This window comes from Pseudomonas kitaguniensis (assembly GCF_049199985.1).
Classification (GTDB): domain Bacteria; phylum Pseudomonadota; class Gammaproteobacteria; order Pseudomonadales; family Pseudomonadaceae; genus Aquipseudomonas; species Aquipseudomonas kitaguniensis.
The window spans coordinates 1-56,996 of the sequence record NZ_JBLZPT010000016.1; the positions used below are offsets into that span (position 1 = coordinate 1).

The 56,996-nt window shown below is 60.7% G+C and carries 51 protein-coding genes and 1 pseudogene (1 of these 52 running past the window's edge); 39 read left to right on the forward strand and 13 right to left on the reverse strand.

Annotated elements, in window-relative coordinates; all coding sequences use genetic code 11:
- Nucleotides 1-512: 512 nt before the first annotated feature.
- The 11 genes from aroQ to ACOZK9_RS18920 all read left to right on the forward strand — a co-directional run bounded on the left by aroQ (nt 513) and on the right by ACOZK9_RS18920 (nt 13,607).
- Nucleotides 513-968, forward strand: a complete 456-nt coding sequence (aroQ, locus tag ACOZK9_RS18870) for a type II 3-dehydroquinate dehydratase (RefSeq protein ID WP_058414521.1) — start codon at nt 513-515, stop codon at nt 966-968.
- 24 nt (nt 969-992) lie between these two features.
- Nucleotides 993-1,454 carry an acetyl-CoA carboxylase biotin carboxyl carrier protein gene (gene accB / locus ACOZK9_RS18875; RefSeq protein ID WP_058414520.1) on the forward strand — a complete coding sequence of 154 codons (462 nt, stop codon included), beginning with the start codon at nt 993-995 and terminating at the stop codon, nt 1,452-1,454.
- A gap of 17 nt (nt 1,455-1,471) precedes the next feature.
- The gene (gene accC / locus ACOZK9_RS18880; protein ID WP_058414519.1) at nt 1,472-2,833 is read left to right on the forward strand and encodes an acetyl-CoA carboxylase biotin carboxylase subunit; all 1,362 of its coding nucleotides are present in this window, start codon (nt 1,472-1,474) and stop codon (nt 2,831-2,833) included.
- 261 nt (nt 2,834-3,094) lie between these two features.
- Nucleotides 3,095-3,973, forward strand: a complete 879-nt coding sequence (prmA, locus tag ACOZK9_RS18885; protein ID WP_099237329.1) for a 50S ribosomal protein L11 methyltransferase — start codon at nt 3,095-3,097, stop codon at nt 3,971-3,973.
- A gap of 30 nt (nt 3,974-4,003) precedes the next feature.
- Nucleotides 4,004-5,287: a DUF3426 domain-containing protein gene (locus ACOZK9_RS18890; protein WP_421556330.1), complete on the forward strand. Its 1,284-nt coding sequence runs from the start codon at nt 4,004-4,006 to the stop codon at nt 5,285-5,287.
- Nucleotides 5,288-5,472: 185 nt separating this feature from the next.
- Nucleotides 5,473-6,486, forward strand: a complete 1,014-nt coding sequence (gene dusB, locus ACOZK9_RS18895) for a tRNA dihydrouridine synthase DusB (RefSeq protein ID WP_058414516.1) — start codon at nt 5,473-5,475, stop codon at nt 6,484-6,486.
- On the forward strand, nt 6,483-6,803 hold the full coding sequence (gene fis, locus ACOZK9_RS18900; protein WP_002555375.1) for a DNA-binding transcriptional regulator Fis: 321 nt from the start codon (nt 6,483-6,485) through the stop codon (nt 6,801-6,803). Before dusB ends, fis begins: the two co-directional genes overlap by 4 nt.
- Nucleotides 6,804-6,885: 82 nt before the next feature.
- Nucleotides 6,886-8,493 (forward strand): bifunctional phosphoribosylaminoimidazolecarboxamide formyltransferase/IMP cyclohydrolase, encoded by a 1,608-nt coding sequence (gene purH, locus ACOZK9_RS18905; RefSeq protein ID WP_058414515.1) that lies wholly within the window; start codon nt 6,886-6,888, stop codon nt 8,491-8,493.
- Nucleotides 8,494-8,662: 169 nt separating this feature from the next.
- Nucleotides 8,663-9,955, forward strand: a complete 1,293-nt coding sequence (purD, locus tag ACOZK9_RS18910; RefSeq protein WP_421556331.1) for a phosphoribosylamine--glycine ligase — start codon at nt 8,663-8,665, stop codon at nt 9,953-9,955.
- Nucleotides 9,956-10,070: 115 nt separating this feature from the next.
- Nucleotides 10,071-12,842: a hybrid sensor histidine kinase/response regulator gene (locus ACOZK9_RS18915; protein WP_058414513.1), complete on the forward strand. Its 2,772-nt coding sequence runs from the start codon at nt 10,071-10,073 to the stop codon at nt 12,840-12,842.
- Nucleotides 12,843-13,010: 168 nt separating this feature from the next.
- Nucleotides 13,011-13,607 carry a MarC family protein gene (locus tag ACOZK9_RS18920; RefSeq protein WP_421556332.1) on the forward strand — a complete coding sequence of 199 codons (597 nt, stop codon included), beginning with the start codon at nt 13,011-13,013 and terminating at the stop codon, nt 13,605-13,607.
- Here the strand turns inward: ACOZK9_RS18920 and ACOZK9_RS18925 are convergent.
- From ACOZK9_RS18925 to cobG, 5 genes are all read right to left on the reverse strand, one after another.
- Nucleotides 13,604-14,383, reverse strand: a complete 780-nt coding sequence (locus ACOZK9_RS18925; protein ID WP_058414511.1) for a hypothetical protein — start codon at nt 14,381-14,383, stop codon at nt 13,604-13,606. The two genes, ACOZK9_RS18920 and ACOZK9_RS18925, sit on opposite strands and share 4 nt — an antisense overlap.
- 237 nt (nt 14,384-14,620) lie before the next feature.
- The gene (cobJ, locus tag ACOZK9_RS18930; RefSeq protein ID WP_421556333.1) at nt 14,621-16,258 is read right to left on the reverse strand and encodes a precorrin-3B C(17)-methyltransferase; all 1,638 of its coding nucleotides are present in this window, start codon (nt 16,256-16,258) and stop codon (nt 14,621-14,623) included.
- Nucleotides 16,258-16,989 (reverse strand): precorrin-2 C(20)-methyltransferase, encoded by a 732-nt coding sequence (locus ACOZK9_RS18935; protein WP_058414509.1) that lies wholly within the window; start codon nt 16,987-16,989, stop codon nt 16,258-16,260. The genes cobJ and ACOZK9_RS18935 overlap by 1 nt, the downstream gene beginning before the upstream one ends.
- Nucleotides 16,989-17,615 carry a precorrin-8X methylmutase gene (locus ACOZK9_RS18940; RefSeq protein WP_058414508.1) on the reverse strand — a complete coding sequence of 209 codons (627 nt, stop codon included), beginning with the start codon at nt 17,613-17,615 and terminating at the stop codon, nt 16,989-16,991. The genes ACOZK9_RS18935 and ACOZK9_RS18940 overlap by 1 nt, the downstream gene beginning before the upstream one ends.
- Nucleotides 17,608-18,954, reverse strand: coding sequence for a precorrin-3B synthase (cobG, locus tag ACOZK9_RS18945; RefSeq protein ID WP_421556334.1), 1,347 nt, complete (start codon nt 18,952-18,954; stop codon nt 17,608-17,610). The genes ACOZK9_RS18940 and cobG overlap by 8 nt, the downstream gene beginning before the upstream one ends.
- Nucleotides 18,955-18,992: 38 nt before the next feature.
- Between cobG and cbiE the strand changes: the two genes are divergently transcribed.
- Both cbiE and ACOZK9_RS18955 read left to right on the forward strand, forming a co-directional pair.
- Nucleotides 18,993-20,198, forward strand: a complete 1,206-nt coding sequence (cbiE, locus tag ACOZK9_RS18950) for a precorrin-6y C5,15-methyltransferase (decarboxylating) subunit CbiE (protein WP_421556335.1) — start codon at nt 18,993-18,995, stop codon at nt 20,196-20,198.
- On the forward strand, nt 20,195-20,914 hold the full coding sequence (locus ACOZK9_RS18955) for a cobalt-precorrin-6A reductase (protein ID WP_421556336.1): 720 nt from the start codon (nt 20,195-20,197) through the stop codon (nt 20,912-20,914). Before cbiE ends, ACOZK9_RS18955 begins: the two co-directional genes overlap by 4 nt.
- A gap of 105 nt (nt 20,915-21,019) precedes the next feature.
- On the opposite strand, the gene ACOZK9_RS18960 is transcribed toward ACOZK9_RS18955, so the two are convergent.
- Nucleotides 21,020-21,265 carry a DUF6124 family protein gene (locus ACOZK9_RS18960; RefSeq protein WP_058414504.1) on the reverse strand — a complete coding sequence of 82 codons (246 nt, stop codon included), beginning with the start codon at nt 21,263-21,265 and terminating at the stop codon, nt 21,020-21,022.
- Nucleotides 21,266-21,699: 434 nt separating this feature from the next.
- The gene (locus ACOZK9_RS18965) at nt 21,700-21,945 is read right to left on the reverse strand and encodes a DUF6124 family protein (protein WP_421556337.1); all 246 of its coding nucleotides are present in this window, start codon (nt 21,943-21,945) and stop codon (nt 21,700-21,702) included.
- 523 nt (nt 21,946-22,468) lie between these two features.
- On the opposite strand from ACOZK9_RS18965, the gene ACOZK9_RS18970 reads away from it, so the two are divergent.
- The 20 genes from ACOZK9_RS18970 (at nt 22,469) to ureC (ending at nt 39,363) form a co-directional block, all read left to right on the forward strand.
- A complete protein-coding gene (locus ACOZK9_RS18970; protein WP_421556365.1) occupies nt 22,469-22,771 on the forward strand; it encodes a type II toxin-antitoxin system RelE/ParE family toxin in 303 nt (100 codons plus the stop codon).
- A 3-nt stretch (nt 22,772-22,774) separates the two neighbouring features.
- Entirely contained in the window at nt 22,775-23,065 is a 291-nt protein-coding gene (locus ACOZK9_RS18975; RefSeq protein ID WP_058414501.1) for an addiction module antidote protein, read from the forward strand.
- A gap of 97 nt (nt 23,066-23,162) precedes the next feature.
- The gene (locus ACOZK9_RS18980; protein ID WP_152745924.1) at nt 23,163-23,558 is read left to right on the forward strand and encodes a DUF2946 domain-containing protein; all 396 of its coding nucleotides are present in this window, start codon (nt 23,163-23,165) and stop codon (nt 23,556-23,558) included.
- Nucleotides 23,559-23,604: 46 nt separating this feature from the next.
- Complete coding sequence (locus tag ACOZK9_RS18985) at nt 23,605-24,087, forward strand: copper chaperone PCu(A)C (protein WP_058414499.1); 483 nt, start codon at nt 23,605-23,607, stop codon at nt 24,085-24,087.
- Nucleotides 24,088-24,098: 11 nt separating this feature from the next.
- The gene (locus ACOZK9_RS18990; protein ID WP_421556338.1) at nt 24,099-24,500 is read left to right on the forward strand and encodes a DUF2946 domain-containing protein; all 402 of its coding nucleotides are present in this window, start codon (nt 24,099-24,101) and stop codon (nt 24,498-24,500) included.
- Nucleotides 24,501-24,593: 93 nt separating this feature from the next.
- Nucleotides 24,594-26,078: a PepSY-associated TM helix domain-containing protein gene (locus ACOZK9_RS18995; RefSeq protein ID WP_421556339.1), complete on the forward strand. Its 1,485-nt coding sequence runs from the start codon at nt 24,594-24,596 to the stop codon at nt 26,076-26,078.
- A gap of 209 nt (nt 26,079-26,287) precedes the next feature.
- Entirely contained in the window at nt 26,288-27,076 is a 789-nt protein-coding gene (locus ACOZK9_RS19000; RefSeq protein WP_421556340.1) for an ABC transporter ATP-binding protein, read from the forward strand.
- Nucleotides 27,073-28,020 carry an ABC transporter substrate-binding protein gene (locus tag ACOZK9_RS19005; protein WP_421556341.1) on the forward strand — a complete coding sequence of 316 codons (948 nt, stop codon included), beginning with the start codon at nt 27,073-27,075 and terminating at the stop codon, nt 28,018-28,020. Before ACOZK9_RS19000 ends, ACOZK9_RS19005 begins: the two co-directional genes overlap by 4 nt.
- On the forward strand, nt 28,017-29,027 hold the full coding sequence (locus ACOZK9_RS19010) for a FecCD family ABC transporter permease (protein WP_122249813.1): 1,011 nt from the start codon (nt 28,017-28,019) through the stop codon (nt 29,025-29,027). The genes ACOZK9_RS19005 and ACOZK9_RS19010 overlap by 4 nt, the downstream gene beginning before the upstream one ends.
- Nucleotides 29,028-29,267: 240 nt before the next feature.
- A complete protein-coding gene (gene urtA / locus ACOZK9_RS19015; protein ID WP_421556342.1) occupies nt 29,268-30,533 on the forward strand; it encodes an urea ABC transporter substrate-binding protein in 1,266 nt (421 codons plus the stop codon).
- 119 nt (nt 30,534-30,652) lie between these two features.
- Complete coding sequence (gene urtB / locus ACOZK9_RS19020; RefSeq protein ID WP_421556343.1) at nt 30,653-32,173, forward strand: urea ABC transporter permease subunit UrtB; 1,521 nt, start codon at nt 30,653-30,655, stop codon at nt 32,171-32,173.
- Entirely contained in the window at nt 32,173-33,252 is a 1,080-nt protein-coding gene (gene urtC, locus ACOZK9_RS19025) for an urea ABC transporter permease subunit UrtC (RefSeq protein WP_122249810.1), read from the forward strand. The genes urtB and urtC overlap by 1 nt, the downstream gene beginning before the upstream one ends.
- Complete coding sequence (urtD, locus tag ACOZK9_RS19030) at nt 33,249-34,097, forward strand: urea ABC transporter ATP-binding protein UrtD (protein WP_421556344.1); 849 nt, start codon at nt 33,249-33,251, stop codon at nt 34,095-34,097. Before urtC ends, urtD begins: the two co-directional genes overlap by 4 nt.
- A gap of 127 nt (nt 34,098-34,224) precedes the next feature.
- The gene (gene urtE / locus ACOZK9_RS19035; RefSeq protein ID WP_421556345.1) at nt 34,225-34,923 is read left to right on the forward strand and encodes an urea ABC transporter ATP-binding subunit UrtE; all 699 of its coding nucleotides are present in this window, start codon (nt 34,225-34,227) and stop codon (nt 34,921-34,923) included.
- Between the two features lie 31 nt (nt 34,924-34,954).
- Nucleotides 34,955-35,794, forward strand: coding sequence for an urease accessory protein UreD (locus ACOZK9_RS19040; RefSeq protein WP_058414489.1), 840 nt, complete (start codon nt 34,955-34,957; stop codon nt 35,792-35,794).
- Nucleotides 35,795-35,879: 85 nt separating this feature from the next.
- The gene (gene ureA / locus ACOZK9_RS19045) at nt 35,880-36,182 is read left to right on the forward strand and encodes an urease subunit gamma (RefSeq protein ID WP_003171437.1); all 303 of its coding nucleotides are present in this window, start codon (nt 35,880-35,882) and stop codon (nt 36,180-36,182) included.
- A 9-nt stretch (nt 36,183-36,191) separates the two neighbouring features.
- Entirely contained in the window at nt 36,192-36,704 is a 513-nt protein-coding gene (locus ACOZK9_RS19050) for a GNAT family N-acetyltransferase (protein WP_058414488.1), read from the forward strand.
- Between the two features lie 5 nt (nt 36,705-36,709).
- Entirely contained in the window at nt 36,710-37,243 is a 534-nt protein-coding gene (locus tag ACOZK9_RS19055; protein WP_058414487.1) for a GNAT family N-acetyltransferase, read from the forward strand.
- Nucleotides 37,240-37,545 (forward strand): urease subunit beta, encoded by a 306-nt coding sequence (locus ACOZK9_RS19060; RefSeq protein ID WP_058414486.1) that lies wholly within the window; start codon nt 37,240-37,242, stop codon nt 37,543-37,545. Before ACOZK9_RS19055 ends, ACOZK9_RS19060 begins: the two co-directional genes overlap by 4 nt.
- A 117-nt stretch (nt 37,546-37,662) precedes the next feature.
- Entirely contained in the window at nt 37,663-39,363 is a 1,701-nt protein-coding gene (gene ureC, locus ACOZK9_RS19065) for an urease subunit alpha (RefSeq protein WP_058414485.1), read from the forward strand.
- A gap of 139 nt (nt 39,364-39,502) precedes the next feature.
- Here the strand turns inward: ureC and ACOZK9_RS19070 are convergent, their stop codons facing one another.
- Both ACOZK9_RS19070 and ACOZK9_RS19075 read right to left on the reverse strand, forming a co-directional pair.
- Nucleotides 39,503-46,510, reverse strand: coding sequence for a dermonecrotic toxin domain-containing protein (locus ACOZK9_RS19070; RefSeq protein WP_421556346.1), 7,008 nt, complete (start codon nt 46,508-46,510; stop codon nt 39,503-39,505).
- A gap of 79 nt (nt 46,511-46,589) precedes the next feature.
- Nucleotides 46,590-47,528: a DnaJ C-terminal domain-containing protein gene (locus tag ACOZK9_RS19075; RefSeq protein WP_058411297.1), complete on the reverse strand. Its 939-nt coding sequence runs from the start codon at nt 47,526-47,528 to the stop codon at nt 46,590-46,592.
- A gap of 238 nt (nt 47,529-47,766) precedes the next feature.
- Between ACOZK9_RS19075 and ACOZK9_RS19080 the strand changes: the two genes are divergently transcribed.
- Nucleotides 47,767-49,035: an Hsp70 family protein gene (locus tag ACOZK9_RS19080; RefSeq protein ID WP_058411298.1), complete on the forward strand. Its 1,269-nt coding sequence runs from the start codon at nt 47,767-47,769 to the stop codon at nt 49,033-49,035.
- 202 nt (nt 49,036-49,237) lie between these two features.
- On the opposite strand, the gene ACOZK9_RS19085 is transcribed toward ACOZK9_RS19080, so the two are convergent.
- On the reverse strand, nt 49,238-50,251 hold the full coding sequence (locus ACOZK9_RS19085; RefSeq protein WP_058411299.1) for an AI-2E family transporter: 1,014 nt from the start codon (nt 50,249-50,251) through the stop codon (nt 49,238-49,240).
- Nucleotides 50,252-50,445: 194 nt separating this feature from the next.
- Nucleotides 50,446-50,748, reverse strand: coding sequence for a PsiF family protein (locus ACOZK9_RS19090; RefSeq protein WP_058411300.1), 303 nt, complete (start codon nt 50,746-50,748; stop codon nt 50,446-50,448).
- Nucleotides 50,749-50,929: 181 nt separating this feature from the next.
- Here ACOZK9_RS19090 and ACOZK9_RS19095 point away from each other — a divergent pair, with 181 nt between their 5' ends.
- Both ACOZK9_RS19095 and ACOZK9_RS19100 read left to right on the forward strand, forming a co-directional pair.
- A complete protein-coding gene (locus ACOZK9_RS19095) occupies nt 50,930-51,820 on the forward strand; it encodes a DMT family transporter (RefSeq protein WP_421556347.1) in 891 nt (296 codons plus the stop codon).
- 160 nt (nt 51,821-51,980) lie between these two features.
- On the forward strand, nt 51,981-52,511 hold the full coding sequence (locus tag ACOZK9_RS19100) for a ferritin-like domain-containing protein (RefSeq protein ID WP_058411302.1): 531 nt from the start codon (nt 51,981-51,983) through the stop codon (nt 52,509-52,511).
- Between the two features lie 135 nt (nt 52,512-52,646).
- Here the strand turns inward: ACOZK9_RS19100 and ACOZK9_RS19105 are convergent, their stop codons facing one another.
- The gene (locus tag ACOZK9_RS19105) at nt 52,647-54,713 is read right to left on the reverse strand and encodes an AsmA family protein (RefSeq protein ID WP_122249805.1); all 2,067 of its coding nucleotides are present in this window, start codon (nt 54,711-54,713) and stop codon (nt 52,647-52,649) included.
- Nucleotides 54,714-55,080: 367 nt separating this feature from the next.
- Here ACOZK9_RS19105 and ACOZK9_RS19110 point away from each other — a divergent pair, with 367 nt between their 5' ends.
- The gene (locus tag ACOZK9_RS19110) at nt 55,081-55,452 is read left to right on the forward strand and encodes a hypothetical protein (RefSeq protein ID WP_058411304.1); all 372 of its coding nucleotides are present in this window, start codon (nt 55,081-55,083) and stop codon (nt 55,450-55,452) included.
- A gap of 176 nt (nt 55,453-55,628) precedes the next feature.
- Entirely contained in the window at nt 55,629-56,261 is a 633-nt protein-coding gene (locus tag ACOZK9_RS19115; protein WP_058411305.1) for a TetR family transcriptional regulator, read from the forward strand.
- A 5-nt stretch (nt 56,262-56,266) separates the two neighbouring features.
- On the opposite strand, the pseudogene ACOZK9_RS19120 reads toward ACOZK9_RS19115, so the two are convergent.
- Nucleotides 56,267-56,425 (reverse strand): annotated as a pseudogene (locus ACOZK9_RS19120) (C40 family peptidase); the annotation flags it as partial.
- Between the two features lie 287 nt (nt 56,426-56,712).
- Here ACOZK9_RS19120 and ureE point away from each other — a divergent pair.
- On the forward strand, nt 56,713-56,996 hold the 5' portion of the coding sequence (gene ureE / locus ACOZK9_RS19125) for an urease accessory protein UreE (RefSeq protein ID WP_058411306.1). The gene runs 217 nt beyond the window's last position; the window shows 284 of its 501 coding nt (coding positions 1-284); it begins with the start codon at nt 56,713-56,715; its stop codon lies off the right edge, out of view.

A 56,996-nucleotide genomic window follows, 5' to 3' on the forward strand; every position in this document is an offset into this window, starting at 1 on the left:
CGACGGGGCAGGGACGCCCCGTCGCGGCGGCCCGCTCCGTAATATCGGAGTGAGGGCATGCCGAGCCACAGCGAGGCACCGAGTGGTGGGGCGAGAGCGTTTTGGTTACTTTTGACTGGGCCGGCTTCCGGATCTATCAAAAGTGACTCGCTGTAAGAGCGAAACCGATATAAGCCATAACCCAAATAATGGATATGCACTCAAAACGAAAGCCAAAAACTTGGATAAATTTCAATAAAAAAACAATAGGTTATTTGTAGTTTGATAGGACGCGGCTTGCTCCCGATAGCAATTTTACAGTTGATACATGAACTGACTGACCCACCGCCATCGGGAGCAAGCCCCCTCCCACAACTAATCCCACAGGGTGACCGGATTCCGGGCCACGGTCACAAATTTTGCGCAATCCTCGCTAATCGTGCCGCCTACTGCATAGAACTGGACAGTCACAAAGGCTTTGCGGCATAGTCGCCGGGTTCTGACGTACCCACATCAATAACAAGGAACAGCCGATGGCGACCTTACTGGTTCTTCACGGACCCAACCTGAACCTGCTCGGCACCCGCGAACCGGGCGTCTACGGGGCAGTTACGCTGGATCAGATCAACCTTGATCTGGAACAGCGGGCGCGTGATGCCGGCCACCATTTGCTCTACCTGCAAAGCAATGCCGAGTACGAACTGATTGATCGTATCCACGCCGCACGCAGCGAAAGCGTGGACTTTATCCTGATCAATCCCGCCGCTTTTACGCACACGAGTGTTGCATTACGTGACGCGCTGCTGGCGGTGAGCATCCCATTTATCGAAGTGCATTTGTCGAACGTGCACAAACGTGAACCTTTCCGCCATCACTCTTACTTCTCCGACGTAGCGGTAGGAGTGATCTGCGGCCTTGGCGCCAGCGGTTACCGACTGGCCCTGGAGGCCGCCCTGGAACAGCTTGAACAACCGGCCAAGCGCCCCTGACCGACCCTTGGGAGTTGATGATTCATGGATATCCGTAAAGTTAAGAAACTGATCGAACTGCTGGAAGAATCCGGTATCGACGAGCTGGAAATCAAGGAAGGCGAAGAGTCCGTACGGATCAGCCGTCACAGCAAGACCCCGGCCCAACAGTTCTACGCGCCACAGATGCAAGCACCGGCTCCGGCCGCTGCTGCCCCGGCCGCCGCGCCGGTTGCCGCTGCGCCAGCCGCACCGGCAGCGCCTGTGCTGAACGGCTTCGTGGTCAAGTCGCCAATGGTCGGTACGTTCTACCGCACCCCGGCACCGACCTCGCCAGCCTTCGTTGAAGTCGGCAAAACCGTGAAAGTGGGCGACACCATCTGCATCGTTGAAGCGATGAAGATGATGAACCACATCACGGCCGAAAAAGCCGGCGTCATCGAATCCATCCTGGTAGAAAACGGTCAGCCGGTTGAGTACGACCAGCCGCTGTTCACCATCGTTTGAACCGCGGAGCGCCTTCGATGTTGAAACCTGCGAAGAAACTGCAAAAAGTCCTGATCGCCAACCGCGGCGAGATCGCGCTGCGTATCCTGCGCGCCTGTAAGGAAGAGGGCATCAAGACCGTCGCTGTTTACTCGACGGCCGATACCGAATTGATGCACGTGAAACTGGCGGACGAAAGCATTTGCATCGGCCCGCCACTGGCCACGAACTCGTACCTGAAAGTCTCGAACATCATCGCCGCTGCTGAAGTGACCGGCGCTGATGGCATCCACCCGGGCTACGGCTTCCTCGCGGAAAACGCCGATTTCGCCGAACAGGTGGAAAAATCCGGGTTTGCCTTCATCGGCCCCAAAGCCGAAACCATTCGCCTGATGGGCGACAAGGTCTCGGCCAAAGACGCCATGATCGCAGCCGGCGTGCCTACCGTTCCAGGTTCCGACGGCCCACTGCCTGAAGACGAGGCCACCGCTTTGCGCATTGGTCGCGAAGTCGGCTACCCGGTGATCATCAAGGCCGCCGGTGGCGGTGGTGGTCGCGGCATGCGTGTGGTGCACAAGGAAGAAGACCTGATCGAGGCGGCCAAGCAAACCCGCTCCGAAGCGGCTGCCTGGTTTGGCAACCCGATGGTCTACCTCGAAAAGTACCTGACCAACCCACGTCACGTGGAAGTGCAGGTATTGTCCGACGGCCAGGGCCACGCCATCCACTTGGGCGACCGCGATTGCTCGCTGCAACGTCGTCACCAGAAAGTGCTGGAAGAAGCTCCGGCACCGGGCCTGGATGAAACCGCTCGCCAGGAAGTGTTGGCCCGCTGCGTCAAGGCGTGCATCGACATCAACTACCGCGGCGCCGGCACCTTCGAGTTCCTCTACGAAAACGGCCGTTTCTACTTCATCGAGATGAACACTCGCGTGCAGGTAGAGCATCCGGTGTCGGAGATGGTGACTGGTATCGACATCGTCAAGGAGATGCTCAGCATCGCCGCTGGCAACGTGCTGTCCTTCACCCAGGACGACGTGAAGATCCACGGCCACTCGCTTGAGTGCCGGATCAACGCCGAAGACGCAAAAACCTTTATCCCAAGCCCTGGCCTGGTCAAGCATTTCCACGCGCCCGGCGGCAACGGCGTACGTGTGGATTCGCACCTGTACAGCGGCTACAAGGTTCCGTCCAACTACGACTCGTTGATCGGCAAGCTGATCACCTGGGGCGCGACTCGCGACGAGGCCATGGCCCGTATGCGCAATGCCCTGGACGAAATCGTGGTAGACGGCATCAAGACCAACATCCCGCTGCACCGGGACCTGGTACGTGATGAAGGCTTCTGCGAAGGTGGTGTGAACATTCACTACCTGGAACACAAGCTGGCTAACCAGTAAGTGCTCCACCCAACAAAGCCGCCTTCGGGCGGCTTTGTTGTTTCTGGGGTAGCAACAACACCAAAAAACCTTGTGGGAGGGGGCTTGCTCCCGATAGCGGTATATCAGCTGAAGATTATTTGACTGATACACCGCTATCGGGAGCAAGCCCCCTCCCACACGGGGCAAGCCCGCTCGCCACAAGCCCGCCGCTCGCGTAAACTTGCGCGCTTTCGCAGCCCCTTCCCTGCTGCACACTCATTATTTTCAAAGGTGCCCGCCATGCCTTGGCTGCAAGTCCGTCTCGCCATCAGCCCAGAACAAGCCGAAACCTACGAAGATGCTTTCCTCGAAGTCGGCGCGGTGTCCGTGACCTTCATGGACGCCGAAGACCAACCGATCTTCGAGCCTGAACTCAACACCACGCCGCTGTGGTCGCACACGCACTTGCTGGCCTTGTTCGAAGACGGCACCGACGCCGCCGCCGTGCTCGCCCATATGCAACTGCTCACCGGCAGCCCGCTGCCCGAGCACCACAGCGAAGTCATCGAAGACCAGGACTGGGAGCGCAGCTGGATGGACAACTTCCAGCCGATGCGTTTCGGCCAGCGCCTGTGGATCGTGCCAAGCTGGCACGCCGCGCCGGAACCTGAGGCGGTCAACCTGCTGCTCGACCCCGGCCTGGCATTCGGCACCGGCACCCACCCCACCACCGCCTTGTGCCTGGAATGGCTGGACGGCCAGGACCTGACCGACTGCAACGTGCTGGACTTCGGCTGCGGCTCGGGCATCCTCGCGATTGCCGCGCTGCTGCTGGGCGCCAAGCAAGCCGTGGGCACCGACATCGACGTGCAGGCGCTGGAAGCCTCGCGCGATAACGCCGGGCGCAACCACATTCCTGAAGCCAACTTCCCGCTGTACCTGCCGGAGCAATTGCCCCAGGTGCAGGCCGATGTGCTGGTGGCGAATATCCTCGCCGGGCCGCTGGTGTCGCTGGCACCGCAGTTGTCGAGCCTGGTCAAGCCGGGCGGCCGCCTGGCGCTGTCGGGCATCCTCGCCGAGCAAGGTGAAGACGTGGCGGCGGCCTATGCCGAGGATTTCGAGCTGGACCCTATTGCTAACCGTGATGGCTGGGTACGCATCAGTGGTCGTCGGCGCTAGAATGAGCGCTTGCCTGAATCGGATGGCCGCATGACCGACAGTTTCGTCACCCAGTGCCCACATTGCCAAGCACGCTTTCGCGTCAACCACGCTCAACTGAGCGCGGCCCGTGGCGTGGTGCGCTGCGGCTCGTGCCTGCAAGTGTTCAACGCGGTTCGCCAGTTGCTGGAACAGCGCGCCAGCGCGTCGGTTCAGGAAGCTCAGGAAGCTCAGCTACCTGAGCCACCGGCTGTCGCGCAGCCAACGGCCGAGGCCGCGTCAAACCCACCGCGGGCGATCAGCCAGAAGCAGTGGACCAGCGAAGCACTGGACCTGGACAACCTCGACCTGGACGAAGAACTGGCCAAGCTGGAACGCCGCGATATTCAGCACAGCCATGTGCCCGGCGCGGAGCGTCGCCAAGCGAGTGCCGACCGTCGGCTAAAGGAAGACGCCCTCAGCGCCAGCCGCGACCACCTCAAGGCCGAGGAAGAAAAGTGGGCCGCCAGCCTGTTCAGCGAGCCGCCTGGCGAGCGTGCCCAAGCCCCCCAAGACGCACCTGAACCGGCCAAGGCCGCTACGACCCGGCCGCGCACCGAACCGTCCATGTCGTTTCACGCCGATGCTGTCGACGATGAGCCGCCGCTGCGTTCAACCGCTGACGAAGACGAAGATGAGGACGATCGGGACCCGCCCTTCACGCTGCTGACCAAAGCCGCCGACGCGTCGGACGCCCAAGAGCGCCCGCCACTGCGGCGCAAGCGCCCGAGCCCCGACGTTGGCGTGCACGACACGGTGCTGCAAGACCTGGAAGACGACCCACTGCACCTTTACGCGCAGAAGCGCCCGCAGAGCTTCGGCCGCCGCCTGGTGTGGATAGTGCTGGTGCTGATCGCTGCCGCCGCCTTGGCGGGCCAGTACATCGCCTATCAGTTCGGCGACCTGGCGCGCCAGGACGCTTACCGCCCGTGGTTCCAGCAACTGTGCCCGACCCTCGGCTGCACGGTGCCATCACGCGTCGATATTTCGCACATCAAGAGCAGCAACCTGGTGGTACGCAGCAACCCGGAATTCGCCGGGGCGCTGGTAGTGGATGCGATCGTCTACAACCGTGCGGCGTTCTCCCAGCCCTTCCCGCTGCTTGAGCTGCGCTTTGCCGACCTCAACGGCGGCCTGATTGCCAGTCGTCGGTTCAAACCTGCCGAATACCTGAGTGGCGAGCTGGCCGGGGTGAGCGAAATGCCGTCGCAAACTCCGATCCATATCTCCCTGGATATTCTCGACCCCGGCAATAAAGCCGTGAATTACAGCCTGAGCTTCCACTCGCCCGAGTGAAACGGCACGCACACCGAGGTTTGACGGCGGATTTTTGACTTGCCGCCGCGCAACCAGAGCGACCGCGACAAACAAATAACTGTTCAGATTTTATCCAATTCAGCCTTTATCCAGTCATCGAGAGCGGGTATCATGCCAACCCTTTTTCGAACTCTAATGATCCGGCCCCACAACAGGGAAGCCCTATGTCGGCGGTACGCATCGGTCCATACACATTGCACAATGGCTTGATTCTCGCCCCGATGGCGGGCGTCACAGACCAGCCCTTTCGTCAGCTGTGCAAGCGCTTGGGCGCGGGTCTAGTAGTCTCTGAAATGGTCACCAGCGACATGAGTTTGTGGAACACCCGCAAATCGCGGATGCGCATGATCCACGAAGGTGATCCCGAGCCGCGCTCGGTACAGATCGCCGGTGGTGATGCGCAAATGCTCGCGGATGCGGCCCGAGCCAACGTGGAGCTGGGCGCACAGATCATTGACATCAACATGGGCTGCCCGGCCAAGAAGGTCTGCAACAAGGCCGCCGGTTCCGCGCTGTTGAAAGATGAGCAATTGGTAGCCGAGATCCTGCAGGCCGTGGTCGCCGCAGTGGATGTGCCGGTCACCCTGAAGATTCGTACCGGCTGGGACCGGGACAACAAAAACGGCCTGACGGTGGCCAGGATCGCCGAACAGGCAGGAATAGCAGCGCTGGCAGTGCATGGCCGCACCCGCGCCGACCTTTACACCGGTGAAGCCGAGTACGACACCATTGCCGCGATCAAACAGGCGGTGTCGATGCCGGTGTTTGCCAATGGCGATATTGACTCAGCCCAGAAAGCCCAGCGCGTGCTGCACGCAACCGGTGCCGATGGCGTGTTGATTGGCCGGGCTGCCCAGGGGCGGCCGTGGATTTTTCGTGAAATCGAGCATTTTTTGCGTACCGGCGAAGTATTGCCGGCACCGGAGTTGGTCGAGGTGGAACGTATTCTGCTAGAGCATTTGGCCGCCCTGCACGCCTTCTATGGAGACGTGATGGGTGTACGCATTGCTCGCAAGCATGTGGGTTGGTATCTCGCAACCCTGCCGGGCGCCAGGGAGTTTCGCGCCCACTTCAATCGTTTGGATGATACGCAAGCACAGGTCGCCACCGTTCGAGAGTTCTTCAGCGAGCGTGAAAAGAGCCTGGGAACAGGGGACGGAGAGGGGGTGGCCGCATGACGATGATGACCGAGACTTTAGTGAGTGGAACAACACCCGTGAGCGACAACGTCAATTTGAAACAGCACCTCAACACGCCGAGCGAAGAAGGCCAGACCCTTCGCGGGAGTGTCGAGAAGGCGCTGCACAATTATTTCGCCCACCTTGAGGGCGCTTCCGTCACGGACGTGTACAACCTGGTGCTCTCCGAAGTCGAGGCGCCCTTGCTCGAAAGCGTGATGAACTACGTCAAGGGCAACCAGACCAAAGCCAGTGAGCTGCTGGGCCTCAACCGTGGCACCTTGCGCAAAAAGCTCAAGCAGTACGATTTGCTGTAAGCATTCAATCAAACCAGAAAGGCGCCCGCGTAAAAAACGGACGCCTTTTTTGCTGACTCCTTTGCTTTTGATGGAAATTGAAATGACCGACCAGACCACCCGCCTGCCGATCCGCCGCGCCTTGATCAGCGTTTCCGACAAGACCGGGATCCTCGAATTTGCCCGGGAGCTGGAAGCTCTGGGCGTGGAAATTCTCTCCACGGGCGGGACCTTCAAACTGCTGCAGGACAACGGCGTGGCCGCAGTAGAAGTCGCGGACTACACCGGTTTCGCAGAAATGATGGACGGTCGGGTCAAGACCCTGCACCCGAAAATCCACGGCGGCATCCTCGGCCGTCGCGGTATCGACGACGCCATCATGAGCGAGCACGGCATCAAGCCGATCGACCTGGTGGCCGTTAACCTCTACCCCTTCGAAGCCACCATCAATAAGCCAGGCTGCGACCTGCCGAGCGCCATCGAGAACATCGATATCGGCGGCCCGACCATGGTTCGCTCGGCAGCAAAAAACCACAAAGACGTGGCCATCGTGGTTAACGCCAGCGACTACGCCCACGTGCTGGAAGGCCTCAAGGCCGGCGGCCTGACCTACGCCCAGCGTTTCGACCTGATGCTCAAGGCCTTCGAACACACCGCCGCCTACGACGGCATGATCGCCAACTACATGGGCACCGTGAACCAGGCGGCTGAAACCCTCAGCACCGAAGGCCGCAGCCAGTTCCCGCGCACCTTCAACAGCCAGTTCATCAAGGCCCAGGAAATGCGCTACGGCGAGAACCCGCATCAGAGCGCGGCGTTCTACGTGGAAGCCAAACCGGCCGAAGTCGGCATCGCCACCGCGACCCAACTGCAAGGCAAAGAGCTGTCCTACAACAACGTGGCCGACACCGATGCCGCGCTGGAATGCGTGAAGAGCTTCGTCAAGCCCGCCTGCGTGATCGTCAAGCACGCCAACCCGTGCGGCGTGGCCGTGAGCCCGGACGCTGAAGGCGGCATTCGCCAGGCCTACGAACTGGCCTACGCCACCGACACCGAATCCGCGTTCGGCGGCATTATCGCCTTCAACCGTGAACTCGACGCCGAGACCGCCAAGGCAATCGTTGAGCGCCAGTTCGTTGAAGTGATCATCGCCCCAAGCGTCAGCGCCGAAGCGCGCGCCATCGTTGCGGCCAAAGCCAATGTACGCCTGCTGACCTGCGGCGAGTGGTCGGCTGACCGCGCCGCTGCCTGGGACTACAAGCGCGTCAACGGCGGCTTGCTGGTACAGAGCCGCGACATCGGCATGATCGGCAGCGCCGACCTCAAAGTGGTGACCCAGCGCGCACCGACCGAGCACGAGATCAACGACCTGATCTTCGCCTGGAAAGTCGCCAAGTACGTTAAATCCAACGCCATTGTGTATGCGAAGAACCGCCAGACCATCGGTGTCGGCGCCGGCCAGATGAGCCGCGTGAACTCGGCGCGTATCGCCGCAATCAAGGCTGAACACGCGGGCTTGCAGGTCGCCGGTTCGGTGATGGCGTCTGATGCGTTCTTCCCGTTCCGCGACGGTCTGGATAACGCCGCCAAGGCCGGTGTTACCGCCGTGATCCAACCGGGTGGCTCGATGCGCGATGCCGAAGTGATCGCCGCCGCTGACGAAGCCGGCATCGCCATGGTCTTCACCGGCATGCGCCACTTCCGCCACTGACGTTGGGCTGCAAGTTTCAAGCTGCAAGCCACAAGTAAAAGCAGAACAGTGTTGCTTTTGCTGTTGTTTGCAGCCTCTCTAATTCAAAGCCGAATGCAGCACTTCAAAGCGCCAAGATCGCTTCTAACGTGCAGCTTGCGGCTTGTAACTTCCTCCGAAGGAGTCTGACTTGAACGTCCTTATCATTGGCAGCGGTGGCCGTGAACACGCCCTGGCCTGGAAAGTAGCCCAGGACCCACGCGTGCAAAAAGTTTTTGTAGCGCCGGGCAACGCCGGTACTGCGATTGAAGCCAAGTGCGAGAACGTCGCCATTGACGTTCTGGCCCTTGAGCAGTTGGCCGACTTCGCCGAGCAGAATGTATCCCTGACCATCGTCGGCCCGGAAGTGCCGTTGGTTGCAGGCGTCGTGGACCTGTTCCGCAGCCGTGGCCTGGACTGCTTCGGCCCTACCGCCGGCGCGGCGCAGCTGGAAGGCTCCAAAGCCTTCACCAAGGATTTCCTGGCGCGCCACAAGATCCCGACCGCCGACTACCAGAACTTCACCGAGATCGAGCCGGCGCTGGCTTACCTGCGTGAAAAAGGTGCACCCATCGTGATCAAGGCCGATGGCCTGGCCGCCGGTAAAGGCGTTATCGTTGCGATGACCCTGCAGGAAGCCGAAGACGCGGTGCGCGACATGCTCGCCGGCAACGCCTTTGGTGACGCCGGTTCACGCGTGGTCATCGAGGAGTTCCTCGACGGCGAAGAAGCCAGCTTTATCGTGATGGTCGACGGCAAAAACGTGCTGCCGATGGCCACCAGCCAAGACCACAAACGCGTCGGCGACGGCGACACTGGCCCGAACACCGGCGGCATGGGCGCGTACTCCCCAGCCCCCGTGGTGACCGCCGACGTTCACCAGCGCGTGATGGACCTGGTGATCTGGCCGACCGTGCGCGGCATGGCCGACGAAGGCAACGTGTACACCGGTTTCCTGTATGCCGGCCTGATGATCGACAAAGCCGGCAACCCGAAAGTCATCGAGTTCAACTGCCGCTTTGGCGACCCGGAAACCCAACCGGTGATGCTGCGTCTGCAATCGAGCCTGGTGCTGCTGGTAGAAGCGGCGCTGGCCCAAGCGCTGGACAAGGTTGAAGCGCAGTGGGACCCGCGCCCAAGTGTCGGTATTGTGCTGGCGGCCGGCGGCTACCCGGCCGACTACGCCAAGGGCGAGGTGATTGAAGGTCTGGACGCGGCTGCTACGCTGGAAGGCAAGGTGTTCCATGCGGGCACCGCGCTCAAGGACGGCAATGTTGTAACCGCAGGTGGCCGTGTATTGTGCGCCACTGCGATGGGTGCCAGTGTCGACGCCGCGCAACAACAAGCGTATGCACTGGCCGCAAAAATCAACTGGAAAGGTTGCTTCTACCGCAAGGACATCGGCTACCGCGCCATTGCCCGCGAACGTGGCGAGAGCAACTGAACAGCTACAATCAAGTCGCTATCCGTTCGGTTAGGTAAGGGCCACTGGCCCTTGCCGTACTCATGTCGCCCCGCGCATAGTTAACCCGTGCATCAACCTACGAAGGGATTTCGCCGTGCGCTGGCTCAGGATCGCCATAGGTTTCACAGTCAGCCTGCTGACCTTGCTCTGCTTGTTCCCGGCCCAGGCCGCCGCGCAAGGCAGTGGCTGGTCGGTATTGCTTGATGAGCAGGCCGACTTGCAACTGAGCGACATCCGCTCCGCGCGCTATATCAACCAATTCAGCCCCATCGAACTGGACCGCATCACCGCCGCCGAGCCGGACGGTGCGTTGTGGGTGCGCTTCAAGCTGCAACCCGGCAAGCACGAGCAAGTGCTGCGGGTATTCGCCCCCGACCTGTCCCACCTGAGCCTCTATGTACTGGACGGCGACACGCTGGTGGAACAACAAAACACCGGCACCCGCCAGCCCCAGGCGGCGCGCCCACTGCCCAGCAGCGATTTCATGCTGCCGCTGCCGCAAAGCCAGAAGACCCTCGATGTCTACCTGCGCCTGGTCTCTGAACATGAGCTGCGCCCCTATATCACCCTGGAACCTGCGGTACTTGCCGCTGCGGACCAGACGCAAACACTGATTTACGGCCTGTTGTTCGGCTGCCTGTTGATGCTGATCCTGCACAACCTCACGCGCTTCGCTTACCACCGCTCGCGCAGCAGCCTGTGGCTGGCGGCCTGCGAGGTGCTGTTGATGGCCAGCCTGGCGCTGCTGCTCAACCTGTTGGGGCCGTGGCTGCCGAACTGGCACGCCATGCAAACCCCCGGCGCCTACCTCGCCCTGCTGCTGACCGCGCCGTGCGGGCTGATGTATGCCTACCGGTTTTTCATGCCTTTAGGCCCACACCCGCTGAACAAGCTGTTGATGGCCGACATCCTGCTGATCGTGCTGTGCGGCCTGCTGTTGTTGTTCGTCAACACCTTGCCGCTGAACATCATCACCTACGCCCTGGTCGCACTGGCTGGCCTGAGCATGTTGTTTGTCTCGGCCTATCACTGGCAGAAAGGCTACCGGCCGGCGCGTCTGTTCGTGGCCGCAATGGTCGTGTTCAACATCGGCACACTGATCATCCTGCCTGCCCTGCTCGGCCTGACGCTGGTGGCGCCACAAGGTTTAATCGTCACCCTGCTCGGGTTTGTCTGCCTCAGCGGCTTGCTGATGAGCCTGGCCTTGGGCGAACGCCAGCGCGCGCTTGTAGAAGCACGCTTCAGCCTCAGCCGCGACCTGGCCGCCAGCAACGCCGAAATCGCCGCCAAGGCCGAGTTCCTGGCAAAGATCAGCCACGAAATCCGCACCCCCATGAACGGCGTGCTGGGCATGACCGAGCTGCTGCTGGGCACGCCGCTGTCGGTGAAACAGCGTGACTACGTGCAAACCATCCACAGCGCCGGCAACGAGCTGCTGACACTGATCAACGAGATTCTCGACATCTCCAAACTGGAGTCCGGGCAGATCGAGCTGGACGACGTGCAATTTGACCTCAACGCGCTGATCGAAGACTGCCTGAGCATCTTCCGCGCCAAGGCCGAACAGCAAAACGTCGAGCTGATCAGCTTTATCCAGCCGCAGGTGCCGCGCGTGATCAGTGGCGACCCGACGCGCCTGCGCCAGGCACTGTTGAGCCTGTTGGAAAACGCCCTGCAAAAAACCGACGAAGGCGAAGTGCTGATCGTCGTCGCCCTCGACGAACGCAGTACCAAGCCGCGCCTGCGCATCGCCGTGCAAGACAGCGGCCTGCCGATGGAGGCCGCCGAGCGCGACGCGTTGTTGCACAGCGAACTGCACAGCAAGAACTTCCTGTCGGCCACGCGTTTGAGCGGCCACTTGGGCCTGGTGATCGCCCGCCAACTGATTTTGTTGATGAACGGCGAGTTCGGCATCAAGAGCGGCAGCCATCAAGGCAGTACCTTGTGGTTAACCTTGCCGCTGGACCCGGAACGCCTGGAACACCCGACCTCCGACCTCGACGGCCCGCTCAAAGGCGCACGCGTATTGGTGGTGGACGACAACGACACCTGCCGCAAAGTGCTGGTGCAGCAATGCACCGCCTGGGGCCTGAACGTCAGCGCCGTGCCTTCAGGCAAAGAAGCCCTGGCGTTGCTGCGCACCAAGGCGCACCTGCGCGATTATTTCGACGTGGTGCTGCTGGACCAGAACATGCCCGGCATGACCGGCATGCAACTGGCGGCAAAAATCAAGGAAGACCCGAGCCTTAACCACGACATCCTGCTGATCATGCTGACCGGTATCAGCAACGCGCCGAGCAAGATCATCGCGCGCAACTGCGGGATCAAGCGCATCCTCGCCAAGCCGGTGGCTGGCTACACGTTGAAAACCACCCTGGCCGATGAACTGACCCAACGCAACAAAGGTGTGGTGCAGCCACGCGTCGCCCTCAGCGCGCCTGCAGTCGTGACCGTGCCCAGCGATTTCCGCATCCTGGTGGCCGAAGACAACAGCATATCCACCAAAGTGATACGCGGCATGCTCGGCAAGCTCAACCTCAACCCCGACACCGCCAGCAACGGCGAAGAAGCGCTGGAGGCGATGAAAGCCCAGCGTTACGACCTGGTGTTGATGGACTGTGAAATGCCGATCCTCGACGGCTTCTCCGCGACGCAACAGCTACGCGCGTGGGAAGTCAGCCACCAGCGTATTCGCACACCGGTAGTGGCGCTGACGGCGCATATCTTGTCGGAACATAAAGAACGCGCACGCCAGGCCGGGATGGACGGGCATATGGCCAAGCCGGTGGAGTTATCGCAATTGCGCGAACTGGTGGAGTATTGGGTGGCGCAGCGTCAACAGCGACCGGAGCATGCGGCGTCCTGACCATGACTTGAAATGCGGCCCCTTGTGGGAGGGGGCTTGCTCCCGATAGCGGTGCCACAGTCAGTTGATCTGTCACTCAACCACCGCCATCGGGAGCAAGCCCCCTCCCACCTTTGATCTCTGTGCCCTGATAGACTCAGCCAACTTCCCCGCCCGCGAGCCGCCCTCATGCTCCACGTGTTGTTCAGCGTTTACCTGAAAATGCTGGTGCTCTACAGCCCGTTCTTCGTGCTGTCTTGCTTCATCAGCCTGACCCGTGGCTATTCGAGCAAGGAACGCCGCCGCCTGGCCTGGAAAGTCGCGCTGGCGGCGCTCGTTTCAAGCGTGCTGCTCTACCTGTTCGGTCGGGTGATTTTCAGCGTCTTCGGCATCACTGTAGACGCCTTCCGTATCGGTGCCGGCAGCGTGCTGTTTATCTCGGCCTTGGGCATGGCCCAAGGCAAATCAACCGTGCAGACCGACAACGTGCAGCAAGACGTGACCATCGTGCCGCTGACCATCCCGCTGACGGTTGGCCCCGGCACCATCGGTGCATTGCTGGTGATGGGCGTCAGCCAGCCGCATTGGGATGACAAGCTCACCGCCATACTCAGCATCGCCCTGGCCAGCCTCACGGTGGGCGTGGTGCTTTACCTGTCCAACCGTATCGAACGTATTCTGGGTGACCAGGGCTTGCAGATTGTCAGCCGGTTAATGGGGTTGTTTGTGTGCGCCCTCGCCGCGCAAATTATCTTCACCGGGGTGCGCGGCTATCTGCTGCCCTAGATGCGGTATTGGGCGATTGCCGACTGCACTTTGTCACCCGCGCTTTCGCGCATCAGTTGCAGGGTCTTTTCGTTAACCACCGACGTATTCAGCACCAGGCAGGTCTGCCCGCTGAAGGCCTCGAACGAGGCGCTGTCCCACTCCAGAAACGGCAACCCGAGCTGTTTGCTCACGCCTTGAGAGCTGTAAGTCACCAGCACCATCATCAGTTCGCCAGCGGTTTCGGCGCAGGACGCCAGGCCGAAATCACCGCCTTGATGCACGCTGCTGTTGCGCTTGAACAGCTCGAATGAGGCAGGTTGCTGCTTCAGGGCCTCCAGTGCGTCGGCCGCCAATTTTGGCATTGCAGCGAGCAATGGCCCGGCCAATGAGGTCGACGCCAGCATCGCGGCAATCATGCTCAGCGCTGTCAGTTGCACGGTCAGGCCCTTGCCCGAGCTTTTGACCCGCTCGAAACGGCTGCGCAGCGGCAGCCAGCCCAAACTGATCATCACCTTGATAAATTCGTCGTACCAGGCCTGCGTGCCACGCTGCACTTTCAACACGTCGCTGACGTAGCTGCTCGCCAACAGGTAGCTCTTGCGGATGTACTCGCGGTTCAAGGCGGATATGCCTTCAACAAACGAGATCACACCGTTGTTCACCACCGCCGCGTTGCAATCATCCTCAGTGCCCGGCGGCACAACCGGCGTAGCGCCCGGTGCACCTGGCAGCTTATAGGCGGCAATCAGCTTGCGCCTTTTCGCATTGATGACTCTTTTGTGATGTCGCTCCATTTTCAATTCTCCACAAGCACCCCACATGGGGTTCGCCTTCACACTAGTCGAGTGGCGGGCGGGCTTTCCAGACGACAAACATCGCTTGGCGCCACCGCCCAAACAGCTCGCCCCAGCAATAACAAGGCGCGCCTGTGGGCATTACGTATTTCATCGATAAAAAAAGAAAAAGCCCCGAACAACGGCAGATTTTTACCTGGCGTTATTCGGAGCTTTCTCGCGCGTGGCGGGGCGTTTTCAGGAGGCCGGTTTTTCGCCGTACCAGCGCGGCGTGTACACCCATTCACCGCCACCCGCGCGCGGGAACACGCACGTGGTGGACGAGCCGATCAGCACCATGGTGCGCATGTCGACCTGCGCAGGCGTCAATTGCCCGAGCGTGGTGACGCGCAGCGTCTGGCCGGGGCGACCAATATCACGCCCCAGCACCACCGGGGTTTCAGGCGTGCGATGCAGCGCCACGATTTCCAGCGCACGCCCGAGTTGCCAGGGCCGCGCACGCGAGATCGGGTTATAGAACGCCAGCGCCAGGTCGGCCTGGGACGCGAGGTCCAGGCGCTTTTCAATAATCGACCAAGGCTTGAGGTTGTCGGACAGCGACATCACGCAAAAATCATGGCCCAGCGGCGCACCCGCTTGCGCGGCGGTGGCCAGAGACGCCGAGACGCCCGGCAATATCTGCAGGTCGACTTGATGCCAGGCCGCGTCACTCGATTCGTGCAAGGCTTCGATCACGGCGGCGGCCATGGCGAACACGCCAGGGTCGCCGGACGACACCACCACCACCGAACGGCCTTGCGCAGCCAGCTCAAACGCATGGCGCGCGCGCTGCATTTCTTCGCGGTTGTCGGTGCAGTGCTGCACCTGGTCATCACGAAACGGCCCGGCCATGCTCACATAGGTTTCGTAGCCCAGCACATCGGTGCAACGCGCCAATTCAGCCTTGACCGCCGGCACCATCAACTCGGCGGCGCCGGGGCCGAGGCCGATCACAGCGAGGCGGCCACGCGGGCGACCGACGTGCGACAGGTTCAGCGGTTGCTCGGCCACAGTGATAACAACGTCGGCGTGTTGCGCCACCTCAGCAAACCGCAGCGGCACCCCCAGTTCCAGCGCCGCCGCCTGCAACGACGCCTCGGCCATGTGCGTTTCACTGGCCAACAGGCACGCCAGCGACTGCACGGCGATGCCAGCCTGATGCAACGCCAACCGCACACGCGCGGCCAGATCCGCGCCCGGCTGGCAGGTAACGCAGACATTTTTTGGATAAATCAGCAATTCATTCGCCGCCGGCACGCGCTCGGCGTTGCCCACATGAATCGTCAAGTCGGCCTGCTGATCCTGCGGCAGGTTGGCCTGGTGCAGCCACGGCGCCGCACCTTCGATACGCACCGGTGCGCCCGCCAACAAGTCCGAGACAAAACGCTTGCCCAGCTCAAGGTCGGCCAACTGATACCCCGCTGGCGGGTTGAGCAGGCAAGTGCCGAAACGCAGCTCGCCGCTGGTGGTGATCGCCGCGGCCACACCGAGTGCAGCGCCGATGTCGCGCGCCATCACGTTCACCCCGCCCAGCCCACCGAGCAACGGCACCACGGCACTGCCGTCTTCGGCCACGGCGAGCACGGCGGGTTCTTCGCCTTTTTCCAGCAGCAGCGGCGCCAGCGTGCGGATGACGATACCGGCGGCGCACAGCGCGATCAGCGGCGTGCCTTGTTGATAAAGCTGGCGCAGGGTCGCGCCAAACTCGCTGTACACCTGGTCGGCACCGTCAACCCGCCCGGCCAAGCCGTGGATCAACGCGCCGGGGTAAACCTGCGCGATCTTGCGCGCAGTGGCCAGGCTGCCCTGGCCCAGAATAATGATCGCCGGGGTCATCAACCTTGCCACCTTTCACCCGGAACGATGATCAACGAGAAGTACGGCGACGACGTCGGGTCAACCTCAGCCAGCGGCACGATTTTCTGGTTCGACATGGTCGCGCGCTCCACGTACAACGCGCGCTCGGCCAAACCGAGTTCTTCCAGCACCTGACGCACTTTGTGGAAGTTGCGCCCCAGCTTCATGATCACCGCCGCATCCGCATCGGCCAAGCGACGCTTGAGGTCGTCATGCGGCAACACGCCCGACAGCACCGACAGGCTCTGATTGCGATACACCAGCGGCGCGCCGAGTACCGAAGCACCGCCCAACATCGAGCACACGCCGGGGATAACCTGTGCCTCATAGTGCTCGGCCAAGCGGTCGTGCAGGTACATGTAGGAGCCGTAGAAAAACGGATCGCCTTCACAGATCACCGCCACATCGCGGCCGGCATCCAGGTGCGCGGCCACGTCCAGGCTGGCCCGGTCGTAGAAGTCGCTGATCACTTGCTCGTAGGACAGCGGCGCCGGCAGCGCCTCGGTGGTCACCGGGTACACCAGCGGCATCAGCGTCTGCTGCGCCACCAAGTGGTCCTCGATGATACCGAAGGCGTTGCCCTTCTTGCCCTTGGCCACGAAGTACGCCACCACCGGCGACTCGCGCAGCAAGCGCAGGGCTTTGACGGTGATCAGTTCCGGGTCGCCGGGGCCTACGCCCAGGCCAAGCAAACGTCCGCGTGCGGGCATTATTCGACCTCCGTGGCCAAGGCGTTCACCGCAGCGGCGGCCATTGCACTGCCGCCCAAGCGGCCTTGCATGATCACGAACGGCACGCCACGGCTATCGGCCGCCAGCATCGCCTTGGATTCGGCAGCGCCGACAAAGCCTACCGGAAAACCGAGAATCAACGCAGGCTTCGGCGCGCCGGCATCGAGCATTTCGAGCAGGTAGAACAACGCGGTCGGCGCGTTGCCGATCACCACCACACTGCCCTCCAGGTGCGGGCGCCACAGCTCCAGCGCGGCAGCGGAGCGGGTGTTGCCCAGCTCAAGCGCCAACGCCGGCACGCTGTCGTCGCGCAGGGTGCAAATCACCTGGTTATTCGCTGGCAGGCGGGTGCGCGTCACGCCTTCAGAGACCATCCGCGCATCGCACAAAATCGGCGCGCCCGCCGCCAGTGCATCGCGCCCGGCCTTGCCTGCGCCTTCGGAAAACTGCAGGCCGTCAATGGCGTCAACCATGCCGCACGCGTGAATCACCCGCACGGCGAGTTTTTCCAGGTCGGCCGGGATGCGCTCCAACTTGGCTTCCGCGCGAATAATGGCGAAGGAGTTGCGATAGATCTCCTGACCGTCGCGGATGTAATCAATCATCGGTGTTGCTCCGTGGGCGAGCGCGCAGCAGGGCGCCCGCCGCTTCAATAGAAAGAGTGCGCGCGTGCAGCCGGCCGAAACCTGGCTGGGCTGCCTCGCGAAAATAGACGTCGTAGTGGCCGGGGCTCACTGCCAGCAAGGTGACCGGCGCGGTGTGCGCGGCGGCGCAGGAGCGCGAACAGCCCGACAGGTGCACCTCAGCGCCGGGTTGCAGCGCGGCCAGTTGCACGGCGTCGGCCTTGGTGTCGGCCAGGCCTTTGCCGCAACCGCTGGAACCGGTACAGGCGATCATGCGCGCCAAGGGTTGCTCGACTGAACAGAGAAAGCCGAGTTGCATCAGGCCTTCGGTCACCGCGTGAGGGTGTTTAACGTTGGGCAGCAGCACGCCCTGCCAGGGTGTGAAACGCAACGTGCCGTCGCCGTACTCGCTGGCGAGCTGCGCGGCGCCCTTGAGCATCATCGAGTCGAGGCGCCCCAAGGGGGCAACAGCAGCGACGTAGTGCTGATCTTTTTGACGCTGTGGATAACTTCCCAGGTGCAACACAGCGCCACTGGCCGGGCGCTTGAAGCCATCAACCGGCAGCAGCGGCAGGCTGAGATGGCGCAGCAAGTTATCCACAGCCAAATGGCGCATGCGCGTTTGCTCAGGCGTGGCGAGGTCGAGAAACGCCTCCAGCACGCCGACCACCAGTGCATGGCCTTGGTCCAGCCGCACCGCCGCCAACGGCGCATCCAGCCCAGGGCAACCGGCCAGGCCGAACGCCAGCAGCGTCTCGCCCTCGCGCTCAAAGGCTGACAGCCACAGGTCATGGTGATGTTCGAGCATCGCCAGCGCCTCACCGCCATCCAGTTGCACGGCGAACTTGGCCGACAGCTCATGTAAGCGCGGGTGGTTTTGCAGCGTCGCGAGGATCTGCTCGGCCAGCGGGCGGGTGTCGAACAGCATCTGCGGGTCGATACCGGCGCCGGGGCTGAGCATCAGGTTGCGCACGTCGTCACCGGCGGCGTTGTTCGGGCCTAAACCTGCGGCCAACAGCGCGGCAATCAAGGCGCCTTGCTCGGCGCCAATACCGCGAATCTGCAGATTGGCGCGGTTGGTCGCCTCGATCACCCCGCCGGCGTAGGCCTGGGCGGCGTCTGCCAGCGCATGGGCTTGCGCTGCGCTGATCGAACCACCGGCCAATTTGATCCGGCAAATGCCGCCATCCAACGCCTGGACGATACGCAGCAACCCCGGGCAAGCCGAGGGGCGCAAAGTATTCAGAGCAGGCGTTGGGTTCACGGGGCTACCGGTTGACGGGTAAAGGCGCGGTATTATGCCTGCTTTGTCCGGCGGCATGAAAAGCCTGCCCGTCGGATGTCGTTCAAGGAATTGATATGTCGCCCTGGCTGACGGTAGTAGGCATCGGTGAAGACGGCTTCAAAGGGCTCGGCAGAAACGCCCGGCATGCCTTGCTGCGCGCCTCGCGGATTATAGGTGGCCAACGCCAGTTGGACCTGTTGCCGGTGTGTATTCGTGGCGAACGCCAGCTGTGGCCGAGCCCGTTTACGCTGGAGCCGGTGCTGGCGCGGCGCGGCGAGCCGGTGTGTGTGCTGGCCAGCGGCGACCCGATGTTCTATGGCGTGGGCGCCAGTTTGGCGCGGCAGGTGGCGGCTGAAGAGTTGCTGATTTTACCGGCGCCTTCGTCGGTTTCACTGGCGGCGGCGCGGCTCGGTTGGCCGTTGCAGGACGTGGTGACGTTATCCGTGGTGGCTCGGCCAATGGCGGCGATTAATGCGCACCTGGCCAGTGGCACTCGGTTGCTGGTGCTGAGTAATGATGGGCGCAGCCCTGCGCAGATTGCCGCGCTGTTGGTTGAGTCCGGGTTTGCGCCTAGCCGGTTGAGCGTGTTTGAACACCTGGGCGGCGCGGCCGAGCAGCGTATCGACGGGCTGGCAGAGGAGTGGAAACACCGTTCAGTCGCCGATTTGAATCTGGTCGCCATCGACTGCCTGGCCGACGCCAACACGCCGCGCCTGTCACGCCTCGCCGGGCTGCCCGACGCCGCGTTCAAACACGACGGCCAACTGACCAAGCGCGATGTGCGCGCCATGACCCTCGCCCGCCTCGCGCCAATGCCTGGCGAACTGTTGTGGGATGTCGGCGCGGGCAGCGGCTCCATCGGCATCGAATGGATGCGCGCGCACCCAAGCTGCCGCGCCGTGGCGATTGAAGCCGATGCAGGCCGCCAAGGGTTGATCGAACACAACCGCGACGCTCTTGGCGTGCCCGGCCTGCAACTGCTTCGCGGCAAGGCGCCGCACGCTTTGCAGGGCCTGGAAGCACCGGATGCGATCTTCATTGGCGGCGGCGTCACCCGCGACGGCGTGCTCGACACCTGCTGGCAACACCTGCGCCCCGGTGGTCGGCTCGTCGCCAATGCGGTGACCCTGCAAAGTGAAATGACCTTGATGAACTGGCGCGACCAGCACGGCGGCGAACTGACACGCATCCATGTGGCTCAGGCTCAGCCGTTGGGCGAGTTTGATACGTGGCGCCAGGCGCTGCCGATCACTTTGCTGGACGTGGTGAAGCCGCTATGAAGCGCATTCTGTTGCTGGGCGGCGTGACTGAAGCGCTGGCGATTGCCCGCACGCTCGGCCCGCAGCATATCTACAGCCTCGCGGGCGTGGGTCGCGTACCGACGGACCTGACCTGCCAAGTGCGTGTCGGCGGTTATGGCGGGGCCGAAGGTTTGGCGCAGTTTGTTCGCGATGAAAACATCAGTTTGATACTTGATGCCACGCACCCCTATGCCGCGCAGATCAGCCAGAACGCGGCCCTGGCGGCGCGCTTATGCGGTATTCCAAGCTGGGCATTGCGGCGCCCCGCGTGGCAACCGCAGGCGGCGGATGACTGGCGCGAGGTAAGTGATTGGGCCCAATTGATTGAAGCGTTGAAACCGTTCAAGCGTCCGTTGTTCACGCTGGGCCGCGAGCCGTTGCAGCATCTGCATGAGATCCCCGCCGAGCAGTTTTGGACCCTGCGCGCGCTGGATGTGTACCCCGGCAATGAACGCTGCGAAGTGATCGGCGCACGTGGGCCGTTTCTGATTGAAGATGAGCGCGCGTTGTTTGAGCGGCGTGGGATTGACGTGCTGATCAGCAAGAACAGCGGCAGTGCGGCCACCGAGCCCAAGCTTGAAGTGGCGCGGGAACGTGGAGTGCCGGTGGTGGTGTTGAAGCGGCCGGTGCTGGCTGCTGTGGATCGGGAATTCACCACCGTGGCCGCGCTGCTGAAGGCAATCATCGACCTCTGAACAACACTTTTCTAATGTGGCAGGGGGCTTGCTCCCGATGGCGGTGTGTCAGTCACTGATGTGTTGGCTGAACCACCGCCATCGGGAGCAAGCCCCCTCCCACATTTAAACGGTGGTCGTCTGCCCGACGCGTTCGTGCACACGCTCCGCCAGCAACTGCGCCAACTCGATCAACTGCGCAATGCCCAGCAACTCCTCGCGTTTTGGTCCTTCCAGGTTAAAGGCCAAGTCACAGCTCAGGGCATTGGCCGAGGCGAGTGTTTCGCTGAGGTTCACGAACAGGTCTTCGGTGCTGATGCCATCAGCCACGGTGAACAGCAGGACGGGGGGATTTGGGGTGGGTTTAATCATTGTGAAGCTCCTTAATCTGAGTGGAGCTGCCACCGAGCGCCGCGATGCGATGGGTGGCAGCTGTGCGCAGGTTCGCGGACCGGAGATCAAGGAAGCCGGCATACCCGAAGGTATCCCGCGCACAGCCGCCATAACGCTGCACAGTAGACGATAAAAAATCGTCAACTGATAGCTGGCCGTACTTAATCATTCCAGGCCGCGACGCCCGACCGCTGAGTTTGCAGCGGTGTACGCAGACTAGAGACCGAGTGTCCTAGGGACAACCTGAAATCCCTGTCGGAAATTTCTCCAGTGCACGTGCAACAAGCAGGCTCAACGCCAAGCAATAGCCGAGCGCACTCCAAACTGTGGGAGCTGGCTTGCCTGCGATAGCATCACCTCGGTTCAACTGGAAGACCGAGTCGCCTGCATCGCAGGCAAGCCCCCTCCCACATTTAAACGGTGGTCGTCTGCCCGACGCGTTCGTGCGCACGCTCTGCCAGCAACTGCGCCAACTCGATCAACTGCGCAATGCCCAGCAACTCTTCGCGTTTTGGTCCTTCCAGGTCAAACGCCAAGTCACAGCTCAGGGCATTGGCCGAGGCGAGTGTTTCGCTGAGGTTGACCAACAAGTCTTCGGTGCTGATGCCATCGGCCACGGTGAACAGCAGGACGGGGGGATTGGGGGTGGGTTTAATCATTGTGAAGCTCCGGAGATGTAAATAGGAGCTGCTACTGATCGCCGCGACGCGATGGGGGTGGCAGCTGTACGCAGGTTCGCGGACCGATTCTCCAGAACACCGGCATACCCGAAGGTATCCCGCGCACAGCCACCATAGCGCCGCACAGTAGACGATAAAAAAGCGCCCACTGAAAGGAGACGGTGACGCTTTTGCGTCTGAAGAAATACGGGCCGCGACGCCCGACCGCTGAGTTTGCAGCGGTGTACGCAGACTAGAGACCGAGTGTCCTAGGGAAAACCTCAAAACGTTGTCGGAAATTTCTGTGCTTACTGATACCAAGCCAAACATGACGTTGCTTGGTTTCGCCACCTAAAAGTCGACCGGCCCTACAACCACTTCCGAACCAGCTGGCTGGTTCAGCCAAAAGCCCTCGCTATAACTTCACCTCTCGCGGTTTTGCATCAACGTCCGCGATGGGGATGCATTTGTTTTGCAGCGCATCGCGACTTGCCATTCTGTATCCCAAGGAATACGATTCGTGATGATTGAGTTCATTGAAACCATCGAGTTTGTCAGATGGTTGGAAGCACTGCGGGATCCTTTCGCCAAAGTACGCGTTTTGAAGATACTGCGAATGGCGGAGGCAGGAAATTTCGGTGACTGTGAGCCTGTCGGTGACGGTGTGTCAGAAATGCGAATCCACTACGGCCCTGGGTATCGCGTTTACTTCACGCGTCGAGACAAGGTGTTTTATCTGTTGTTGGTAGGTGGCGACAAATCGACACAAAGCCGAGACATCACGCGTGCAAAACAACTGGCAATAAATCCTGGAAGCGAGGAATAAATCATGAGCGAGTCTTTTACCCGTTTTGATGCAGCAAAATACTTGAAAACGCCTTTGGAGATGGCCGCCTATTTGGAGACTTGCTTTGAAGACGATGCGGGGGACGGCCTGCTGATTCGTACCGCCCTCAACGATATTGCCCGTGCCCAAGGCATGACCCAAATAGCCCGAGACGCAGGCTTGGGACGCGAAAGTTTATACAAAGCCCTCTCCACCACTGGCAATCCGGAGTTCGCGACTATCATGAAAGTAATGAAAGCGCTTGGCCTGAGGCTCCACGCCTCCGCTATCTGATAGCCCTGTGACACCAAACCACACCACGCCTTTTTACTTATGCCCCCCGATCAGGCTAAATACCCGCCTGATCGCTTAACCCTACGGATTGTCCGCCATGGCCCGTCAACGCTTTGCAAGTGTGTGGATCGCCTGCTTCGCAGTGCTGTTCAACGCCTTTGCCATGCCGATGGCCAGCGCGATGCAGCACTCTCAAGACCCTGTTCAGCAAATGCTGTGGGGCAGTTTTTGTTCGTCGAATGGCGCCAGCCTGAAGGCCATTGCGCTGGGCAAACTGGATATTCCGGCGCCGCAGCAAGACGACCATTCGACCCTGCAGCATTGCGCGTGTTGCTCAGGCTCTGCGCCGTGGGTGGCGCTGCCGGGGCACGTGCCGCAGGTGTATGTCACACGGTTTGATGCGGTGCCGGGCGTGTCGCCAGCGGCAGTGCAAAACCCTGCGCCGCGCCAGCAATGGCCGAGTCTTAACCCGCGCGCCTCCCCCACGGTCTGACTGTTTCGCACGTTAACTGCGTTTAGAACCGTTCTGGAGAACTGCCATGCTCAAATCTTCCCTGCTACTGGCTGCGTTGTTGCTGCCGGTGTTCAGTGCCGCGAATGCCGAAGACTACAAGGTCGGCGACTTGCTGGTCAGCGACCCGTGGTCACAGGAGTTGCCGCCGAATGCGCCGACCGTCGCGGCGTATTTTGTGATTCATAACAGCGGGGCTACCGCCGACCGTTTGCTCAGTGTCGAGACGCCGGTGGCGGACAAGGCCGAGCTGCATGAGCATGTGATGCAGGGCGACTTGATGAAGATGCAGCATGTGCTCAGCGTGGCGGTACCGGCCAAGAGTGATTTGACCTTTGCGCCGATGGCCTATCACGTGATGCTGCTGGGCCTTAAAGACCGCAGCCTGTTGGCCGATGGCAAGCAATTCCCGCTGACCCTGACCTTCGAAAAAGCCGGCAAGGTCGAGGTGGAAGTGTCGGTGCAGAAAGTGCCGCCGACCGCCACCCAAGGGCATCAGCACGCTCAATAGGCCAACACCCGATGGGCGCCCCTCGCGCCAGGTTGTCTCCACACCAGCGCCGGATGCGCGGCAGTTGGATCAGCCTGTTCGCCATGCTGATGATCTTTATCGGTCCGCTGATTTCCCAAGCGATGCCGATGGATCACCACGCCGCTATGCCGATGGAAATGTCCATGGACATGCCGGGCAGTCACGGCGATGCCCATCACCCTAAAGCCCCCGACGAACATCACGCGCTGTGGGCCAAGTGCGGCTATTGCGACCTGCTGTTCAGTTGCCCGGCACTGCCTGGCAGTGTGTCGTACCTGACGCTTGGCACTGTGCCAGCGGCCAGCGCCCTCACCCCGGCCCCCCGCCTGGGCCATGCCCGACAGAGCATCTTCCCCGGCGCCCGCAGCCGCGCGCCACCCATCACTGCGTAAGCACTGCATAACGTTACTTCACCCAGGCCGACTTTAAACAGACAGCCGCAGGCTGCTGGCCGTGTTGTTTACGATTGATGGATGGAATTTGTCATGTCCAGGTTTTCTGCTGACACCCGCGCTGATCACACTCCCGAAAGCCCCGCGCCAACCGGCACCGGCCATAAAAAACATCGGGAGCCAACCCCCTCCCACAAGGGTTCTCAAACAGTTTCTTTCTACAACCTGGCTTGGCGTTGGCACTTTTACGCCGGGCTGTTTGTGGCGCCGTTTATGGTGCTGTTGGCCCTGACCGGCATCATTTACCTGTTCAAACCGCAACTCGACCCGCTGATGTACGGCGACTTGCTCAACGTGCAACCCGCTGCGCACGCGTTAAGTGCCGATGAACAATTGCAACGCGCGCAAGCGGCCTTCCCCCAAGGCACGATCAGCAAATACCTGCCGCCTGCCGATGCCACCCGCAGCGCGCAATTTGTGATGCATGACGGCGGGCGCGACGTCACGGTGTTCGTCGACCCGTATCGCGGCAGAGTGCTCGGCGAGCAGGATGCCAAATACAACCTGCAAGCCATCGCCCGCGCACTCCACGGCGAGCTGATGATCGGCACGCTCGGCGACCGCCTGGTGGAACTCGCCGCTGGCTGGGGCGTGATGCTGGTGGTGTCTGGCGTGTACCTGTGGTGGCCGCGCGGCAAGTCGTCGGCCGGGGTGCTGTGGCCTCGCTTTAACACACGTGGCCGGGTGTTCTGGCGTGACATGCATGCAGTCGCAGGCTTTTGGGGCGCGGCGTTTTTGCTGGTGATGCTGCTCAGCGGCATGACCTGGACCGGCTTCTGGGGCAAGCAATACGCCGACTTGTGGAATCGCTTCCCGGCGGCCATGTGGAACAACGTGCCGCAGTCCGACCAGCAAGCGCGCAGCCTCAATACCGCGAGCCAACAGACCGTGCCGTGGGCGATGGAGAACACGCCAATGCCGATGTCCGGCGACCACGCCGAACACATGAACCACGGCGCGATGCAGGCAGGCCCCGCCGCGCCGACGGTGCGCCTGCAACAGGTGGTCGATATGGCCAACTCACGCAAGGTCGAGCCCGGCTACAGCATCACCTTCCCGACCACGGCCACCGGCGTGTTCACCGTCGCGGTATTTGCCGACGACCCGCGCAACGACGCCACGCTGCACATGGATCAGTACACCGGCAAGGTGCTCGCCGATGTGCGCTGGGCGCACTACAACACGCTGGCACGCGCCACCGAAACCGGCGTGATGCTGCATGAAGGCAAGATGTTCGGCTGGGTCAACCAACTGATCGTGCTGCTGATTTGCCTGATGATTCTGCTCAGTGCAGTGAGTGGTCTGGTGATCTGGTGGAAGCGCCGGCCAGCCGGTGGGCTGGGCGTTCCACCGTTGCGCCATGACCTGCCGAAGTGGAAAACCGCGATGCTGATCATGCTCGCGCTGGCGATCATTTTTCCGCTGGTAGGCGCCTCGTTGATCGTGGTGTGGGCGCTGGACCGTCTGGTGTTGGCGCGGTTTTTTAGCCCACGTGAATCTGCTTCAGGTTCTGCGTGAAACAGGCGAGCTACCTAAAACAGAGCCCTTGTGTAGCCTTGCGCGACCTGTGTGTCGCAGCCAATAAGTGTTAACTTATAACACTTTCTGCGCTATCGTTACTCGCCGCGCCCTGCGGCGAGTAACCCTTCCAGTAAGACTGATCAACCGATGAACAAGGGGCTTGCTTGCTCCCACATTTTTGATTTGCGCTGACCTTGAGAACATTGATGACGTCACTCGCTATAACCGGCCTGGCCTGGACCCCACCGGGTCACGACCATTGCAGCCACCAGTTCCAACTGCGTGACGCCAGCCTGCAGGTCGGTGCGGGGGAGTTTGTCGGGCTGATCGGCCCCAATGGCAGCGGCAAGACCAGCCTGTTGCGCTGTGCTTACCGGTTCAGCAAACCGCAACTCGGCGAGGTGCTGCTCGCGCATCAGAACGTGTGGAAACACAGCGCCAAGTGGTGCGCGCAACGCGTCGCGGTGGTGCTGCAGGAATTCCCCGATGCCTTCGGTTTGCGCGTGGATGAAGTGGTCGCCATGGGCCGTACGCCCCACAAAGGCTTGTTCGACGGCGACACGCTGCACGACCAGCAATTGGTGCGCAGCGTGTTGACGTCGGTGGGTATGCAGGACTTCGAAGACCATGCGTTTGCCACGCTGTCGGGCGGTGAAAAACAGCGGGTGATTCTCGCCCGCGCTCTGGCGCAGCAACCGCAACTGCTGATTCTGGATGAGCCGACCAACCACCTCGACCCGCGCTATCAGCTGGAGCTTCTGAAGCTGGTCAAACGCTTGAACATCGGCACGCTGGCGAGCATCCACGACCTCAACCTGGCCGCCGCCTTCTGTGACCGCCTGTACGTGATCAACCACGGGCGCATCGTCGCCAGCGGCACGCCCCACGAAGTACTGACCGTCGAGTTGCTGCGCGACGTGTTTGGCGTCGACGCACTGATCGACACTCACCCCTTGTCCGGCTACCCCCGAATAACTTGGATAACCCAACCATGACCCTGCGCGCCCTGCTCTCTCTCGCCCTGTTGTTCGGCACTGCCCATGCCTTCGCCGCGGCGACCGAATACCCGGTGACCATCAAAAGCTGCAACCGCGACGTGACCTTTCAGGAAGCGCCGAAACACGCGGTCAGCCACGACATCAACATGACGCAGATGATGCTCGCACTCGGCCTCAAATCGCACATGGCCGGTTACAGCGGCGTCACCGGCTGGAAGTCGGTCACGCCGCAAATGGCGGCGATCCTCGACGGCCTGCCGGAGCTGGCGAGCAAATACCCGTCAGTGGAAACCCTGCTGAATGCCAACGTCGATTTCTTCTTCGCCGGCTGGGACTACGGCATGCGCGTGGGCGGTGACCTCACACCGCAAACCCTGCAACCCTTGGGGATCAACGTGTATGAGCTGACCGAGTCGTGCGCGTTTGTGATGAAGCGCCCGGCCGCCACGCTGGACGACACCTATAACGACCTGCGCAACCTGGGCAAGATCTTCGATGTGCAAGACCGCGCCGCTGCCTTGATCGCGCAGATGCAGGCGCAGGTTGCCGAGGTGCAAAAACACCTGCCTGCCAGCAAACCGCGCGTGTTCCTGTATGACAGCGGCGAAGACCGCGCCATGACGTCCGGCCGCCTGGGCATGCCGCACGCGCTGATCGCCGCCGCCGGTGGCCGCAATATTCTCGATGACGTCGACGCCAGTTGGACCCGCGTCAACTGGGAGACCGTGGTGGAGCGCAACCCGCAGGTGATCGTGATCGTCGACTACAGCGAAACCACCGCCGAGCAAAAACAACAGTTCCTGCTCAATAACCCGGCCCTGCAGTCAGTGGACGCGATCAAGAACCAGCGCTTTATCGTGATCCCCTACGTGCAGGCAACGCCGGGTATCGACAACGTGTTGGCGGTTGAAACGCTGGCCAAGGGGTTTCACGGCGAATGATCACGCGTCGCTACAGGCTGTTGCTGATTGCGCTGGGCGCGTTGCTGCTGGTCTCGTGTGTGGTCTCGCTGGGGTTCGGCTCGGCGCGGGTGCCGGTGGAGGTGGTGTGGCAAATTTTGCTGAACAAGGCGTTCGGTATCGGTGCCGTCAACTGGAGCGCGGGGCAGGAACATATTGTGTGGCTGATCCGCGTGCCGCGCATGCTGCTGGGTGCGCTGGTGGGCGCCGGGCTGGCGTTGATCGGTGCCGTGTTGCAGGCGGTGACGCGCAACCCGCTGGCCGACCCGCACCTGTTGGGCGTGACCTCCGGCGCCACCCTCGGCGCGGTGATTGTGGTGCTGCATGTGGGGCAAATCATCGGTGTGCTGACCTTGCCGATCGCCGCGTTTATCGGGGCCTTGTTGAGCATGCTGGTGGTGCTGGCGGTGGCCAGCCGTAACGGCCGCCTGGAGAGTGACCGGCTGTTGCTGTGCGGCGTGGCGGTGTCGTTCGTGATGATGGCGGTGGCCAACCTGCTGCTGTTTATGGGCGACCACCGCGCCGCGTCGGCGGTGATGTTCTGGATGCTTGGCGGCTTGGGCCTGGCGCGTTGGGAGCTGCTGGCGATCCCCGCCGCTACCGTGCTGCTGGGGCTGATATTGCTGCTGGGCATGGCGCGGCCGTTGAATGCCTTGATGGCCGGCGAGCAAACCGCCGTGACCCTGGGCCTGAACGCGCGCAACGTGCGGCTGAAAGTATTCCTGGTCGCGTCGTTGATGACCGGCGTGCTGGTGTCCATCAGCGGTTCCATCGGTTTTGTCGGCCTGATGGTGCCGCACATCGCCCGCCGTTTGGTCGGCGCCGAGCACCGCCGATTGCTGCCGGTATGCGTACTGCTGGGCAGTGTGTTTCTGGTGTGGGTGGACGTCGCAGCCCGCACCCTGATCGCCCCCGAAGACCTGCCGATTGGCGTGGCGACGGCAGCCATCGGCGGGCTGTTTTTTATCGGCTTGATGCGCAAGCGCTGAGGTACGCGTTCAGCCGTTGCCAGCGCAGACCAATCGCGCAATCGCGCTGCCTGCCTGTGCTTGCGCCCTTTATAAGGGCCTGCCGTGCACTCGGTGGCGATTGCGGCGCCAAGTTGGTGCGCAGCACCGTCAGCCTCAGCGCTCAGTTGCCCTTTAACCCGGTGTTAAGTGCCGCAGGCACAGCCTTTGCAAAGTCCTGCGTATCTGCCCACAAAAATATCGGTTTACGGAGATCGCACCATGCAGCGTCGTAGCTTGATCAAGGCTTTTACTTTGTCGGCATCCATTGTCGCCATGGGGTTGACCTGGACTGTACAGGCCGCCGAGACCATCAAGGTCGGCATCCTGCATTCGTTGTCGGGGACCATGGCCATCTCCGAAACCTCGCTTAAAGACATGGCGTTGATGACCATCGACGAGATCAACGCCAAGGGCGGCGTCAACGGCAAAATGCTCGAACCGGTGGTCGTAGACCCCGCGTCGAACTGGCCGCTGTTTGCCGAAAAAGGCCGCCAGTTGCTGACCCAGGACAAAGTCGCCGTGGTGTTTGGTTGCTGGACCTCGGTGTCGCGTAAATCGGTGCTGCCGGTGTTCGAAGAACTTAACGGCCTGTTGTTCTACCCGGTGCAATACGAAGGCGAAGAAATGTCGCCTAACGTGTTCTATACCGGTGCGGCGCCGAACCAGCAGGCGATCCCTGCGGTGGAATACCTGATGAGCGAAGAAGGCGGCAGCGCCAAGCGTTTCTTCCTGTTGGGCACCGACTATGTGTACCCGCGCACCACCAACAAGATTTTGCGTTCGTTCCTGCACTCTAAAGGCGTCGCGGATAAAGATATTGAAGAGGTCTACACCCCGTTCGGCCACGCCGATTACCAGACCATCGTCGCCAACATCAAAAAATTCTCCGCCGGCGGCAAAACCGCAGTCATCTCCACCGTGAATGGCGACTCCAACGTGCCGTTCTACAAAGAACTCGCCAACCAGGGTTTGAAGGCAACCGACGTGCCGGTAGTCGCGTTCTCGGTGGGTGAAGAAGAACTGCGCGGCATCGACACCAAGCCGCTGGTGGGCAACCTTGCCGCCTGGAACTACTTCCAGTCGGTCGAGAACCCGGTGAACAAGAAATTCGTCGCCGACTGGAAGGCCTATGCCAAGGCGCACAACCTGCCGGGCGCGGATAAAGCCGTGACCAACGACCCGATGGAAGCCACCTATGTGGGCATTCATATGTGGGCGCAGGCGGCGGAAAAAGCCAAGTCCACCGACGTCGACAAAGTGCGTGAAGCACTGGCCGGCCAGACCTTCGCCGCGCCGTCGGGCTTTACCCTGACCATGGATAAAACCAACCACCACCTGCACAAGCCGGTGATGATCGGCGAGATCCAGGCCGATGGGCAGTTCTCCGTCGTATGGCAGACCAACGAGCCGATCCGTGCACAGCCGTGGAGCCCGTACATTCCTGGCAATGACAAGAAGCCGGATTACGCGGTGAAGAGCAACTAAGCCGCACCACAGATCAAATGTGGGAGCGGGCTTGCTCGCGAATGCGGTGCATCAGTCAAAGCATTTGGTACTGATCCACCGCATTCGCGAGCAAGCCCGCTTCCACAGTTTGACCGCGCATGATCAGGACACTTTTCTATGCCCACTGCCCTCCACCGCTTCATCCTCGCCGCCCTGCTGTTGCTGCCTTCGCCGCACATGCCAGCGACGCCGAAGATTTCCTTGCGGCCAACCCGACGCAGCAAGCCAAACTGCTGCAGGACTGGGCCGCTCAGCCCGACCCGGCGCGTATCGAGCTGGTCGACGCGCTGCAACAAGGTCAACTTACGCTAAACGGTGAAACCAAAACCGTGCGCCTGAACAACCGTCTGCGCGGCCTGATCGACAACGTACAAGCCAGCCAGCAATTGCTCGCTGCTGACCCCAAAGTGCGTCTTGGCGCCGCGCAAACCCTGCAAAAAAGCGCACAACCTGCGCAACTCAAATTCCTCGACCAGCGCGTTGCCGCCGAAACCAACGAGGACGTACACACCGCCCTCAGTTTGGCCCTGGCCAACTTGCAACTGGTCGACAGCGACCCGGCCGTGCGCCTGCAAGCCGTGCGTTTGCTGGGCGGCACCGGTGACCCGCTGGCGCGCACGCGCCTTGAAGCGTTGCTCGCGCCGGGTGTCGAAAGCGACGCCGCCGTGCACACCGCCGCCGAGACCAGCCTGGCCCAAGTCAAACGTAAATTGATGTTCGGCGAGATCCTCGGCCAAGCCTTCAGCGGCATGTCGCTCGGTTCAATCCTGCTGCTCGCCGCTTTGGGCCTGGCGATTACGTTCGGGCTGCTTGGCGTGATCAACATGGCCCACGGCGAGATGCTGATGCTCGGTGCTTATTCCACCTACGTCGTGCAATTAATGATGCAGCGCTATGTGCCCGGCGCCATTGAGTTCTACCCGCTGATTGCGCTGCCGGTGGCGTTTTTCGTCACCGCCGCCATCGGCATGGCGCTGGAACGCACGGTGATTCGTCACCTGTATGGCCGCCCTCTGGAAACGCTACTCGCGACATGGGGCATCAGCTTGATGCTGATCCAACTGGTGCGCCTGGTGTTCGGCGCGCAGAACGTTGAAGTGGCGAACCCTGCGTGGCTGTCGGGCGGCATTCAAGTGCTGCCCAACCTGGTGCTGCCGTACAACCGCATCGTGATCATCGCGTTTGCGCTGTGCGTGGTGGTGCTGACCTGGCTGCTGCTGAACAAAACCCGCCTGGGCCTCAACGTGCGCGCGGTTACCCAGAACCGCAACATGGCCGCCTGCTGCGGCGTGCCGACCGGGCGCGTAGACATGCTCGCGTTTGGCCTCGGTTCCGGCATCGCCGGCCTTGGCGGCGTAGCACTCAGCCAGATCGGCAACGTCGGCCCGGACCTCGGCCAGAGCTACATCATCGACTCGTTCCTGGTGGTGGTACTCGGCGGTGTCGGCCAGTTGGCCGGTAGCGTAATGGCGGCTTTCGGTTTGGGCATTGCCAACAAAATTCTCGAACCGCAGATCGGCGCCGTGCTCGGCAAAATCCTGATCCTCGCGCTGATCATTCTGTTTATTCAGAAGCGCCCGCAAGGACTCTTCGCACTGAAAGGACGGGTGATCGACTGATGAACCAGCCATTGATGCTTACGGCCACGCAAAAGGTCGGCCCCAAGGTGACGATAGCGCTCGGCGGGGTGATGTTGGCCCTGCTGTTGGCGCTGCCGTTGTGTTCACTGCTGTCACCGGAAAACCCGCTGCACGTGTCGGCCTACACCCTGACATTGGTGGGCAAAATTCTGTGCTACGCGATTGTCGCGCTGGCGCTGGACTTGGTGTGGGGCTATGCCGGGATGTTGTCGCTCGGCCACGGTTTGTTTTTTGCCCTCGGCGGTTATGCGATGGGCATGTACCTGATGCGCCAGGCGTCCGGCGATGAACTGCCGGCGTTCATGACCTTTTTGTCGTGGAGCGAATTGCCGTGGTATTGGGTGGGCACCGAGCACTTCCTCTGGGCCATGTGCCTGGTGGTGCTGGCGCCGGGTCTGCTGGCGCTGGTATTCGGTTTCTTCGCCTTCCGCTCGCGGATCAAGGGCGTGTATTTCTCGATCATGACCCAGGCGCTGACCTTTGCCGGGATGCTGCTGTTTTTTCGCAACGAGACCGGGTTTGGCGGCAATAACGGCTTCACCAATTTCCGCAGTATTTTGGGCTTCGGGATCACCGAACCGGGCACGCGGGCGGTGCTGTTTGTGGCCACGGTGGTGCTGCTGGTGGCGAGCCTGTACACCGGCTGGCGCTTGGCGCAGAGCAAGTTCGGGCGGGTATTGACCGCACTGCGCGATGCCGAGAACCGCCTGATGTTCTGCGGCTATGACCCGCGTGGTTTCAAGTTGTTTGTGTGGGTGTTGAGCGCGGTGTTGTGTGGCTTGGCCGGCGCGTTGTACGTGCCGCAAGTGGGCATCATCAACCCCAGCGAAATGTCGCCGACCAACTCGATTGAAGCCGCCGTGTGGGTAGCCTTGGGCGGGCGCGGCACCTTGATCGGCCCGTTGCTCGGCGCGGGCGTGGTGAACGGCATGAAGAGCTGGTTCACCGTGGCCTTCCCGGAATACTGGCTGTTCTTTTTGGGCGCGCTGTTCATCCTCGTCACCTTGTATTTGCCCAAGGGTGTGATCGGCCTGTTGAAGAAACGGGGTGAACAATGAGAGTCACAGCGACGGCGGAATTTATGCTCGAACCTATTCTTGATGCGGGCAGCGGCCGTGATGCGATCGGTATCGGCCATGCCGCAGGCGTCGGCCTGAACACGCGCCACGGCACTATCCTGACCCTGGAAGACGTCAGCGTCAGCTTCGATGGCTTCAAGGCGCTCAACGACTTGAACCTGTACATCGGCGTCGGCGAATTGCGTTGCATCATCGGCCCAAACGGTGCGGGCAAAACCACGCTGATGGACGTGATCACCGGCAAGACCCGGCCGAGCCATGGCAAGGCCTGGTTTGGCGAAACCCTCGATTTGACCAGCCTGAGCGAAGTGCAGATTGCGCAGGCGGGCATCGGGCGCAAGTTCCAGAAACCCACGGTGTTCGAAGCGCTCAGCGTGTTCGAGAACCTGGAACTGGCGCAAAAGGCTGACAAGTCGGTGTGGGCCAGCCTGCGTGCACGCCTGAGCGGCGAGCAGAAAGACCGCATCGATGAAGTGCTCGACACCCTGCGCCTGACCGCCTCGGTGCAGCGCCCGGCCGGGCTGCTGTCGCATGGGCAAAAGCAGTTTCTGGAAATTGGCATGCTGTTGATGCAAGACCCGCAACTGTTGCTGCTGGACGAACCGGTGGCGGGCATGACCGACGCCGAAACCGAGTTTACCGCTGAACTGTTCAAGCGCCTGGCGGGCAAGCATTCGTTGATGGTAGTGGAACACGACATGGGCTTTGTCGGCTCGATTGCAGACCACGTGACCGTGTTGCACCAAGGCAGCGTGCTGGCCGAAGGGTCGCTGGAACAGGTGCAGGCCGATGAGCGGGTTATTGAAGTTTATTTGGGACGGTGACACATCGGCCAGCTTCCGAGCTGCAAGCTTCAAGCTTCGAGCGGCAAGTGAACGCTGAACCGTGTGCCGACCTGCTCTTACTTGCAGCTTGAAGCTTACTGCTCGAAGCCCAACTAACGGAGTTCCAATGCTACAAGTACAACAGCTGCACCAGTACTACGGCGGTAGCCACATCTTGCGCGGGCTGTCTTTTGACGTGAAGATCGGCGAAGTCACCTGCCTGCTCGGCCGTAACGGCGTCGGCAAAACCACCCTGCTCAAGTGCCTGATGGGCTTGCTGCCAGCCAAAGAAGGCGTGGTGAACTGGGAAGGCAAGACCATCACCGGCTTCAAACCACACCAGCGCGTGCACGCCGGCATCGCCTACGTGCCCCAGGGCCGGGAGATTTTCGGGCGGCTGACGGTGGAAGAAAACCTGCTGATGGGCCTGTCGCGTTTCCCGGGCGCCGAAGCCAAGGAAGTGCCGGCATTTATCTATGAGTTGTTCCCGGTATTGCTGCAGATGAAGCACCGCCGTGGCGGTGACTTGTCCGGCGGCCAGCAACAACAGTTGGCGATTGGTCGCGCGTTGGCCAGCCGCCCGCGCCTGTTGATTCTGGATGAGCCGACCGAGGGCATCCAGCCGTCGGTGATCAAAGAGATCGGCGCGGTGATCAAAAAGCTCGCGGCGCGCGGCGACATGGCGATCCTGCTGGTGGAGCAGTTCTACGACTTCGCCGCCGAGCTGGCCGACCAATATCTGGTGATGTCACGCGGGGAAATCGTCCAACAAGGCCGAGGTGAAAATATGGAAAGTGAGGGTGTGCGCGGCTTGGTTACCATCTAATCTGTAGCGTCCTAACGATAAGCACTGAACCATGAACCTGCCCGTTTCCCCTGCCCTGTTCACTCCCAGCTGGCACGCCGAGCTGGAGCTCGGCTACGCGCGTTTCGGCGACACCACGCGCCCGGTGATGCGCCGCCACGTCGGCCCGCTGCGCGTGCAAAAGCACCTGTACGCCGAAGGCCCCGAGGTGTGCCAGCACATCATCGTGCACCCGCCGGGCGGAATTGCCGGTGGTGACCGTTTGGATATTCGCGCCACTGTCGGCGCCGGTGCCTGGGCACAATTGACCAGCCCCGGCGCGGCCAAGTGGTATCGCGCCAGCGGCCCGGCGTTTCAACAGCTCGACTTGAGCGTGGAAGCCGGCGCGACGCTGGAATGGCTGCCGCAGGAAACCATTGTGTTCAGCGCCGCCCAGGCCGAACTCACCACACGCATTGACCTGCAAGGCGATGCGCGGCTGTTCTATTGGGACGTGGTCGCCCTCGGCCGCCCCGCCAGTGGCGAGCGTTTCGACCTCGGCCACTTTCAATCGCACCTGGATATTCGCCGCGACGGCCAGTTGCTCTGGCATGAACGCCAGCGCATTGTGGGCGCCGATGGCTTGCTCGACTCGCCCATCGGGCTGGACGGGCAACCGGTGTTTGCGACGTTGCTGCTGACTGGCGACATCGAACCTGAACTGCTTGAGGCCTGCCGCAGCCTGCCGCATGCGGTGCGCGGCGACCTGACCCAGTTGCCGGGTGTGTTGGTGGCGCGCTGCCTGGCCAGTGAAGCGCTGCACGCGCGGGGCTGGTTGATTGATCTATGGAAGTTACTGCGCCCGGCGGTGCTTGGGCGAGCGGCCGTCGCACCCCGAATCTGGAGCACATGAAGATCACAAGGCGGGAGGCGCAAGCCACCTCCCACCCTGGATCTCTGTTGTATTTAAGAATGTATGCCACGAAGGACCTTGAACCATGGATTTGACCCCACGGGAAAAAGACAAACTGTTGATCTTCACCGCAGGCCTTGTCGCCGAACGTCGCCTGGCGCGGGGTGTGAAGCTCAACTACCCGGAAACCATCGCCTACATTTCCGCCGCCTTGATGGAAGGCGCCCGCGATGGCCGCACGGTCGCCGACCTGATGCACTACGGCACCACGCTGCTCAGCCGCGAACAAGTGATGGAGGGCATCCCGGAAATGATCCCCGACATTCAGGTGGAGGCCACGTTTCCCGATGGCACCAAGCTGGTCACCGTCCACCAGCCTATCGCGTGAGGCCCGGCCATGATTCGTGATGCCACCTGGCAAGACTTGCCAGCGATTCTGCACATCTACAACGACGCGGTGCTCAACACCACGGCGATCTGGAACGAACAACCGGTAGACCTGGCCAACCGTCAGGCCTGGTTCAGCGCGCGCCAGGCGCAGGCATACCCGATTCTGGTTTCGGTGGAAAACGCTGAGGTCACCGGCTACGCCTCGTTCGGCGACTGGCGGCCCTTCGAGGGTTTCCGCTACAGCGTCGAACACTCGGTATATGTACGCAATGACCAGCGCGGCAAAGGCCTTGGCCCGCGCCTGATGCAAGCACTGATCGAACGTGCCCGCGCCTGCGGCAAGCATGTGATGGTCGCGGCCATCGAAAGCGGCAACCAGGCGTCTGTGCGCCTGCACGAGCGCCTGGGGTTCGTCACCACCGGGCAGATGCCGCACGTGGGCATCAAGTTCGGCCGCTGGCTGGACCTGACCTTTATGCAACTGACATTGAATCCGGGCGCCGAACCGCCCAAGGAGTGAGATCGATGAACACTGCTCAACTGCGTCGAGTGAATGCTGAAAGTTTTGCGCATTACCGCCAGGGCTTGATCGAGCTGCTGCTCGACGCGGTCAAGCATGGCGCCTCGGTGGGCTTCATGGATGACTTCGATGAGGCCCAGGCGCGTGCCTATCTGAGCGGGGTGCAGGCCAGTATTGAAGACGCGAGCCTGCTGCTGTGGGTGGTGGTGCGCGACGAAAAAGTGATCGCCAGCGTGCAATTGGCGCTGTGCCAGAAAGCCAATGGCCAGAACCGCGCCGAGGTGCAAAAACTGCTGGTGCACAGCAGCGCGCGCCGCCATGGTTTGGGGCAACAATTGATGAGTACTCTGGAACTCGCCGCGCGCCAGCACAAGCGCGGCCTGTTGTACCTCGACACCGAGGCCGGTTCGGGTGCCGAAGCTTTTTACCAGTCGTTGCGCTACACCAAGATCGGTGAGTTGCCCGACTATTGCCAAAGCCCGGACGGGCGTTATACGCCGACCGCCATCTACTTCAAGACCTTGGGGCAACCTGCATGATTCCTGGCGAATATCAGATCCAGCCTGGCGACATCGAACTCAACGTGGGCCGGCGCACCGTTAGCCTGAGCGTGGCCAACAGCGGTGATCGGCCGATTCAGGTGGGCTCGCATTATCATTTTTTCGAGACCAATGACGCGCTGACCTTTGACCGCGCCGCGAGCCGTGGCATGCGCCTGAATATTCCGGCGGGCACGGCGGTGCGCTTTGAGCCGGGGCAGGCGAGGACTGTCGAGCTCGTCGACCTGAGCGGGGAACGCCGAGTGTTTGGGTTTACAGGAAAGGTCATGGGCGACTTGTAGGTCGACTTCAAGCTCCAAGCCTCAAGTTGCAAGAAAGAGCAGTTTGCGGCGCACATATTGGCTTTTACTTGAGGCTTGCAGCTTGAAGCTTGCAACTCATATGCGAGGAATTAGGCTATGAAAATCAGTCGTCAGGCATATGCCGACATGTACGGCCCCACCGTCGGTGACAAGGTCCGCCTGGCCGACACCGAGCTGTTCGTCGAAGTCGAGCAGGACTTCACCGTTTACGGCGAAGAAGTCAAATTCGGCGGCGGCAAGGTGATCCGCGATGGCCAGGGCCAGAGCCAATTGCTCGCCCATGAGGTCGTGGACACGCTGATCACCAACGCGCTGATCATCGACCACTGGGGCATCGTCAAGGCTGACGTCGGCCTGAAAAACGGGCGCATTCACGCGATCGGCAAGGCCGGTAACCCGGACATTCAACCGGGCGTAACCATGGCCATCGGCGCCAGTACCGAAGTGATCGCCGGTGAAGGCATGATCCTCACCGCCGGCGGCATCGACAGCCATGTGCACTTCATCTGCCCGCAGCAGATCGAAGAAGCGCTGACCAGCGGCGTGACCACCATGATCGGTGGCGGCACGGGACCGGCCACCGGCACCAACGCCACCACCTGCACCTCAGGGCCGTGGCACCTGGCGCGCATGCTGCAAGCCAGCGATTCGTTCCCGATGAACATCGGTTTTACCGGCAAGGGCAACGCCAGTCTGCCCGAGCCGTTGATCGAACAGGTCAAGGCCGGCGCCATCGGGTTGAAGTTGCATGAAGACTGGGGCACCACCCCGGCCAGCATCGACAATTGCCTCAACGTGGCCGATCAGTACGATGTGCAGGTGGCGATCCACAGCGACACGCTCAACGAATCCGGCTTCGTCGAAACCACCCTCGCCGCGCTCAAGGGCCGCACCATTCACACCTACCACACCGAAGGTGCCGGTGGCGGCCACGCGCCGGACATCATCAAGGCTTGCGGTTTGCCGAACGTGTTGCCCAGCTCCACCAACCCGACCCGGCCGTTCACCCGCAACACCATCGACGAGCACCTGGACATGTTGATGGTCTGCCATCACCTGGACCCAAGCATCGCCGAAGACGTGGCGTTCGCCGAAAGCCGCATCCGCCGCGAGACCATCGCCGCTGAAGACATCCTGCATGACCTCGGCGCGTTCTCGATGATCAGCTCCGACAGCCAGGCCATGGGCCGCGTCGGCGAAGTGATTACGCGGACCTGGCAGACCGCCGACAAGATGAAAAAACAGCGCGGCGCGCTGCCCGGTGACGGCCCCGGCAACGACAATTTCCGCATCAAACGCTATATCGCCAAGTACACCATCAACCCGGCGATCACCCACGGCGTCAGCCACATTGTCGGCTCCATCGAGGTGGGCAAATGGGCTGACCTGGTGCTGTGGCGCCCGGCGTTTTTCGGCATCAAGCCGACCTTGATTCTCAAGGGCGGCGCGATTGCTTCAAGCTTGATGGGTGACGCCAACGCGTCGATTCCCACCCCGCAGCCGGTGCACTACCGCCCCATGTTCGCAAGCTTTGGCAGCGCTTTGCACGCCACCAGCCTGACCTTTATCAGCCAGGCTGCGCAGGACGCCGGGTTGCCCGAAGCGTTGGGTTTGAAGAAGCAAATCGCGGTGGTCAAAGGTTGCCGCAACGTGCAGAAAACCGACCTGATCCACAACGACTACCTGCCGGATATAGAGGTGGACCCGCAGACCTATCAGGTCAAGGCCGACGGCGTGTTGCTGTGGTGCGAACCGGCGGAAGTGCTGCCGATGGCCCAGCGCTACTTTTTGTTCTAGCCAAGCCGAACGCAGCTAACGGTGGGAGCGGGCTTGCTCGCGATGGCGGTGTGTCAGATAAGTAGTTTTCAACTGACACACCGCAATCGCGAGCAAGCCCGCTCCCACGCCGACTGTGGTTTAGCTGATCAACAGCGCCTTATGCGAACAGTGTTTTAATCATGCCTTCGGTGTACTGATAATCCATTCGCAGCTCGGTACCGGCCGCAATATCCTCGGTCGCAAATACCGTCGTCAGTGTAAATTTCTTTCTTTTTAGTATGGCCTCAGGCCCCACGCCAAGCCACATATCCGCCTCAACGTCGAACGGCACGGCCTCCACGTTATACCCCCCCAAAGCCTGGCGTACGGGTTTGCCATCAACATCATATTCAAAGTTGGTATTGATCCTGGAGAGGATGTTGTCCCCGGACAGGTGGACCGGCTCCCTGCCCAGTTGCATGCCGCCAAGTATCGGTAGTTCGCTGACCAGCATCGTGTAGGTTTGACCTGATGGGCCAAATATTCCGGTGGGAAGTACCGTGCCGCCGTATACACCGAGTATTTCGCCTTTAGCGATACGCCGGTTGGCCGCCACCATGGACTGCCCTATCAGCGAGCTTTCCTGGGGCACTTTCATATCCTGCGCAGTGAACGTACGCCACTGCAGTTGTTCTTCATAACGGGCGCCGACCTCTTCATACCCTCCAAACTTAATGTAAGGCTTGATCTGATCCGACGTGTATCGCTTGCCGGACTCCGCCAGGTCGACGTTTCGTTGCAGTTTTCGAATACGTATCGGCCTGCCCTGATAGTCCCTGAGCGGGTACTTACCGTTGTTCGCGCGGTTATAACTGCCGACGCGATTTGGCGCTTCAGTAAAATGAACCTCACGTCTCATGAAACTGAGTTCTTGCGCCGTGTAGGGAGCCATCGGCATGGACTCGGGTGCGTCTTCAAATTCATCATCGGAAACCGCGGGTCTCATACCTCCCGGCGTACGTGGTCGCTTCCAGACCCCCTCGGCATTGGGCTTGGCGATGATCCCGCTACTGGCCAACACAAACGGATTATCCGGCGCCTGCACCCACAACAGGTAGTGCTCGCCATCCGCATCCGGCAGGCTTGCCACAAAGTACTGCTTGCCATTGAACTCGATGGCTCGCGACTGTGAGAGTTGTAACTCACGCGTTGTGTTCGTGCTGGGTTCAACCAGCACTTCAAGGGTTTCGCGTGGTAGCAGAATCTCCGCGATTTCCTGTCGGCTCAGCGCCTGGATCAGGGCGCCTTCCTTAATCGCCAGCTGCGCCTGCAACTCATCGGCTTTGGCTTTATAGACCGTGTCGGACAACGACTTGGCAACGTGCTTCTCATGCAGTGCGCTTAACTGCTGCTGATAGGGCTCGCTTTGCGCATCAAATTGCTCGCGGTACTTGTGTGTCACATGATCCTGCCAAAACTCACGGGACAACAGCGCCTGAAACTCTGCGACGGAGTTGTCCAGGGCGATGATTTTTGCGTACGCAGCATCCAGCATCGCCGGCGTGACGCCAACCAAGCTGGTGAACCTGACATTTTGCGGCTGCCCCGGCAATTGCAGCCGGTCCTTGAGGCCGAAGCGATACGCCAGCCTGATCTCCACCTCTTCCGACAAGCGCCGGGTATGGGGCAACTTATCGGCCATCGACACTGCGGGGTCACGGACGATGGCCTCGCTGCGCTGGATGTCTGCCGAGGCAACCTTGTCGACTTCGTGCAAACGGAACAAACCTTTGGACAAACTCGACAGCTGCGCGCCTTGCACCTGCCCGGCAGCCTGGGCGCGCGCCCTGTAGACCAGCGTCTTGACTTCCAAATTGCTGAAGGAGAACGCGGCGAGATCACAGCAACCTGGCTCGCCGGCCTGGCCGAATAGTTCGTCGCGGTGTTTTTCCGATTCAGGTGTGTTTTCGCTGATGCTGTCGATCACTTCCCAGACGCGACGTTGCAGGTCGGCATGCCCGGAACCAGCTTGCTGCAGGCGATTGAGGATGTCGAAGAACGGGCCGGCGCGCTCTTCACCACGCAGTGCCTGCCACTGAGTCTGTCTGGCTGACACCTGGTCCACAGACAAATCCTGGGTCCAACGCAAGAACGGCTGCTGCACACCGGCACTGGGCACAACCGCGGCACGTGGGTGCAGCGCGGTGGCGACCAACAGGTTGGGATTCTGCGCTGATGCCAGGTCTGCCTGTTCAAGTCGCAGGTTGTATTGCCTGACCTGTTGCAGGGTGCCCTCGGTCAAAGGATTACCGGATACCGAAGTCACATTATTAACCCGTGCGGTTTGCGCCAACTGTGCGTCAGGCGGCGCAATGACTGAGGCCGGAATGCTCGTGATGTTGTTATTGCGCAGGTCTATCTGGTCCAGGTTCGGTTGTTCCGTCAAACCGGCAGGCCAGGTATCAATACCGGCGTTGCTCAAGGAGAGTGAACGCATATCGGTTATCAGGCTGAAATCCGGCGCAATGCCCAACGAGTTACCCTGCATCCATAGCGCTCGCAGGGTCACGCGCTGCGACAGAATCTGCGCCGTTTCGGGACTCAGGCGAATCTGGTTGTTCTGCAAAAACAAGCGGGTCAGGCCATGCATCTCCCCCAGGGCCGGTGGCAGTTCGCGCAGCTGATTATTTGACAGGTCCAGCCAGCGCAGATGCCGGTAACGCGTAAGGAACCCTTCCGGCGAAGTGCTGAGGTTCATGTTGTTCAACTTGAGTGAGCCAACATGGCTGAAATCGACATCCAAGTCCGGCAAGCTCGGTAATGTCAGGCCACTCAAGTCCAGTTCCAGGCCTATCGGTTGCCCGTCATTGTTAAGCTTTTGCGCGGTGTCCCGGCGCCAGCAAGCGAGGATCCGTTGCTGGGCCAGGTTACGATCGTCCAGCCCGCCTGCGTTGGCTTGCCGTTGATCGGCCCGCACGTAGCGTTGGCGTTCACCGCCGCCCGAAAACGTCCAGGCGTTCAACTGCCGGTCCAACGTGTTGAATTCCAGTTCAAGCCTGGCCAATTCTGCATCGGCGCCCTCGCCCAACCCCCAGATAAACTCCCTGGCCTCGTGCATGGGTTTGTCCGGGTACATGCGTCGAATCTTTTCAAGCCTGGGGTTGTCACTGTCGAACGCGCCGTCGCGAGCGCTTTTCACCAACTCCGGCAGGGCTTGATTCAGGCGTCGCCAATAGTTATCAAACTTCTGCCAGTAATCAGCGGGGAATCGGTTGCCCTCAAGCAAGGTGACACCATTGAGTCGCGCCGTCGCGTCAAGCTGTTCATTGGTCGGGTTGAGGTATTGCTCGGGTACCTCACGCAAAAAGTTATGGCTCAAGTTAACCAGCTCCAGACCTGTGCGCGCGTCCAGCCCCGTTGGCCACTGATCCAGCTGCGTATTGCTCAAACTCAGCGCTCTCAAGCGGGGCATCGCACTGAAGTTCGGAGCAATCCCCAGCGGGTTATTGGTGAGGTAGAGTTCTTCAAGGTTGCCGAGGGTGCTCAGCATTCTGGCGCTTTGTGGGGTCAAGCGAAGGCTGTTAGAGGCCAGATTCAGCGAGGTCAGGTTGCTCATTTCACCAATGGCGGCGGGCAACTCGGTGAGCCCGCAACTGCTAATCCTCAAACCTTTGAGGTGAGTGAATTTTTTAAGGAAAGCGTCAGCGTTGCCAAAACGCCTTACACCGGAGAGCTCAAGCGTTTCGATATGACTGAAGTTGGCGCTCAATATCGGCAGCTCCAGCGGGTCGCTACCCATGCGTAACTGCATGGGGCCTCTACCCGTGCGACGCCATTGGCCGATAATCTCCTGGGCGATGAAAGGTGCTGGGGCAAAGGGGTCCGACCGGTCTGATTCCGGTGTATTGGCCTGAACCCAAACGTCCAATTCCTTCTTCAGCGTCTCGAACTCAGCTTCCCGAAGTTTCAACCCAGCGTTAACATCCTTGCCCAATGACTGGATAAAGGCAGCGACCGCCTCATCGTCCAAGGAGGGGTACAATTTGCGCACCCGAGCGTTTATCGACGCCTCTGATGGACCAAAAACGCCGGCCACAAGCTTTCGAAACCCACGACCACCGCCCAGCAAGCGCAGCCCCGCTTCAACGGTTGGCCGGCGCACCGGATGCTCCAGCAACACCGCGCGCAGCGGTACACGAGGCAACGGCGATTGGACAATCGCGGCCTTCATTTGCAACACATCGGTGAACCTAAGGCTCTGGCGCTCTGCGGCAGATAGCAGTTCCCAGGTGGCGGTGTAAAAGTCCCTGGGCACGGGCGCTTCAAACAAGCCGTTGTCTTTGAGCACCAAGGTCTTGGGGGTTGTTGAGTCCGCAGAACCAATAGCATCGAGCAGCGTGCCCTCGGCCGAATATTGGCGCAGTTCCACGCGCGTTCCGGGCCGCCATCCAGGCAAGGTTTCCAGGGAGTGCAAGGCCAGACGCTGGCTGTCGATGTCTGCCAGGGTGTCCAGATGCAGCCCTTCATAGGCACGCGACACGCGTGTTTCCTGTTCAAACCATCGCGCCTGCTGACGCTGCTCCTCAGGCAGAACCCCGCTGTCGCGAAAGGCCTGCAATTGTTCGCCCGTCAGGCTTTTGACCAACTCGGCAGCCATCGATACCGGCAGCCGGGTGTAAGTACCCAGTACCAGCCCCACATCCGGGTCGTCGGTTGCGCTCAGCGCTTTGTAGCGTTCTTCGACCAACTGGCCCTTGAATGTATCGACGACATTGGCGATATGTTCGCGCACCTTGCCGGCCCGCACTGCCAGCGAATCTTCGGCACTGCCGGGGATTTCCTTAAGAGTGGGGTCAACGCTTTGCAAGGTACTCAACACTTGATCGAGCAACCCACCGCGCGCCATTTGGCTTTCAGTGACAACCACCACGCGCCTGGAAGCAGTCGCCGAGGCATCATCTTGCCAAAGTATCCGGTTGTTGCCGTCCAGGACTCGAAGCGCTACGTCGACGGGCAACATCCCGCTACGCCGCATCATGTTCAGTTGCAGCGCCGGGTCAGCCTTGGCGTAAAGCGCCGGGTCGCTGCTGTACATTTGCTCGACAAAAGTCGTCAGCGCCTGATGAACCTTGAAGTGCTGGAGGGTGTCTTCCAGCAGCAAAGGCACCCGCTCATGCTCGACAAAGGTCTGCCGCAAGGTGTCCTCTTCGACGCCACTGGCGATACGGGCCTGCTCCAACGTTTCACTGCCAAGCCCACGTTGTTCCAGCCCCAGGCGCCGCATCAGGGTCGGTTTGTCCCAGGTCAGTGGCTCTTCGACTTCATGACTCCAGGCGCCGGCATGGTTATGTTCCAGTTGCGGTTCATAGGCGCCGGGACGGCTGGGGTGCTGAATGCGGTATTGGCCGGTATCGGCCTCCTGCCTGACCTGATAGTGGTCACCTTCATGCGGCAACACTGTCCGCCCATTGTGCTGGTAGAGCCCCAAGGTGTTTGGCTTGGCGTCTGGAGCCAGTTCGACGGGCACCTTATAGGGCGTAAGGTCCGGGTTCCACAACACCTGCTTACCCGTAGGCAGCGTGACCGGTTTGAGGTTGTCGACCATGCTCGCCAGCTTGATTTCGGGTAACACCTTGGCCCCGACACCCAGCATCGCCGCATTCAGGGCCACGCTGGAAAAGTGCGCCCACATGGTTTTCATATCGCCTTGCTCATAGGCTTCGATGCCTTCATACACTTGCGTGCACATCTGCGCCGCACCCACGGCCAGCATCATCGGCCCCAGCCCCGGCACCACGAAAGCGGCGAGGTTGAACACGCTGAGCACAGCGTCCAGGTAGCTCGACAAGCGCTCCATTCGCGCCTTGCTGTCCTCGTCCCCGGTAGGCACGGCCACGGCGCGGGCATCCGCCAAGATCTTGCGTACCTGGGCCTCGCGCAGTTGCTCCCACAGGTCGCCATTAATGTCCAACGCATCCAGGGGCAACCTTACCGGCCTTGGCGCCTGTGGGTAATCGCCTGCTGCGCCATTGCCGTTGGCAGGTTTGTACAACAGATTAAATTGCTGAAAAAACACGCCCTGCTCGCGCTGAGGCACGAATCGGCTGAAAAAGCGCCGGTACGAGGCACTGTGCAACCGGCCCCTGAGCTCAACCATGAACTCGGCGCTGGAGGCGTATTCCTTGAGCGGCTGCTGTGGGTCATTGGGGATGAACACCACCAAGCGTTCAACCCTGCCACTGTCTTTACGGTCTGGCCCGATCATCACCGGGCCCACCAATACGCTGCCAAACACTTTCAGCGCGGCAAATGTCACCGGTTTGCCATCGAGGGTGGCGCTGCTCTGGTCGGTGATGACCTGTTTGATCATCTGGTAGGCATCGGCACTGATGCCCCACTCGATCTTGTGAGAGGCAATTTCGGCACTCAACGCCAGCTGTTGGCGATGATGCTCTTGCAGTTGGGTTTGCAGTGCGCTGCGTTTTGCGTCATCTGTGGGTTCGACGATGGCTTTGATGTGCTGCTGGTACAAATTCCCCACGTCCAGGGTGCGACACATCTGGATAAATTCATGTGGAGCGATGGCCAGAGCGCGCGACTTGAACACACTTAAAGTCGGGATGACATCACCGCCATAAGACGCGCTCATGGTCGTTATGATCTGGCAATCGTTACAGGAACTTGCTTGTTCTTCGTCAGGTTCAAAATTGGCAAGGGCGGCCTCAAGCAAGGATACCGTGCGGTACTCATAGCTTAACGACGGGTCACGGGTCTGGTCGAAGACAAACGCACCGAACAGATCGTCGCGGCCTTTATACCCATATTTGCGCGCGAAATAGACGTTTTTGACGTCCAGGTCCAGGTTGAAGCGTTGCTTGATCGCCTCTTTAAGCGGTTGTTCGGCAAACGCCAACACATCCTGAATGTTGCCCAGGTTGTTTTCCACCTGGTTCAAGGTCTCGCGATAGCGGATATGGCTGTCGGCCAGCGCAGCCCGTTGCTGAACCGTGGCAGTCAGGTACCAATTGGGCAGCTCCATTTCATGGCTGGCGAGTTCTTGCTGGCGTTGTGCGGTGGCCTGGTTGAACCAGGCGGGCACACGGTCTTTGAGGAAGTCGTAATGCACGCCCCGAAGGTCAACGTTGAAAGTGCCTTCGGGGGTAGAAGTGACGGGTTGTTCTGACATAGCGGGCTATCCATGATGGGCTGTAAAACAACCAACCTATCGAATAGCCTTGCCTGAAAAGCCTAGATAGTTATACCGATCAAAAATGCTCACGCGGATTGAAAGCCGCTTTCTGTGCGAGCTCCTGCCACAACGCCTTGACCTCCTCGTCGCTGCTCTTGGGCATCACGGCTTTGAGCTGCACAAACAGGTAGCCGCGCTGCCCGGCCTTGTTCAGCAAGCCATGGCCTTTGGCACGCATGCGCTGGCCGTTCTGGCTACCGGCGGGCACCTTGAGGTTGATCTTGCCGGTGAGGGTCGGCACCGCCACTTCAGCGCCCAGCGCCAGCTCCCACGGTGCCAGGGGCAAGTTGATGATCAGGTTTTCGCCGTCCACTTCAAACTTGGCGTGCGGCGCAAACTTGATGATCAGGTACAGGTCGCCATTCGCCCCACCGCCAATGCCCGGAGCGCCCTGAGCCTTGAGGCGGATGCGCTCGCCGTCGGCCACCCCGGCGGGGATCTTCACGTTGAGGCTCTTGGTGGTGTTGCTTACGTGCCGACCCGAGGCGTCGTATTGCGGCACCTGAAAGCTGATCTGCTTGGACTCGGTGGACAGCGTGTCCTCAAGCGAAACCGTCAGGTGCATCTCGACATCCTGGCCCTTGCGCCCGGCAGGCCGGCGCTGGCCGCCACCAAACGCATCGCCACGGTTGCCGAAGATCGAGCTGAAAAAGTCCGAAAAGTCCTCGGTGTTCTGGCCACCGCCAAAACCGCCACGGCTCTGCCAGCCCGGTGGGCCCTGAAACGGCTGGCCATGTTGGCCGTATTTGCGCAGTTCGTCGTATTCCGCGCGCTTGTCTGCGCTTTTAAGCGCTTCATAGGCTTCGGAGGCGTCCTTGAAGCGTTCTTCGGCGTCTTTTTCCTTGCTCACGTCCGGGTGGTATTTACGCGCGAGCTTGCGGTAGGCGGCCTTGATTTCCTTGTCGTCGGCCGTCGGCTCGACACCCAAAATCTTGTAGTAGTCTTTGAAATCCATCGGCGGTTCACCATCCTTAATCGAGATCGCACAGCCTTGGGCACAACGTGCGCTGCTTTGCACCTGTTGAGTGTTGTGGCCTGAGGGTGCGTCAAAGTGTTATCGGCGCTAGCCGTATGCAACAGATGTGGGGGCAAAACCTGAGGTTTCAAGCACGATTTAACGGATGGTCGGCCTACGCATCCGCCTTCGACTGGCATACACTGCGCGGCCGTTTTTCAACCGGAACCCGATAGACATGGAAAACTCATCCCCAGCCCGTGCCTGCGGCATCGACTTTGGCACGTCCAACTCTACCGTCGGCTGGATTCGCCCCGGCATGGAAACGCTGATCGCGCTGGAGGACGACAAAATCACCCTGCCGTCGGTGGTGTTCTTCAACTTCGAGGAACGTCGCCCGGTGTACGGCCGCCTGGCCCTGCACGAGTACCTGGAAAACTACGAAGGCCGGCTGATGCGCTCGCTCAAGAGCCTGCTCGGTTCCAAGTTGATCAAGCACGACACCAGCGTACTCGGCACGGCCATGCCGTTCACCGACCTGCTTGGGCTGTTTATCGGCCAACTCAAAAGCCGCGCTGAAGCCACCGCCGGCCGCGAGTTCGAAGAAGTCGTGTTGGGGCGCCCGGTGTTCTTCGTCGACGACGACCCAATGGCCGACCAGGAAGCCGAAAACACCCTGGTGGACGTGGCACGCGCGATCGGCTTCAAGGACATCTCGTTCCAGTACGAACCGATTGCGGCAGCCTTCGACTACGAGTCCACCATTCAAAAGGAAGAGCTGGTACTGATCGTCGACATCGGCGGTGGTACATCCGACTTCTCGCTGGTACGCCTGTCGCCGGACCGTCGCCATAACGACAACCGCCACGACGACATCCTCGCCACCGGCGGCGTGCACATCGGCGGTACCGACTTCGACAAGCAACTGTCGCTCGCCGGCATGATGCCGCTGTTCGGCTACGGCAGCCGCATGAAAAGCGGCGCCTACATGCCCACCAGCCACCACATGAACCTGGCCACCTGGCACACCATTAACTCGGTGTACTCGCAAAAATCCCAACTGGCGTTGGGCAGCATGCGCTACGACATCGAAGACACCGGCGGTATCGACCGCCTGTTCAAGCTGATCGAACAGCGTGCCGGGCACTGGTTGGCCATGGAAGTCGAAGAGACCAAGATCCAGCTGACCCACGAACACAGCCGTCACGTGCTGCTGGACCGGGTTGAACCGGGCTTGAGTGTGGACCTGAGCCGCACGCTGTTCGAGTCGGCGATTGATGGCTTGCTGGAGCGCGTGCGCAACAGCGTGACCAAATTGCTCACCGACGCCTCGGTAGACGTGGCGCAAGTGGACACGGTGTTTTTTACCGGCGGTTCCAGCGGCATTCCGGCGCTGCGCCACAGCATCTCGGCGATGTTGCCGAACGCGCGGCACGTGGAAGGGAATATCTTCGGCAGCATCGGCAGCGGTTTGGCGATTGAGGCCAGCAAGCGCTACGGCAGCTGACCGGCCCCGATGTCACCAACACTGAAAATCAACTGTGGGAGCGGGCTTGCTCGCGATGAGGGTGTGACAGCCAGCACATCAATTGACTGTCACACCGCCATCGCGAGCAAGCCCGCTCCCACAGTTTGATCTGTGTACACCTGAAACCCCTGCGTCCTAAGCGGGAACAGGGCGGCTCTTCAGTCGCCCTGCCGGAATAGAGTCAAACCATCCCCGCCAGCTTCAGCTCACTCTTCAAATACGCATAATAAATCGGCCCCGCCACCACGCCCGGCAGGCCGAATGCGGCTTCGAATACCAGCATCGCCAGGAGCAATTCCCACGATTTGGCACTGATCTGCCCGCCGACGATTCGCGCGTTGAGGAAGTACTCGACCTTGTGAATCACGATCAAATACCCCAGCGCCGCCACCGCCACCCAGATCGACAGCGACAACGCGACGATGGTGATCAGCGTGTTCGACATCAGGTTGCCGATCACTGGCAGCAGGCCGAGCAGGAAGGTCAGTACGATCAGGGTTTTGGTCAGCGGCAGGTGAATCCCGCATAACGGCAGCACCACCGCCAGAAAGATCGCCGTGAAGGCGGTGTTGAGCGCAGCAATCTTGATCTGCGCGAATACGATGTTGCGAAACGCTTGAACCAGCAGGTGCAGGCGGTCGAACAAGGCGGCAGCCAGTGGCTTGCGTTTGGTCACGTCGGGCACGCGTTGCAGGGCGATGATCGCGCCCAGCACCATGCCGATCAGCAGGGTGACGAACATGTGGGCGGCGTCTTTGCCGACCAGTTGCAGCTCGCTCAGGTGTTTGCTCAGCCAATCGCCGATGGCCACGCGGAACTCGGCGGCGCTGGCCGGCAAGTACGCGTCAAGGAACGGCGGTAACTGGCCACGCGCGCGGTCGACCACGCCCATGAATTTATCCAGGGAAGCGCCGGGGTTTTCCGCTTCGTGGAGCAAAAAGCTGATGGCACCGGCGAAGATCAAGGTCAGCACGCTGACGATCAAGGTGCCCAGCAACGCCACGGCCAGCCAACGCGCGCGCCGGCCTTCGATCAGCCGTTGCAACTGCGGGGTGAGCATATTGACCAGTTCATACACCAGCAGGCCGGCCAACAGGCTGGGCAGCAGCTTGAGCGGCAGAACCAGCAGTAAACCACCGAAAATGATGACGCAACTGACCAGCAACAACACGTGACGCTGAGAAAACGTTGGCATACAGCCTCAAAACGAACGGCGTTAAAGGATGGGCAGTCTGCCAGCCTTGAGAGAATCAAGCGAGAGGTCTGATTGCTGTGAACACCGTCAGTGTGGGAGCGGGCTTGCTCGCGAATGCGGTAGGCCAGTCACTGATGTGTTGCATGACCCACCGCTTTCGCGAGCAAGCCCGCCCCCACAGCGGATTCGCGTAATCAGCTTCCTTTGAGGCAGGTGCTCATAAAGGTTTTACGCGCATCGCCGGCCAGGGCGTTGGTTTTCGCCGACGCATTGCAGTCTTTCATCTTCTGCTGCTGTGGGGTCAGGGTCTTCGCGTCGTTGGCCGCCGGCGCCGACAGGCAGGTCTTCATAAAGGCCTTGCGGTCATCGCCTTTAAGCGTCTTGGTGCTGGCTTCAGCATTGCAGGTGGTCATTTTATTTTGCTGGGCGGTCGCGGCAAACCCTTGAGAACACAACAGCAAGCCCATCATCAACAGCGGAATACGCAGCATCTTCATGGAGTTTTCTCCTTGTTACCGTGCCGAAGGGGCACGGCCTACCAGCAGTGTAGTCAAAGCCTGTTACCTGTCAGGGGCCATTAATATTCGACCGCCGATACTGCTGCAGCCTTGATCGCCGTACAGAATTTATCCAGACAGGGGATAATCGCGCCTCTTCAACCCACCTGGTTTTTTTTAGATGCAATATGCGTATCCCCTGCTCGCCATTTTTATCTGGGCCGGTAACACAGTTATCAACAAATTGGCCGTGGGCGCGATCTTCCCTGCCGAAATCGGCTTTTACCGCTGGTTGCTGGCGGCGCTGCTGTTTACCCCGTTCATGCTCAAGCCGGTGGTTGCCAACTGGCCGCTGATCCGCCCGAACCTGGGCAAAATCTTCATCCTCGGCGTGCTCGGCATGGCGGTGTATCAAAGCCTGGCCTACTACGCTGCGACGCTGACCAGCGCCACCAACATGGGCATCATCCTCTCGCTGATGCCACTGATGGCGCTGACCGCCGCCATTATCAGCCTCGGCCAACGCCTCACGTTTGGCGCGCTGGCCGGCGCGGTGCTGTCGTTCGCAGGCGTGGTGGTGGTGGTGTCGGCCGGCAGCCTCAGCGCGCTGCTGCAACATGGGGTCAACCTGGGCGATGGCATGATGCTGGTGGCCACCCTGGCCTACGCGGTCTACAGCACCCTGCTGAAAAAATGGCAGTTGCGCCTGCCGCCATTGGTGTTGCTGTATTTGCAGGTGCTGGTGGCAGTGGTGGTGCTGTTTCCGCTGTTCCTGTTTTCGACCAAGACCGGTTTGAGCTGGGCGAATATTCCGCTGGTGATGTACGCGTGCCTGCTGGCGTCGATGCTCGCGCCGCTGGCGTGGATGCACTCGGTAAAAACCCTGGGACCAAGCCGGACGACGCTGTTTTTCAACCTGCTGCCGTTGATCACCGCGTTGATTGCGGCGCTGGTGTTGAAGGAAGCGTTGGCGCTGTATCACCTGGTCGGTGGCTTGCTGACCTTGGGCGGGGTGATTTTGTCGGAGCGCTGGACCACGCCGGTGCGCAGTCAGGCCGCTCGCGTCGCCTGATACATCGCCTTCGCGGGCAAGCCCGCTCCCACCGTTGAGCCTGACGTATGACGCTGCGGGCAAATCCGATAAAACTTTTTGCTGCCTCAAGTACTCACAACTTCGAGCGATCACGCCGGTAGAGCGTGGCGTAAAACCGGATTAGCACCAGGAGATTGAGATGACTGAAGCAAACTTGACTGACGTTGCGACGCTGCGCCAACGCGCCCGCCAGAATGTCGAAAACGGTGCCGTGACCGAGGGTTATGACGCCGACCGCGAAGAGATCATTCGCCTGCTCAATGGCTCGCTGGCCACTGAATTGGTGTGCGTACTGCGCTACAAGCGCCACTACTTCATGGCAACCGGCGTGAAGGCACACGTTGCCGCCGAAGAGTTCCTTGAGCACGCCACCCAAGAAGCCGAGCACGCCGACAAACTCGCCGAGCGCATCGTGCAACTGGGCGGTGAGCCGGAGTTCAACCCGGACCTGCTGTCGAAAAACTCCCACGCTCAATACGTGGCGGGCAACAGCTTGAAGGAAATGGTCTACGAAGACCTGGTGGCCGAGCGCATCGCGGTGGACAGCTATCGCGAGATTATCCAGTACATCGGTGACAAGGACCCAACCACTCGCCGCCTGTTCGAAGAAATCCTGGCACAGGAAGAAGAACACGCAGACGACATGGCTGACATCCTCAGCAGCCTGTAATCAGCAACACTGCAACCCCACCCCTGTGGGAGCGGGCTTGCTCGCGATAGCGGAGTAACAGTCGATATACATGTTGACTGAACCACCGCCATCGCGAGCAAGCCCGCTCCCACATTGGTTTATGGGGTTTGATCGTTACTTCACGGTCTTCGGTGCTTTGCCTTGCTGCATCTGCTGCAACAACGGCGCACATTGGTTGGGTTCATCTGTGCTCGGTGCAATCAGTGCCAGCAACCCTGCTGCCGGGCCGGCAACCACACCCAGCGCCACCATGCCCGCACCACGCAGCATCAGCGGCACCGCTTTGACCCCGGCATTCGGCTTGATAAACGGCCCGTTGACGTACAGCGGAGAGCGCAGCGAGAACAGGCGGAAGCCTTTCGACTCCGGCGTAATAGTCAGGTCCAACTGCTCGGACGCCATATTCGCGGTGCCATCGATGTAAATAATCGCGTTCTCGGTATCGAACACAAACAAGCGCGTGGTCGCCAGACCAGTCTTGATGCCGAAGTCCGCCGCCGCGCAATTGATCTTCACTTCCTTGTCGCCAAACAGGCGGCCCACCACGTAATTGCCCACGTTAAGCCCGGCGATTTCCATCAGGCCACGGCTGATAGCGCCGTCGTTGATGAGCATTTTCAGATCGCCGTTCGAGCTACCCAGCAGCGCTGCTACAGAGTTGCCACGCCCGGCTATATCAGCATCGCCGTTGAGCTCACCAAAGCTGGTTTTCATCGGCTCAAACGTCGGGAACAGCTGCTTGAGCTTGAAGTTGCGAGCCGTGAGTTTGGCGCGGCCTTCCATCGGTGTGGTGCGGCCATTCAAGCGAATCTGCGCATCGAGCTTGCCGCCGGCCACGCCAAAACGCAGGGGTTCGAGGCTCAGTTCGCCGTCGTTGAGTACCACGTGGGTGTAGAGGTCGGTGAACGGCAGGTCGGCACTGTGCACGATGCGTTTACCGGTGAATTCCACATCGGCGTCCATGTCACGCCAGCGCTCGGTGCGGAACTCTTCCACCGGCAGCACTTTGGTCGCAGGCTGCTTGCTTTCACCGCCCCGGGCTTTTTGCTTGGCATTGGAGTCTGCGCCGATCAACGGCGCGAGGTCGGCCATCAGCAACTGGTTGGAAACCAGCGCGCCACTGAGCTTGGGCCGTGGCTGGCTGGCCACAAAACCAAGGTTGCCGTGGATGTCGCTGTCGCCGATCTTGCCGTTGAAATTCTCGTAGCTGAACGAGGCGCCGCTGGCTTCGTGCAGCTTGGCGATCAGGTGGCCGTCGGTGGAGTACGCCGGCGAATCCGGCAGCGTCACGCCGGTTAATGGGTACAAGTTGCCGAGGCTGCTGCCGGACAGTTTCAGGCGCAGGTCCAGCGCGCCGAGGTTCAGCGGGTCGGTCAGGGTGCCGGCCAGCGCGATGCGGGTGTCGGCGATTTTGACTTGGGCCTGCAACGGGAACGGCTTGGTCGCGTCCTGCAAGGCGATCAGGCCACCGATCTTGCCGGTGCCATCGAGTTTCTGGCCGTGGTACTGGCCTTTGACCTTGAGGCCAAACGCGTAGTCCTGCGGCGCCGAGCCTTTTTCCAAGGCCTTTTTGGCATCCGCGTCGCCGACAATTTCACCAAACGGAATCGGCTTGCCCAGCGGGTCGATGATCACATCGAGTTGAGTCTTGAGGGTTTGATCGTCGAGCGTTACATGGCCCTTGTCGAAGCCAATCGCGCCGATGTCCACCACCCAGCTGGAAGGTTCAGCGTTGGGGTCTTTGGGGTCGAAGGTGAAGGTCCAGTTGGCGCGACCATCGGCCAGGCGCTGCAAGTCGGCGCTCGGCTCGGTCAGGTCGATACGCGGGATCACCACGCGCTGCACCAACAGCGCCAACGGCGAAATACGCAGCTCCACGCGCTTGAGCGTGACCATTTGCGGCTTTTTCGACCAGTCGGGGTTGCCCAAACTCAGGTCTTCGGCAATCACGTGCGGCCACGGCACCCACGCCCGCCAGCCGCCTTCATCCGGCTCACGCGCCCACACCACCGCCAGGTTGCCATTGATAGCAAACGGGCGATGCAACTCTTCGGAGACTTTGGCATTGAGCGGCGGCTTGATGCGGTTCCAGTCAAAGAACACCAGAACCAATACCACCACGGCGATTAACACAACGAAGCTGGCGCAGCTCCAAGCGACGATTTTACGAGTGCGCGTCATTGCACATAACTCCTGAGTACGACTGAGGGTGCGCGCTGCGCGCACCTTTTAACTACAGCTCATAAGGCTACGACTGACAAACGGTCTGGGGGTTTAGCCGGAGTACGAATTCATCGCAAAAAAAGCGATTCATCCTACAGCCGCAGTCGAATAAACCATCAACACTGCACCGGTGTTACCCACAAACGAGTCGAAAATACCCACCTTGGTGCAAAACCGCGGGCTTGAGAGGTGCGTGCTAGAGCCTCCGCCGGGAACAATCAATTCTGTTGATTATTACCATTGTGTTTATGAACTTTTATATCGACTTATCGAGAGTAGCATTAGCCCTGTACCCACTTTATCGCACTCCCAAGGAGCAACCCTCATGAAACGCCAATTACTCGCTACCGTTATGCTGTCGGTCCTGGCTTCCAGCGCTTTTGCCCTGCCAGCCGCTGAACAAGCTACCCCACAGAATTCCGCCCAAGCCGTGCAAACCAGCCAAACCCTGGCCCGCAGCGGTTCGCAAGAAGAAGAAAACCGTGACTACGCCAGTGGCGCTGTTGCCGAAAATGGTTCGGAACACGCCAACAAACGTGCCTACACCGAAGGCGTTGCCGAAGGTGGCCGTGATCGCCTGGAACAAAAAGGCTTGGTAGAAGGCGGGTCGGAAAACGCCAACGAACGCGCTTACACCGAAGGTGTTGCTGAAGGTGGTTCAGACCGTTTGCAAGACCTGCATCAAGCACAGAGCTAAGCCTGTGGTAGCCCAGAAAAAAGCCCGGTCTGTGGATCGGGCTTTTGACTTTCTAAAGATTTGTTTTAAACCGCCTGTGCCCCCCATTTGCCGCGCATAGCGTGCGCCAAGTTCGACGCCGACGAAGCTGTTTTGCTAGAGTGCTTCGCTGACTTGCCGACAAAGCCCGCCCGCCAATGCTGCCCCGCGCCGAACAGAAGCAACAGACCCGACTCGCCTTGATGGACGCAGCCCGCCATCTGATGGAGTGTGGCCGTGGGTTCGGCAGCCTCAGCCTGCGCGAAGTGGCGAAAACCGCCGGCATAGTGCCTACCGGGTTCTATCGCCATTTTGACGACATGGACCAGCTGGGTTTGGTATTGGTGAGTGAAGTCGGCCAGACCTTCCGCGCTACGATTCGCCTGGTGCGCCACAATGAATTCGTGATGGGCGGCATCATCGATGCGTCCGTGCGCATTTTTCTGGATGTGGTCTCGGCCAACCGTTCACAGTTCCTGTTCCTCGCCCGCGAACAATACGGCGGCTGCCTGGCGGTGCGCCAAGCCATCGGCGCGTTGCGCGAAGACATCACCAGCGACCTGGCTGCCGACCTTACGCGCATGCCCAAACTCCAGCACCTGGATGCCGAAGGGCTGCACGTCATGGCCGACCTGATCGTCAAGAGTGTGTTCGCGACCTTGCCCGACATCATCGACCCGCCCGCCCAAGCGCTGCCTGCGCACCTGACACCTCAAGCAAAAATCACCCAGCAATTGCGCTTTATCTTCATCGGCCTCAAGCACTGGCAGGGGCTGGGCAGCACCGAGTAAGCCGGTCAGCCCGCCGTGTGGAAGCGCTTGGCCGTGGTGTAGTGCTTGTTCCAGTAGCGGCTGCTGAGCGAGTCGATACGCACGCGCTTGCCGGTACTCGGTGAATGGATGAACTTGCCTTCGCCGATATACCGGCCGACGTGGCTGACCTGACCGCGCCCATCGGCGCGCGCGATGGTCGCGCATGAACAGACTTAAAAACACCTGCGCGAGTTAGATGAAGGAATATTCATACAGGCGCTTTCTCATTTCCACCCGGAACGCCCCATTCCAGTGCTATAAAACCATTGTCGCACCAAATCAAAGCGCTACCCGCGCAGGCTCGCGCACCGTTCGGTTGCATAACCGCGCTTGCCTACAGGGTTTTCCGAACTGCCTGCGTGATTGGCAAGCCCCTTGCTCTAAGTCTTTTATTGCTGATCCCCAACCGCTCATAGCTGGAAGCCTTCCGATGCTGGTGATACACCGCCGAATCGCCCCGCAAGCCCTTTGGGCCGCTGAACTGCTGCTGAATTTCGAAGCGCGCAGCAAAAGCCGCCTGCGCTGTTTCAGTGCCGACGGTGAAGACGTCGGCCTGTTCCTGGAGCGCGGCCAGCCGCCGCTGCGCGATGGCGAATTCCTGCAGGCTGAAGACGGACGTGTCGTACGCGTCAATGCTCGGCCTGAACAACTGCTACACGTCACGTGCAGCAGCGCGTTTGAACTGACCCGCGCTGCCTATCACCTGGGTAATCG

Excerpts from the sequence above, each read along its gene's own strand:
- aroQ (WP_058414521.1), top strand. The coding sequence starts at position 513 with ATGGCGACCTTACTGGTTCTTCACGGACCCAACCTGAACCTGCTCGGC.
- accB (WP_058414520.1), top strand. The coding sequence starts at position 993 with ATGGATATCCGTAAAGTTAAGAAACTGATCGAACTGCTGGAAGAATCC.
- accC (WP_058414519.1), top strand. The coding sequence starts at position 1,472 with ATGTTGAAACCTGCGAAGAAACTGCAAAAAGTCCTGATCGCCAACCGC.
- prmA (WP_099237329.1), top strand. The coding sequence starts at position 3,095 with ATGCCTTGGCTGCAAGTCCGTCTCGCCATCAGCCCAGAACAAGCCGAA.
- ACOZK9_RS18890 (WP_421556330.1), top strand. The coding sequence starts at position 4,004 with ATGACCGACAGTTTCGTCACCCAGTGCCCACATTGCCAAGCACGCTTT.
- dusB (WP_058414516.1), top strand. The coding sequence starts at position 5,473 with ATGTCGGCGGTACGCATCGGTCCATACACATTGCACAATGGCTTGATT.
- fis (WP_002555375.1), top strand. The coding sequence starts at position 6,483 with ATGACGATGATGACCGAGACTTTAGTGAGTGGAACAACACCCGTGAGC.
- purH (WP_058414515.1), top strand. The coding sequence starts at position 6,886 with ATGACCGACCAGACCACCCGCCTGCCGATCCGCCGCGCCTTGATCAGC.
- ACOZK9_RS18920 (WP_421556332.1), top strand. The coding sequence starts at position 13,011 with ATGCTCCACGTGTTGTTCAGCGTTTACCTGAAAATGCTGGTGCTCTAC.
- ACOZK9_RS18925 (WP_058414511.1), bottom strand. The coding sequence starts at position 14,383 with ATGGAGCGACATCACAAAAGAGTCATCAATGCGAAAAGGCGCAAGCTG.
- cobJ (WP_421556333.1), bottom strand. The coding sequence starts at position 16,258 with ATGACCCCGGCGATCATTATTCTGGGCCAGGGCAGCCTGGCCACTGCG.
- ACOZK9_RS18935 (WP_058414509.1), bottom strand. The coding sequence starts at position 16,989 with ATGCCCGCACGCGGACGTTTGCTTGGCCTGGGCGTAGGCCCCGGCGAC.
- ACOZK9_RS18940 (WP_058414508.1), bottom strand. The coding sequence starts at position 17,615 with ATGATTGATTACATCCGCGACGGTCAGGAGATCTATCGCAACTCCTTC.
- cobG (WP_421556334.1), bottom strand. The coding sequence starts at position 18,954 with ATGCCGCCGGACAAAGCAGGCATAATACCGCGCCTTTACCCGTCAACC.
- cbiE (WP_421556335.1), top strand. The coding sequence starts at position 18,993 with ATGTCGCCCTGGCTGACGGTAGTAGGCATCGGTGAAGACGGCTTCAAA.
- ACOZK9_RS18955 (WP_421556336.1), top strand. The coding sequence starts at position 20,195 with ATGAAGCGCATTCTGTTGCTGGGCGGCGTGACTGAAGCGCTGGCGATT.
- ACOZK9_RS18960 (WP_058414504.1), bottom strand. The coding sequence starts at position 21,265 with ATGATTAAACCCACCCCAAATCCCCCCGTCCTGCTGTTCACCGTGGCT.
- ACOZK9_RS18965 (WP_421556337.1), bottom strand. The coding sequence starts at position 21,945 with ATGATTAAACCCACCCCCAATCCCCCCGTCCTGCTGTTCACCGTGGCC.
- ACOZK9_RS18970 (WP_421556365.1), top strand. The coding sequence starts at position 22,469 with ATGATTGAGTTCATTGAAACCATCGAGTTTGTCAGATGGTTGGAAGCA.
- ACOZK9_RS18975 (WP_058414501.1), top strand. The coding sequence starts at position 22,775 with ATGAGCGAGTCTTTTACCCGTTTTGATGCAGCAAAATACTTGAAAACG.
- ACOZK9_RS18980 (WP_152745924.1), top strand. The coding sequence starts at position 23,163 with ATGGCCCGTCAACGCTTTGCAAGTGTGTGGATCGCCTGCTTCGCAGTG.
- ACOZK9_RS18985 (WP_058414499.1), top strand. The coding sequence starts at position 23,605 with ATGCTCAAATCTTCCCTGCTACTGGCTGCGTTGTTGCTGCCGGTGTTC.
- ACOZK9_RS18990 (WP_421556338.1), top strand. The coding sequence starts at position 24,099 with ATGGGCGCCCCTCGCGCCAGGTTGTCTCCACACCAGCGCCGGATGCGC.
- ACOZK9_RS18995 (WP_421556339.1), top strand. The coding sequence starts at position 24,594 with ATGTCCAGGTTTTCTGCTGACACCCGCGCTGATCACACTCCCGAAAGC.
- ACOZK9_RS19000 (WP_421556340.1), top strand. The coding sequence starts at position 26,288 with ATGACGTCACTCGCTATAACCGGCCTGGCCTGGACCCCACCGGGTCAC.
- ACOZK9_RS19005 (WP_421556341.1), top strand. The coding sequence starts at position 27,073 with ATGACCCTGCGCGCCCTGCTCTCTCTCGCCCTGTTGTTCGGCACTGCC.
- ACOZK9_RS19010 (WP_122249813.1), top strand. The coding sequence starts at position 28,017 with ATGATCACGCGTCGCTACAGGCTGTTGCTGATTGCGCTGGGCGCGTTG.
- urtA (WP_421556342.1), top strand. The coding sequence starts at position 29,268 with ATGCAGCGTCGTAGCTTGATCAAGGCTTTTACTTTGTCGGCATCCATT.
- urtB (WP_421556343.1), top strand. The coding sequence starts at position 30,653 with ATGATCAGGACACTTTTCTATGCCCACTGCCCTCCACCGCTTCATCCT.
- urtC (WP_122249810.1), top strand. The coding sequence starts at position 32,173 with ATGAACCAGCCATTGATGCTTACGGCCACGCAAAAGGTCGGCCCCAAG.
- urtD (WP_421556344.1), top strand. The coding sequence starts at position 33,249 with ATGAGAGTCACAGCGACGGCGGAATTTATGCTCGAACCTATTCTTGAT.
- urtE (WP_421556345.1), top strand. The coding sequence starts at position 34,225 with ATGCTACAAGTACAACAGCTGCACCAGTACTACGGCGGTAGCCACATC.
- ACOZK9_RS19040 (WP_058414489.1), top strand. The coding sequence starts at position 34,955 with ATGAACCTGCCCGTTTCCCCTGCCCTGTTCACTCCCAGCTGGCACGCC.
- ureA (WP_003171437.1), top strand. The coding sequence starts at position 35,880 with ATGGATTTGACCCCACGGGAAAAAGACAAACTGTTGATCTTCACCGCA.
- ACOZK9_RS19050 (WP_058414488.1), top strand. The coding sequence starts at position 36,192 with ATGATTCGTGATGCCACCTGGCAAGACTTGCCAGCGATTCTGCACATC.
- ACOZK9_RS19055 (WP_058414487.1), top strand. The coding sequence starts at position 36,710 with ATGAACACTGCTCAACTGCGTCGAGTGAATGCTGAAAGTTTTGCGCAT.
- ACOZK9_RS19060 (WP_058414486.1), top strand. The coding sequence starts at position 37,240 with ATGATTCCTGGCGAATATCAGATCCAGCCTGGCGACATCGAACTCAAC.
- ureC (WP_058414485.1), top strand. The coding sequence starts at position 37,663 with ATGAAAATCAGTCGTCAGGCATATGCCGACATGTACGGCCCCACCGTC.
- ACOZK9_RS19070 (WP_421556346.1), bottom strand. The coding sequence starts at position 46,510 with ATGTCAGAACAACCCGTCACTTCTACCCCCGAAGGCACTTTCAACGTT.
- ACOZK9_RS19075 (WP_058411297.1), bottom strand. The coding sequence starts at position 47,528 with ATGGATTTCAAAGACTACTACAAGATTTTGGGTGTCGAGCCGACGGCC.
- ACOZK9_RS19080 (WP_058411298.1), top strand. The coding sequence starts at position 47,767 with ATGGAAAACTCATCCCCAGCCCGTGCCTGCGGCATCGACTTTGGCACG.
- ACOZK9_RS19085 (WP_058411299.1), bottom strand. The coding sequence starts at position 50,251 with ATGCCAACGTTTTCTCAGCGTCACGTGTTGTTGCTGGTCAGTTGCGTC.
- ACOZK9_RS19090 (WP_058411300.1), bottom strand. The coding sequence starts at position 50,748 with ATGAAGATGCTGCGTATTCCGCTGTTGATGATGGGCTTGCTGTTGTGT.
- ACOZK9_RS19095 (WP_421556347.1), top strand. The coding sequence starts at position 50,930 with ATGCAATATGCGTATCCCCTGCTCGCCATTTTTATCTGGGCCGGTAAC.
- ACOZK9_RS19100 (WP_058411302.1), top strand. The coding sequence starts at position 51,981 with ATGACTGAAGCAAACTTGACTGACGTTGCGACGCTGCGCCAACGCGCC.
- ACOZK9_RS19105 (WP_122249805.1), bottom strand. The coding sequence starts at position 54,713 with ATGACGCGCACTCGTAAAATCGTCGCTTGGAGCTGCGCCAGCTTCGTT.
- ACOZK9_RS19110 (WP_058411304.1), top strand. The coding sequence starts at position 55,081 with ATGAAACGCCAATTACTCGCTACCGTTATGCTGTCGGTCCTGGCTTCC.
- ACOZK9_RS19115 (WP_058411305.1), top strand. The coding sequence starts at position 55,629 with ATGCTGCCCCGCGCCGAACAGAAGCAACAGACCCGACTCGCCTTGATG.